Genomic DNA, 54,418 nt, shown 5'->3' on the forward strand with positions numbered 1-54,418 from the left:
CGCCGCCTGCCGATTTCGCGGCCAATGCCAACGCGACGGGCGAGTTGTACGCCGAGGCCGAAAACGACCGGCTGGCATTCTGGGCTGCCCAGGCCGATCGGCTGAGCTGGCAGACCCCGTTCAGCGAGGTGCTGGACTGGTCGCAGGCTCCGTTCGCGAAGTGGTTCGTCGGCGGTAAGGTCAACGTGGCCTACAACTGCGTGGACCGGCACGTCGAGGCGGGCAACGGGGACCGGGTCGCGATCCACTGGGAAGGTGAGCCCGTCGGGGACGCCCGCGACATCACCTACGCCCAGCTCAAAGACGAAGTCTCCCAAGCCGCCAATGCGCTGGCCGCCCTCGGCCTGACTGCCGGCGACCGGGTCGCCATCTACATGCCGATGGTCCCCGAGGCGATCGTGGCGATGCTGGCGTGCGCGCGCCTGGGAGCCATGCACAGCGTCGTGTTCGCCGGGTTCTCGGCGTCGGCGCTGCGGGCACGCGTCGAGGACGCCGAGGCCAAGCTCGTCATCACCACCGACGGCCAGTACCGGCGCGGCAAGGCCGCCTCACTGAAGGACGCCGTCGACGAAGCCGTCTCCGATCAGCCGTCAGTCGAGCATGTCCTGGTGGTCCGGCGCACCGGCATCGACGTGAACTGGACCGAGGGTCGCGATTTGTGGTGGCACGAGACCGTGGAACCGGCCTCGACCGAGCACACCCCGGAAGCCTTCGACTCCGAGCAGCCGCTGTTCCTGCTGTACACCTCCGGTACGACCGGCAAGCCCAAGGGCATCGTGCACACCTCGGGCGGCTACCTCACCCAGGCGGCCTACACGCATTACAACGTCTTCGACCTCAAGCCCGAGACCGACGTGTACTGGTGCACCGCCGACATCGGCTGGGTGACCGGGCACACCTACATCGTCTACGGCCCGCTGGCCAACGGCGCCACCCAGGTGGTCTACGAGGGCACCCCGACCTCGCCGACCGAGCACCGTCACTTCGAGATCATCGAAAAGTACGGCGTCACAATATATTACACCGCTCCCACACTGATCCGTACCTTCATGAAGCTGGGTCGCCAGATCCCGGCGGAGCACAATCTGTCGAGCCTGCGGCTGTTGGGTTCAGTGGGCGAGCCGATCAACCCCGAGGCTTGGCGCTGGTACCGGGAAGTCATCGGCGCCAACAAGACCCCGATCGTCGACACCTGGTGGCAGACCGAGACCGGGGCGATCATGATCTCGCCGCTGCCCGGTGTCACCGCGGCCAAACCCGGCTCGGCCATGACCCCGCTGCCCGGCATCTCGGCCAAGATCGTCGACGACTCCGGCAATGAGCTGGTGCCCGGCGCCGACGAAGCCGAGCACGTCACCGGCTACCTGGTGCTGGACCAACCGTGGCCGGCGATGCTGCGCGGCATCTGGGGCGACCCGCAGCGGTTCAAGGACACCTACTGGTCGCGCTTCGCCGAGCAGGGCTGGTATTTCGCCGGTGACGGCGCCCGCTACGACGCCGACGGCAATATCTGGGTGCTGGGCCGCATCGACGACGTCATGAACATCTCCGGGCACCGCATCTCGACCGCCGAGGTGGAGTCGGCCCTGGTCGGCCATTCCGGAGTGGCCGAGGCCGCCGTGGTCGGCGCATCCGACGACACCACGGGTCAGGCGATCTGCGCGTTCGTCATCCTCAAGGCGTCCGCGCACGGTGGTGCCGACAGCATGATCGAAGAGCTGCGCGCGCAGGTGGCCACCGAGATCTCCCCGATCGCCAAGCCCCGGGAGATCCACGTCGTGCCCGAGCTGCCCAAGACCCGCAGCGGCAAGATCATGCGCCGGTTGCTGCGCGACGTGGCCGAGGGCCGCGAACTCGGTGACACCTCAACCCTGGTCGACCCGAGCGTGTTCGAGGCGATCCGCGCCGGCAAGTAGTTCCGCTCGCGGTTAACCGATCGGGACGAAACCCGTTCCCGGTCGGTTTTTGGCGGTGATGTCCGCCAGCTGCGTGTTGAACGACATCGTCACCGCCGGCGTGTGTAGGGGCACGAACTTCACCACGCAGGTCGGCAAATCCTCGCTGTAGGCGCCGTGGATCATGCCGACCAGCCGGTTGTTGACCGTGACGGGCGCGCCCGAGTCTCCGGGCTGGCCGCACACCTGGTTGACGATGGTGCCCGGGTCCTTGCCCGGGCCCCAGGTGACGCCACACGAATAGCCGGTAGTCCGGCCGAGCTTGCAGGCCACTTCACCGAACGCCGGGTCCGGTCCGAGGCCGTCGATCTGGAAACCGTTGACGTTGGCGGTCGGCGTCACCTTGGCCGGGTCGAACTGGATGACGGCGTAGTCCAGCCCGTCATTGCCGGCAACCATCGTGCCCACTACTCCGGCGCTGTCGGCGCCTTCGGCCGACACAGTGGCACCCGGCCCGCCGCAGTGTGCCGAAGTGAAGCCGATGAGCCGGCCGGCGTTGTCGTGCCCGATCGTTGTGAGCGTGCAGAACGCGTCGCCGTTGACCACGATTCCCGAGCCGCCACCCAGCACCACCGGCGGATCAGCATGTGCCGGGGCCGCAGTCAGCATCGCAAAAATCGCGATGATCGAGGCACCAATGTGCAACTGCCAGCGGTGTCTGCTCGTCAAGTGTCCTCCGATCGACCCGCCCGACCCGCGCAACTCAAGAATGGGGTCAGTCTACTAAGACCCCGATGTCGGCCGGGATCGTTAACGGCTTCGCCGCATGGCAACATGAACGCCATGAGCACAGGCGACCGCAGGGACGGCGTTCCGACGACGGTGACCTCGATTCCGCTCGTCGACCCGCATGCCCCCAAACCGGACCCCTCGATCGGCGACCTGGTCAAGGACGCCACCGCGCAGGTCTCCACGCTGCTGCGCGCCGAGGTGGAGCTGGCCAAGGCCGAGATCACCCGGGATGTGAAGAAGGGCCTGACCGGCAGCGTGTTCTTCATCGCCGCGCTGGTGGTGCTGTTCTACTCGACCTTCTTTTTCTTCTTCTTCCTGGCCGAGTTGCTCGACACCTGGCTGTGGCGCTGGGTGGCTTTCCTGATCGTGTTCGGCCTGATGGTGCTGACCACCGGTGCGCTCGCGTTGTTCGGCTTCCTGAAGGTTCGACGGATCAAGGGTCCGCAGCAGACCATCGAATCGGTCAAGGAGACGCGAGAGGCACTGACGCCCGGCCACGACAAGGCCGAGCCGCCCGCTATCCAGGCCAAGTCGGGCACCGACCCGTCAGGCTGGTAATGCCTCCACCCGCCCCGTCGATCGCCAGGATCGAGGGGCCATGGCGGCATCTGCAGGTGCATGCCAACGGCATTCGGTTCCATGTCGTGGAGGGCGAGAGCTCGCAGCCGGAGCGGCCGCTGGTCATCCTCCTGCACGGGTTCGGCTCGTTCTGGTGGTCGTGGCGTCACCAACTCACCGGACTGACCGACGCACGTGTGGTGGCGGTCGACCTGCGCGGCTACGGCGACAGTGACAAACCGCCTCGCGGTTACGACGGCTGGACCCTGGCCGGGGACACCGCCGGGCTGGTGCGCGCGCTGGGGCACAAGACCGCGACGCTGGTCGGGCACGCCGACGGTGGGCTGGTGTGCTGGGCGACCGCGGTGCTGCATCCGCGTGCGGTCAACGCGATCGCACTCGTCAGCTCACCGCACCCGGTGGCGCTGCGGAGGTCCACACTGACGCGTCGGGACCAGGGCCGCGCACTGTTGCCCACGATGCTGCGCTACCAATTGCCGGCGTGGCCCGAACAGACGCTCACCCGCCACGACGGCGCCGAGCTGGAGCGCCTGGTCCGCAGCCGGGCCGGGGCCGAATGGCAGACCAGCCAAGACTTTTCCCGCACCATCGGCCACCTTCGTCAGGCCATCCAGATCCCGGGGGCGGCGCACTGCGCACTGGAGTACCAGAGGTGGGCGGTGCGCAGCCAACTGCGCGGGGAGGGCCGGCGGTTCATGCGCTCGATGAAACGTCCGATCAACGTGCCGGTGCTGCACATGCGCGGTGACGCCGACCCGTATGTGCTGGCCGACCCGGTGCACCGAACCCAGCACTATGCGCCGCATGGGCGGTACGTATCGATCACGGGCGCAGGGCATTTCGGCCACGAAGAACAGCCTGAGGCGGTCAACGTGCAGCTGAACCGGTTCCTGACCCAGCTGCACGCCAACTGATCAGGAGTTGATGCAGGTTCCGGTCGCGACGCGCTGGGTGTTGCCGATCTTGGCCAGCTGATGCTCGACTTCCTTGGCGGTCAGTACAAACCCGGTGTCGACGTCGTCGACTGCCGCACCGAACACCACACCCAGCACCTTGCCTGCCCGGTTGATCATCGGTCCGCCCGAATTACCTTGCCGCACCGTGCCCCTGACCGTGTAAACCTCACGGGTGACGGTGGTGGTGCGGTAGATGTCGGGCCCGTTGAGCTCGATGATCTCGCGCACGCGGGCCGGGGTGGCCAGGAAGTCGCCGCCGCCCGGGTAGCCCATCACCACGGCGTCGGTGCCTTTCGGGGCCGGTTGTTCGGCGAACTGCAGCGGGGTGATCGGCAGATCCGGGACGTCGAGGATGGAGATGTCGGCGTTGGGGTCATACGACACCACGCCCGCGTCGTAGGTCTTGCCGTCAGCCTCGATGGTGACGCTGTCGGCACCGGCGACCACGTGGGCGTTGGACATCACCCGGTTGGGGGCGACCACGAATCCGCTGCCCTCGAGCACTTTCTGGCAACTCGGCGCGACACCGCGGATCTTCACCACGCTGGCCCGGGAGGTCGTCACCACAGGATCGGTGGCCAGCGATGCGTCCGGGGCGTCGACGTTGACGATCGGGGTCCGGCCGAACGGTTCGAGCACATCGGGCAGCCCGGAGGTGTCCAACAGCGCCGACAATCGGTTCGGCACCGAGCGCAGCCAGTCCGGCGCCACCTTGTCGACCTCGCTGAGTACCCGCGAATTCTTCACGGCCGCAGCCAGATTCGGCTGGTCCGAGGAAGTCAGCAGGCTGCCCAGCAACCAGGACGCAACGAGGACCGCGACCAGCATCAGGCTCACGCCGACCGCTGAGTCCAACACCCGGAACACGGGGTTCCGGATGGTGCCGCGCACGGCACGGCCCAGCACCACACCGGCGATCTCACCGATCACGACGAGCGCGAGGATGAGGAACAGCGTGGCGAACAGCTTGGTGCGGTCACCGCTGACGTGCGGAATCACGTGCGGCGCCAACAGCACCCCCGCCACCGCACCGAGCACCACGCCGATGAACGACAGCAGGGAGCCGAGCGCGCCGGAACGCCACCCGGAGATGGCTGCGACGAACCCGATGCCGAGGATGGCGAAATCGAGCCAGACCGAAGGTGTCATCTATATCCACTTCAACATTGGGCTTCACCGTAACCGTTGTCATGCCCGACAAGGGCCATTGCGTCATCGAGTTCACGGACGTCGTCGGTGTTCCAGGGTTTGGCCCAGCCGGCGACATCGAGGATCGCCGAGATGACCTGGCCGGTGAAACCCCACACCAGCATCTCGTTGAGGAGGAATGCCGGCCCGGCGAACCGGCTGGTGTTGGCCTCCCGGTACACCATGAGCCGGTTCTCCGGGTTGATGAAGGCGCGCACCGGAACCCGCGCGACGACGGCGGTCTCGGATTCGTCGACCACGGCGACGGGTCCCGGGTCGGGCGAGTAGGCCAGCACCGGGACCACGTGGAACCCGGACGGCGGGATGAACATCTTCTCCAGCGTCGCCAACGGGGCCAGCCGGCTGGTATCGATGCCCGTCTCTTCGGCGGCCTCACGGAAGGCGGTGCCCACCGGTCCCTGGTCGCCGGGATCGGTGGCCCCGCCAGGGAACGCGGCCTGGCCGGCGTGGTGGCGCAGAGTCGAGGCACGGACCGTCACCAGCAGGTCGGCGTCTTCGGGAAGGAGCGGAGGTGTGCCCTCGGCCGGACCGGAGAACAGCACCAGTACTGCGGCGTCGCGCCGCGCACCGGCCTGGGCGGCTTGATTGTTGGCTTCGACGATGCCCGCCAGCACGTCCGGGGGAACCCGTCGACGGTAGGCGTCCGGCACCTGGTCGAGGTTTTCCACCAGCGGTTTGAGCCAGGCCGGGGCGGCACCCGGGAACAGCCCATCGCGCGTCGATCTCACCCCGGGTGCTCCTATCGGCTAGAGCGGATCTTCTCGTCGACCGCAGCCGCGATCTCGTCGGCGCTCACGAAGGATCGGGGTAGGGTCCCGGCCACGCTACCGTCCGCGCGCAGCACCACCGTCGCAGGCATGACGTTGGGCACCTTGAGCGCCGCCGCCACCAGTCTTCTGCCGTCCTGCAGGGTCGGCAGACGCACTCCAAGTTCGGCCAGACGCACCAGCGCCGCCGTCTCGTTCTCGTCCTGGTGCACGGTCACGACCAGTACGTCATCGCCGACTCGGCGCTGGTATTCGGCCATCGCCGGCAGCTCGTCGGCGCATGGCCCGCACCAGTACGCCCAGAGGTTGAGCACCACGGTCCGGCCGGCCAGCGCGCGGGCCACGTCCACGGGCTTCCCGTCGCCGGCGCACTCCAGGGTGATGCCGCGCAGCGCCTCGGAATCAACCCCGTTCCCGGGGCCGGGGCACGGCGGCAGGTCCGCACGGGCACGCGGGCCGGCCAGGGCCTCGGGCGTATCGGCATCGCGGTGGTCACGGGACGTGGATTGTTGCCCCGCCCCAGCCTGCGGTGCCGGCTCGTCGCGCAATTCCATCCAGAACGCGGCGCCCAGCGCCACCAGGATCACCAGCACCACCACGGTCCAGCGGGCCGATCGACTCATCGTGTGTTCACAGCCCGGCAAGCGCCAGCAGATGCTCGGTCTCGGGACCTTTGACCAGCGCAGCAGCGGTGGGCGGATCGGTGGGCCCCAGCCCGAACGACGGGCAGTCCTTGGCCAGGACGCACACTCCGCACGCCGGCTTGCGAGCGTGGCAGACCCGGCGGCCGTGGAAGATCACCCGGTGGCTGAGCAGGGTCCATTCCTTGCGTTCGATGAGCTCACCGATCGCGAACTCCACCTTGACCGGGTCTTCCTCAGTGGTCCAGTGCCAGCGTCGCACCAGCCGCCCGAAGTGGGTGTCGACCGTGATCCCGGGGATGTCGAAGGCGTTACCCAGGATGACGTTGGCGGTCTTGCGCCCCACCCCGGGGAGGGTCACAAGGTCCTCGATGTTGTCGGGCACCTCGCCGTCGAACCGGGCCACCAGCTCCTGGCCCAGCCGGATCAGCGAGTTGGTCTTGTTCCGGTAGAACCCGGTCGGCCGGATCAGCTCCTCCATCTCGGTGCGATCGGCCTGCGCGTAGTCCAGCGCCGTGCGGTATTTGAGGAACAACGCCGGCGTCGTCAGGTTCACCCGTTTGTCGGTGCTCTGCGCCGACAAGATCGTCGCGACCGCCAGCTCCAGCGGATTGGTGAAGTCCAACTCGCAGTACACATGTGGAAATGCCCGAGCGAGTTCACGATTCATCCGTCGAGCCCGACGAACCAGGCCCAGGTGGGTTTCGTTGTCCCACTTCTTGGACCGGCGCGTTTTCCCTGTTGGGGCGGCAGCCTCAGTCACGTCAATCAGCGTACTGACCTCGCCGGACATTCTCCTGCGCGGACCGGTGATGATTCGTGACCCCACTGAGACCTGCGCCGTGTTAACTACTGCCTTGTGTCGTGGTTGCTGGTAGCGCTCATCCCGGGGTTGCTCATGCTGGCGGCGTTCGGGCTCGAGCGGCTGGAATCGGGGTTGGACCGAAAGCCGGTCCCGGCGGCGGCCAGCCCGCGGGTCAAGCCGGTGATCCTCGACGTCGAGAGTGAACGTTTGCCGACGCGGTACTACGAACCGCAGACCATCAATACCGGGTTTCCTGCGTCTCGACCTGTCAATCGTGTGTAGCGTGGGCTAGTCGCGAAACCGCGTACCTCTAGACTGAGCAGGAAATATCAGTAAGAGGACAACACACCCAATAGCTTAAGGGGCAACGTGGACGAGATCCTGGCCAGGGCCGGAATCTTCCAGGGCGTCGAACCGACCGCCGTTTCGGCGCTGACGAAGCAGTTGCAGCCCGTCGACTTCCCGCGCGGGCACACCGTCTTCGCCGAGGGCGAACCCGGCGACCGCCTGTACATCATCATTTCCGGCAAGGTGAAGATCGGCCGCCGTTCGCCTGACGGCCGCGAGAACCTGCTGACCATCATGGGTCCGTCGGACATGTTCGGTGAGCTGTCGATCTTCGACCCGGGGCCCCGTACCTCGAGCGCCACCACCATCACGGAGGTGCGCGCGGTGTCGATGGATCGCGACGCACTGCGTGCGTGGATCGCCGACCGTCCTGAGATCGCCGAGCAGCTGCTGCGGGTGCTCGCGCGTCGTCTGCGCCGCACCAACAACAACCTGGCCGACCTGATCTTCACGGACGTTCCCGGCCGGGTGGCCAAGCAGCTGCTGCAGCTGGCCCAGCGGTTCGGAACCCAGGAGGGCGGGGCGCTGCGCGTCACGCACGACCTCACGCAGGAAGAGATCGCCCAGCTCGTCGGCGCTTCCCGCGAGACCGTCAACAAGGCACTGGCCGATTTCGCCCACCGCGGCTGGATCCGGCTGGAGGGCAAGAGCGTGCTGATCAGCGACAGCGAAAGGTTGGCGCGCCGCGCGCGCTAGCTTTCCTTCTTCGCGAAACGGCATTCCAGCAGCATTTGTTCGAGTAACCAGCTGCTGGAATGCCGTTTCGGCGTTTGAGTCAGGTCCGTAGGTAATCCAGTTGAGCCTGCACGCTCTTCTCGGCGGCGTCCCAGAGTTTTTGGTCGACATCGGTGTAGACGTGCTCGACGACCTGACGTGCCGAGGCGTCTTCACCGAGTTCCCGTAGTGCTACCCGGATCTGGTCCAACCGCTCCTCGCGGTGCGCCAGGTACATCGCGGTCACTTCGTGAAGGTTCGGCAGATCGGGCCCGTGCCCGGGAAGCACCCTGCGGGCGCCGAGGCCCTGCAGCCGTTGCAGCGAGTCCAGGTAGTCCCGCAGGCTGCCGTCCTCGGTGTCGATGACGGTGGTGCCGCGGCCCAGCACGGTGTCGGCGGTCAGCACGGCCCCTTGCCCGTTGTCGCCGTCGAGCACGAAGCTCAGTGAATCGACGGTGTGGCCGGGGGTGGCCATCACCTTGATCCGCAGCCCGGCCGCGTCGATCACCTCGCCGTCGGTCAGCGGGCCGCCGAGGCCTCGCAGGAAGCCACTGCCGACCGAGCGGACGGTGGCGCCCGTCAGGTCCACGAGCTTGTCGATGCCGCCGGTGTGGTCCTCGTGCTTGTGACTGATCAACACCAACGCCACGGTGCCCAGTTCGGCGATGCGGGCGATGTGCGCCTCATCGTCGGGACCGGGGTCGACGATGACGATCTCGTCGCTGCCCGGGCCGCGCAGGACCCAGGTGTTGGTGCCCTCCAGGGTCATCAGTCCCGGGTTGTCGCACAGCAGCACCGAGGCCGATGGAGTGACCGGCCGCAACAGCCCGTAGGCCGGGTGCGCGGCGGCCGTCACGCTGTTTCGACGATGATCTCGACTTCGACCGGCGCATTACGCGGTAGTTCCGACACGCCGACGGCCGAACGCGCATGAGCGCCCGCCTCGCCGAAGATCTCGCCGAACAGTTCGGAGGCGCCGTTGACGACGCCGGGCTGTCCGCTGAATCCGGGTGCCGAGGCGACGAACCCGGTCACCTTGACGATTCGGACGACGGAGTCGATGCCCACCAGCGCATGCACGGCGGCCAATGCGTTGAGGCCGCAGACCCGGGCCAGCTCGTTGCCCTGCTCCGGGCTGATCTCCGCGCCGACCTTGCCGGTGGCCAACAGCTCGCCGGCCTTGATCGGCAGTTGACCGGCGGTGTAGACCAGGTTGCCGGTCCGCACCGCCGGCACGTAGGCGGCCAGTGGCGCGACGACGTCGGGCAGTTCGACACCGAGTTCGGCCAACCGGGCGCTTACGGTCATTTCGGCCGCTTCAAGTAGGCGACGTGCTGCTCGCCGGTCGGGCCCGGCAGCACCGAGACCAGCTCCCAGCCATCCTGTCCCCACTGGTCGAGAATCTGTTTGGTGGCGTGGGTCAACAATGGCACCGTCGCGTATTCCCATTTGATCGCTTCGCTCACGCCGCCCACCTAGTTCCTTCGCTCATGGACCGAGCTTATCGGTCGGACACTCAGGCTTGGTTAGCATGCACTGGTGGCAACCACTGAGAGCGGCGCTAAACACGTCGGCTGGCCGTCCCGGCTGACCAAGGCCCGGCTTCATTTCGTAACGGGCAAGGGTGGCACCGGCAAATCCACCGTCGCGGCGGCATTGGCCCTGGCCCTGGCGGCCGGCGGCCGCAAGGTGCTGCTGGTCGAGGTCGAGGAGCGCCAGGGCATCGCGCAGCTGTTCGACGTGCCGCCGCTGCCATACGAGGAAGTCAAAGTCGCCACGGCCGATGGCGGCGGACAGGTCAACGCGCTCGCGATCGACATCGAGGCCGCGTTCCTGGAGTACCTCGACATGTTCTACAACCTTGGCCTGGCCGGCCGGGCGATGCGCCGCATCGGGGCCATCGAGTTCGCCACCACCATCGCGCCCGGTCTGCGTGACGTGCTGCTCACCGGCAAGATCAAAGAGATCGTGACGCGGACCGCCAAGGATGCCAAAGGCAAGCGCGGCGTCTATGACGCCGTGGTGGTGGATTCCCCTCCCACTGGCCGCATCTCGCGGTTCCTGGACGTCACCAAGGCGGTCTCCGACCTGGCCAAGGGCGGGCCTGTGCATTCCCAGGCCGACGGCGTGGTCAAGCTGCTGCACTCCGAGCAGACCGCCATTCACCTGGTGACGTTGCTGGAAGCGCTGCCGATCCAGGAGACCCTGGAGGCGATCGACGAGCTCACCGAGATGGGGCTGCCGATCGGAAGCGTCATCGTCAACCGCAACATCCCGGCATACCTATCCGCGCAGGACCTGGCCAAGGCCGCCGAGGGCGACATCGATGCCGACGCGGTCCGCGCCGGCCTGGAGAAGACAGGGATCACGTTGGCGGACAACGACTTCGCCGGCCTGCTCACCGAGTCGATCCAGCACGCCACCCGGATCTCGGCGCGCGCCGAGAGCGCCGAGTTGCTCGACGCCATCGACGTGCCCCGCCTGGAGCTGCCCGCGCTGGGCGACGGTGTCGACCTGGGCAGCCTGTATGAACTCGCCGAAGCACTTGAACAGCAGGGGGTCCGATAACCGTGAGCACCAAACCGCCCACCCTTGACATGCACACGATCCTGTCCGACACCGCAAACCGCGTCATAGTCTGTTGCGGCGCAGGCGGAGTCGGAAAGACCACCACCGCGGCCGCGATGGCACTGCGGGCGGCCGAGTACGGGCGCACCGTCGTGGTGCTCACCATCGACCCGGCCAAGCGGCTGGCCCAGGCGCTGGGCATCAAGGATCTCGGGAACACCCCACAGCGGGTTCCGCTGGCACCGGAGGTGACCGGTGAGCTGCACGCGATGATGCTGGACATGCGGCGCACGTTCGACGAGATGGTGACGCAGTACTCCGGACCGGATCGCGCCGACTCCATTCTGGAGAATCAGTTCTACCAAACCGTGGCGACGTCGCTGGCGGGCACGCAGGAGTACATGGCGATGGAGAAACTCGGCCAGCTGCTGGCCGAGGACAAGTGGGATCTGGTGGTGGTGGACACCCCGCCGTCGCGCAACGCCCTGGACTTCCTCGACGCACCAAAGCGGTTGGGCAGCTTCATGGACAGCCGGCTGTGGCGCATGCTGCTGGCGCCGGGGCGTGGCATCGGGCGCTTGGTCACCGGCGCCGTCGGGCTGGCCATGAAGGCCCTGTCCACCGTGCTCGGGTCGCAAATGCTCTCCGATGCAGCAGGTTTCGTGCAATCACTGGATGCCACCTTCGGCGGCTTCCGGGAGAAGGCCGACCGCACTTACGAATTGCTCAAGCGTCGCGGCACCCAGTTCGTGGTGGTGTCGGCGGCCGAGCCCGATGCGCTGCGCGAGGCCTCGTTCTTCGTCGACCGGCTGTCGAACGAGCACATGCCGCTGGCCGGTCTGATACTCAACCGCACCCATCCCACATTGTGCGAACTTCACGCCGAGAAGGCCGAGGAAGCCGCCGACGAGTTGGCGGCCGAAGATCCGAACTCGCTGACCGCGGCGGTACTGCGTGTCCACGCCGATCGGGCACACACCGCCAAGCGCGAGGTGCGACTGCTGTCCCGGTTCACCGGGGCCAATCCGCACGTGGCGATCGTCGGGGTGCCATCACTGCCGTTCGACGTGTCCGATCTCGACGCTCTGCGTGCGATCGCCGATCAGATCACCGGAGAGGCGGCTGACGCCGCCTGACCGGCAGGGCCGCGGGGAGACCGGGGTCCGCTCCACGCGGGTACCGCACCACCGAGGGAGGGTCTCGTCGTCACCGGGATCCGTCGTCGCGGGCAATGGCACCAGAAATCATCGCCGACAACGGAAGAGCGCGTGCAGGGTTACTCACTACAGCTGAATACCCTGTGCCACACCCGAATACACTACCGCCGGCTGCACGGCACGCACACGGACCGGATCAGCCCGCGATGGGACATGGACGCTAGACGGCGCTGCGATGATGCTTGCGTTGGGCGGCGAAGAACTCGGCCCAGGAATTGACTTCGGGATGCTGCTTGAGCAGGGCACGCCGCTGACGTTCGGTCATTCCGCCCCAGACTCCGAACTCCACGCGATTGTCCAGCGCGTCGGCGCCACACTCGAGGATCACGGGGCAGTGCCGGCAGATCACCGCGGCTTTGCGTTGCGCGGCACCGCGGACGAACAGCTCGTCCGGGTCAGCCTGACGGCAGCGCGCCTGCGAAACCCACGCGATCCGGGCTTCACCCTCACCTCGGTGGACCAGGTTGGTGGCGGGGGTGGAAGCGTTCATATTGTCTGCGACAGTTCGTATACCTGACACCAGCGATCCCTTCGTTCCAGCCATCTCCCCAGATGGCGGGCTTTGAACCTTCCGATGCAGAACGCCATTGCGATCTACGCCACATTGCGCCAGCCCGTGTTACCTGGATCGCACTGTGTGTCCAAGCTAGGTGGTCAGAGGGTATTTACGCAACAGTTTGTAACCCACTTTTTTGGGACGGCCGTGCCGTCTGACCGGGGCCGGTGCGCACCGAGGTGTTTCTGCAGGCAAGTGGGATGTGCCCGCGGGGCCTGCTCTCAGAAAGTGCCGCTGGGCGAGCTGGCTACTCTGTACCCATGCCGGAGCCGCCGACACGACCGCCCGCGCAGCCACCCCAAGCGGTCACCATCATCAAGCTCGCCTGGTGCTGCCTGCTGGCGAGCGTGCTGACGGCCACCTTCATGTTCCCTTTGGTGGGGGGATTCGGCCTGATGTCCAACCGGGCCTCCGACGTGGTCGCCAATGGCTCGGCCGCCCTGGTCGACGGTGAGGTTCCGCAGGTCTCGACCATGGTCGACGCCAAGGGCAACACCATCGCGTGGCTGTATTCGCAGCGCCGCTTCGAGGTGCCGAGCGACCAGATCGCCAACACGATGAAGCTCGCCCTGGTCTCCATCGAGGACAAGCGCTTCGCCGAACACAACGGCGTCGACTGGCAGGGCACGCTGACCGGCCTGACCGGATATATGCGCGGCGACTCGGACACCCGCGGCGGTTCGACGGTCGAGCAGCAGTACGTGAAGAACTACCAGCTGCTGGTGATCGCCCAGACCGATGCCGAGCGTCGCGCCGCGATCGAGACCACACCGGCCCGCAAACTGCGTGAGATCCGGATGGCCCTCACGCTGGACAAGACCTTCACCAAGCCCGAGATCCTGACCCGCTATCTCAACCTGGTCTCGTTCGGCAACGGCGCGTTCGGCGTCCAGGACGCGGCACAGACCTATTTCGGGGTCAACGCCTCGGAGCTGAACTGGCAGCAGTCCGCCCTTTTGGCCGGCATGGTGCAGTCCACCAGCGCACTCAACCCCTACACCAACCCCGACGGTGCCCTGGCCCGGCGGAACCTGGTGCTGGACACCATGATCGACAACATCCCGCAGGAGGCCGACGCGCTGCGGGCCGCCAAGCAGCAGCCGCTGGGCATCCTGCCGCAGCCCAACGAGTTGCCCCGTGGCTGCATCGCGGCCGGTGACCGCGCATTCTTCTGCGATTACGCGCTGGAATACCTGGCCCGCGCCGGCCTGTCCAAGGAACAGGTGGCCAAGGGCGGTTATCTCATCAAGACCACGCTGGATCCAGACGTGCAGGGCTCGGTGAAGTCGGCGATCGACAGCATCGCCCGCCCGGACGCGCCGGGCACCGCCAGCGTGATGAGCGTCATCAAGCCGGGCAAAGAATCTCATCCGGTCCTGGCGATGGGCAGCAATCGCACCTACGGTCTGAACACCGACGCCGGTGAGACCATGCAGCCGCAGCCCTTCTCTCTCGTCGGCGACGGCGCCGGGTCAATCTTCAAGATTTTCACCACGGCCGCGGCCATGGACATGGGGATGGGCATCAACACCCAACTGGCGGTGCCTGGGTTCTTCCAGGCCAAGGGCCTGGGCAGCAGCGATACCCCGGGTTGTCCGAAGGAAACCTGGTGTGTGAAGAACGCCGGCGGTTACCGGGGTTCGATGAGTGTCACCGACGCCCTGGCCACCTCACCGAATACCGCATTCGCCAAGCTGATCTCGCAGATCGGCGTCCAGCGGTCGGTCGACATGGCGGTCAAGCTGGGGCTGCGGTCCTACGCGTTGCCCGGCACCGCCCGCGACTACGACCCCGACAGCAACGAGAGCCTGGCCGACTTCGTCAAGCGCCAGAACATCGGCTCGTTCACGCTGGGCCCCATCGAGGTCAACGCACTCGAGTTGTCGAACGTGGCCGCCACCTTGGCCTCCGGCGGCACCTGGTGCCCGCCCAACCCGATCGCCCAGGTGCTCGACCGCCGCGGTCAGGAGGTGTCGGTGACCACCGAGACCTGCGATCAGGCGGTTCCCGAGGGTCTGGCCAACACGCTGGCCAATGCGATGAGCAAGGACGACCAGGCCGGCGGCACCGCCTCCGGCTCGGCCGGTTCAGTGGGCTGGGACCTCCCGATGTCGGGCAAGACCGGCACCACCGAGGCGCACCGCTCGTCGGGCTTCCTGGGCTTCACCAACCAGTACGCCGCGGCCAACTACATCTACGACGATTCCCCCAACCCTGGCGAGCTGTGCTCGTTTCCGCTGCGCCAGTGCGGGGACGGCAACCTGTTCGGCGGTAACGAGCCGGCCCGCACCTGGTTCACCGCGCTGAAGCCGATTGCCAACAACTTCGGTCCGGTCGCCCTGCCGCCGACGGATCCGCGCTACGTGGACGGTGGTCCTGGCTCCGTGGTGCCCACGGTGAACGGACTGGATGAGACGGCCGCCCGCCAGCGGCTCAAGGAGTCCGGATTCCAGGTGGCCGACGGCGCCGCCTCGGTCAACAGCAGCTCGCGCTACGGCACCGTGGTCGGCACCGCGCCCAGCGGGCAGACGATCCCGGGTTCCATCATCACGATCCAGATCAGCAACGGGATCCCGCCGGCTCCGCCGCCGCCCGAGTTCCCCTTCCCAATGCCGGGCGGCCCGCCGCCCGAGATCGGCCAGACGGTGGTCGAGATCCCGGGGCTGCCTCCGATCACCGTTCCGGTGCTCGGGCCTCCACCGCCCCCGTGAGGACCGGTTCGCAGTAGGCTTGCCGGCATGTCAGTAAAGAAGGCAGCTGCCGTCGCCGCCGGTTCGCTGGTCGCCGGGATCGGCTATGCGTCCGTGATCGAACGCAACGCGTTCGTGCTGCGGGAAGCCACCATGCCCGTACTGGCCCCGGGTTCTTCGCCCCTGCGGGTGCTGCACCTGTCCGATCTGCACATGCGTCCCAACCAGCGTCGCAAGCAGGCCTGGCTGCGTGACCTGGCCCGCCTTGAGCCCGACCTGGTGGTCAACACGGGTGACAACCTGGCCCACCCCAAAGCTGTGCCCGCGGTCGTGCAGTCACTGACCGATCTGCTGTCCGCCCCCGGGTTGTTCGTGTTCGGCAGCAACGACTACTTCGCGCCGCGGCTCAAGAACCCGCTGAACTACGTCACCAACCCGGAGCACCGCACGCACGGTGAGCCGCTGCCGTGGCAGGACCTGCGCGCGGCGTTCACCGAGCGGGGCTGGCTCGACATGACCCATCTCCGTCGCGACGTCGATGTGGCCGGGCTGCACATCTCGGTGGCCGGGGTCGACGATCCGCACCTCAAACGCGACCGCTACGACACCATCGCCGGCCGGGCCAACGGCGCGGCCAACCTCACGTTGGGGCTCACGCACTCCCCCGAACCGCGGGTGTTGGACCGCTTCGCAGCCGACGGGTATCAGCTGGTGCTGGCCGGGCACACCCACGGCGGGCAACTGTGCCTGCCGTTCTACGGGGCCATCGTGACCAACTGCGAGCTGGACCGGTCCCGGGCCAAGGGCGCCTCGAAGTGGGGGTCGCACATGCAGCTGCACGTGTCGGCGGGTATCGGCACATCGCCGTTCGCGCCGGTGCGGTTCTGCTGCCGTCCCGAAGCCACCCTGTTGACGCTCGTCGCGGCGCCGACCGGCGGCGGCCACGTCGGGACCAGGGCCGGGCAATCCAGCCCAGCCGTCTCGGCCCGGTGAGCCAACCGGGCTGCACCGCGGCACGCCCCCGGCCACGCCGGTGGGTCGACAATGCGGTGCGGCTGATCGAGGCCGATTCCAAACGCAGCGCCGACACCCATCTGCTGCGGTACCCGCTGCCTGCGGCCTGGAGCAGTGACGTCGACGTGCAGCTGTATCTCAAGGACGAGTCCACCCACATCACCGGCAGCCTCAAGCACCGGCTGGCCCGGTCCCTGTTCCTGTACGGGTTGTGCAACGGCTGGATCGGCGAGGACACCACGGTCATCGAGGCGTCCTCGGGGTCAACGGCGGTGTCCGAGGCCTACTTCGCGGCGCTGCTGGGGCTGCCCTTCATCGCGGTGGTACCCGCCTCGACCAGTGGCTCCAAGATCGCGTTGATCGAAGCCCAAGGCGGGCGTTGCCATTTCGTGGCCGAATCCTCGCAGGTGTATGCCGAGGCCCAACGGTTGGCCGAGGAGACCGGCGGGCACTATCTGGACCAGTTCACCAATGCCGAGCGGGCCACCGACTGGCGCGGCAACAACAACATCGCCGAGTCCATCTACGAGCAGATGCGTCTCGAACCACATCCGGTTCCGGAGTGGATCGTGGTGGGGGCCGGCACCGGCGGCACCAGTGCGACGATCGGCCGCTACATCCGCTACCGCAGGCACGCCACGCAGTTGTGTGTCGTCGACCCGGAGAATTCGGCGTTCTTCCCCGGCTACGCGCAGGGTAGCGATGACGTCGTCACGGGCGCGTCCTCACGCATCGAAGGCATCGGCCGGCCGCGGGTGGAGCCGTCGTTCCTGCCCGGCGTGGTCGACCGGATGATTGCCGTCCCCGACTGCGGGTCAGTGGCCGCGGCACATCACGCAGGCCTGGTCCTGGGCCGTCGGGTCGGGCCCTCGACCGGTACCAATCTGTGGGGCGCGTTCGGTCTGCTGGCCGAGATGATCGCGCACGGCCGCAGCGGGTCGGTGGTGACCCTGCTGGCCGACAGCGGTGACCGCTACGCGGATACCTACTTCGATGCGGACTGGCTCAGCGCCCAGGGGCTGGACACCTCGGAGTCCGCGGCGGTGCTCTCGGAGTTCGAGCGCTCGGGCAGCTGGTCCTGATCCGTCTCGGCCGTCAGGAACAGCCAAAACGCTGCCAGCGCGAAGAACCCCAGGTAGACGGTGGCGCCCAGGACGGTCATGATTTCTCCAGTCGATTCCGGTGATGTCATCGTGTAGAACACCACCGACACGCTCATTCCTTCCCGACGCCCGTTTGCTCACCTCTGCTCGCCGCTTTCTTCACCTGGGCTGCGATCCGCGACGATTGAGCACGAGCCACAGGTAGAAAACGACGCAGATCCATGCGCTGCAGGCGCCGAGATGGCCGTTTGGCTTTCGAGGTACCCGGTGCGATAGGCTGTCGGAGCTTCATACGGGGTGTGGCGCAGCTTGGTAGCGTGCTTCGTTCGGGACGAAGAGGTCGTGGGTTCGAATCCCGCCACCCCGACAATGCAAGCAAGGCCCAGACCAGAGAAATCCGGTCTGGGCCTTGCTTTTTGCATGGTCAGATGCCTTCACTCATGCGGATGGCCTTTCTTACCGTGGCCCTTCCCATTCCCATTCCCATTCCCATTGCCGTGACCGTTCCAGTTGCCCCAGTCCCCTTGGTCAGCGGGCAGCGTCGGCGTGAAGGTCGGGATGCTCGTCACGGCAGGCACCGTCGGCTCGACAGAGGTGGTCACCGGCGTCACGGCCGGCGCGCGCTGCGGTGGCGGGTCGGCGATCAGCAGGAGGCCCCCGAGGATGACGGCTGCCACCACGGCCAGGCCCGCGAGCATCACCCGCACCCGCGACCGCCGGGGCGGCACCGGGGCAGGCAGCATCAGGGTCGCGGGAGGAGCCGGCGGGGCTGTGCGCAATGCCGCCCGCATCGCGGCGGCGTCGGCGAAGCGGTAGGCCGGGTCCCGCGCCATCGCACGCTCCAGCGCCTGAACCAGAGTGGGTTCCACATCGGGGCGCAGCACGCCGATTGGCATCGGGGCTTCGTCGACGACCGCGCGCATGGTGGCGATCGGATGGTCCCGCGCGAAGGGCCGGCGTCCGGTCAATGCCTCGTAGCCGAGCACACCGACGGAGTACAGATCGTCCGAGGCGGACGCCGGTTGCCCGGTAATCCGTTGTGGGCTCAGGTAATCCGGTGTGCCAAACACTGTTCCGGCGTGGGTGTGGGCGGTTCCGGCGGTCTTGGCGATACCGAAGTCAGCGAGCTTGGCGGTGCCGGACGTGGTGATGAGAACGTTGCCGGGCTTGATGTCGCGGTGCAGGATGCCTGCACCGTGGGCGGCCGTCAGCGCGCCGAGGAGGTCGGCCAGCACCCAGCGCACGCGGTCGGCCGAAAGTGGTCCGGCCGCGATCTCCTCGCCCAGAGTGGGCCCGGGCAGCCGTTCCATCACGATGTACGGCGTCCCGTGGTCTTCACCGCTGTCGTGAACCGCGACGATGTTGGGGTGGTTGAGTGCGGCAGCCGCCCGCGCTTCGTCCTCGAATCGGCGACGCGTGAACTCGTCGGCGGCCAGGGCCGGATAGAGCAGTTTGATCGCGACCGGACGCGACAGCCTGGTATCCCAGCCGTCGCGCACCTCGGCCATGCCGCCGCGGCCGAGCACGCCGCGTAGCTCGTAGCGGCCGGCGAGCGCCGCGGTCATAGGTCCCCCTCCGGTATGCGCGTGTATCCGAGTATCCCGCAGCGCCGCTCTGCGGCATGCTGGCACCATGCCCCGGTTCACGCTGGAATCCGCCGACGCCGACTTCTTCACCACGGCGCCGCACATCTTCACCTATCAGAAGCGGTTCGCCGCGCCGCCGGAAAAGGTGTGGGAGTCGCTGGTCTCCGATGAGTCCCTGGCCGCCTGGGGGCCGTCGGTCAAGGAGGTGAACTGGTTGACGCCGCGGCCGTTCGGGGTCGGCTCGTCCCGTGAGGTGACGCTGGCACCCGGTGTGGTCCGGGTGCACGAGACGTTCTTCCGGTGGGAGGAGGGGCGGCGGTACTCCTTCACCGTCGATCACGCCAGCATTCCGTCGCTGCGCCGGTTCGCCGAGGACTACCTGGTCGAACCCGCGGGTAACGGGCAGACGCAGTTCACCTGGATCGTCGCGATCGAAGCGAAGCCGTTGTTCGCGATCCCCTTCAAGGGGCTGGCGCCGGTGGTCAAGGCCGCGTTCGGACGCCTGGCCTCCGATGGCCAGCGCTATTTCGCCAAGCAGGGGTGAGCGCGGTCCCAACCAAGCAGTTGATAGCCTCGGCCGATGGCCGCGCTGAGCTGGATCGCCCAACTGTTGCAGTTCGATCGCCACGGCGATGACTTCTGCATTCGTGAGCCCCGCCGAGGTGCGGTCGAGCGGTTGTTCGGCGGCCTGATCGCGGCTCAGTCGCTGGCGGCGGCCGGCGCCACGATCGACGACGGCAAACTCCCGCAATCGCTACACGCCTACTTCGTCCGCGGCGGCCGCTACGACGCCGACGTCGAGTTCCACGTCGACCGCAGCCGCGACGGACGCGCGTTCGCCACCCGCCATGTCACCGCCAGCCAGGGCGGCGCGGTGATCCTGGAGATGATCGCGTCGTTCCACCACGCCGAACCGGGTCTCGACTGGTTCCCCGAAGCGCCGCCGGTGCTGGAGCTCGACGCAGCGGTCCCCAAGGCCGAGGTGCTGGATTTCGGGGACAAGTTCGAACTGCGCACCACCCACGACGACGCCTCGGAGTTCGCGATCCCGCCGTTCTGGGTCAGGGCCAGCACGCCGATCGAGGACGATCCGCTGATCCGCGCCTGCACGCTGACATTCATGTCCGATCTCGGTCCGGTGCCCTCGGCGCTGCCGCCGGATGTCCGGCTGCGGTCTGATCTCGGCTTCGCGGCCAGCCTGGACCACTCCATCTGGTTCCACCGCCCGTTCCACCCGGAGCGGTGGCATCGCTACGAGATCCAGCCGGCCAACCACAACGACTCGCGGGGTCTGGCGGTCGGTTCCCTCTACGACGCCGACGCCACGCTGATCGCCAGCGTCACCCAGGAAGCGCTCTGGCGCATCTAGCCCGGCGCGTTTGCAATGCCCCCTCGGCGGGCAGTCGGTGGGCATGAAGATCTCCGATGTCGCATCCTGGCCGGTCGAGCTGGGTGCGGCGGTACGCCACCGGCGGCTGTTCCACCCGAGCGGCGTGCTCGCGCGCGGCAGCCTTGAGCGGACCGCACCCGCCGGCCGGGGCCTGCCCCTCTACTCGTGCGAGGTCGTCGGAAGATTGTCGAAGGGCATCGGCACACCGGATTCGGTGCCCGACATCGCCGGCCTGGCCTGGCGGATGCCACCGCAACTGTCCGGTACACCGTGGGACGTGCTGTTGGCCTCCACGCTGGCGGGCAATCGATTTGTGTTGTGGCCGGCCAATTCCTGGGCCGGGATCACGTTCTCCAGCGTGATGCCGCTGCGATTCGACGGCGCGCTGTGGTGGCTGCGCGTCCGGCTCAGCACTGAGTTCGACGGTGCGGGACTGTGCTTGGACAGTGTGAACCGGCAGTTGGAATGTGGTGGGGTTCAATTCGACGTCGAACAATCCCCTGCTGCCGGTGAGTTCGAACCGGTTGCCCGGCTGTCGCTACGCGAGAAGCTGCCGCACAGCCGCGACGTCTCGTTCGACCCCGCGCTGCACACCGCCGACGGGGTCCGCCTGACGCCCGATTGGTTGGCCGACGTCCGACGCGTCGCGTACCGGCGCAGCCGGATCGGACGCGATGCCGAGTAACGCTCAGTCCGGCGGTTCCTGGCTGGTGCTCTCGGTGGTGTCGACGTCCGGGGTGTCCTCCGGAACCTTCTTGGCCCGGTCGGGCTGGTCTGCCGCATCACGCCTGCCACCGTGCTCGTCGTCGCGATGCTGTTCGTCGTAGATCCCCTTACCGGTTGGCATGCACTTGAGGTACCCGACGCCGACCGCCTCAAACTCCCTGGAGGGCCCTACAGTCGCGCCTTGACCGCCGCTGACAACCGCGCACCGTCGGCCTTGCCCGCGGCAATGGCCGTGGCAGCCTTCATCACCTGGCCCATCTGACGCATACCGGGCCGTTCCCCGATCTGCTCGGCGACCTGTGCGATGGCGGTGTCGGCGACGTCGGCCAACTCGGCGTCGGTCAGCGGGGTGGGCAGGTACTCGTCGATGATCCGGGCCTCGGCGTGCTCGTTGGCTGCCAATTCACCCCGGCCGTTCTGGGTGTAGATCTCGGCCGCCTCGCCGCGTTTCTTGGATTCCCGGGCCAGCACCGCGATCACCTCGGCGTCGGACAGTTCCCGGGCTTGTTTACCCGAGACCTCTTCGCTCTGGATCGCGGCCAGCACCATGCGCAGGGTGGCGGTGCGCAGTTTGTCCTGCGACTTCATCGCGCCGGTCAGATCCGCGCGCAGCTTGTCCTTGAGGTCGGCCATAGCGTCAACCTAGCTGCGATCAGTTCTCGCCCGCCACGAATTTCGCATCGACCGACACCGAGACCTCGATATCGGCGGGGGCGAAATCCAGTTCAGGTGCCCCACCGCCTGGGGACATGGCCATCGCGCGCATCATCCGCGGGGACGACGAATCCTCGGGCGAGCGGCTCAACATCCCGGCGTCGCCGATCGCCACCGGCCGCACCCGACCGAGGGCCAGGGCATCGGAGTAGCGCTGGGCCCGGGTGACGGCATCCTGCACGGCGCGGGTGTGTACCTGGGCGACGAGCTCATCGCGATGCTCGGTGGTCAGGGCCCATTCGATCCGCGACAACGAAAATCCGCCGGTTTCGGTGACATGGCGGCCGACCCATCGCGACAGCGCGGTGAAATCGCTGAACTTGACCTGGATGTCGACGCTGGCATGGTGCACCAGCGGCAATTGCTTGCCCTCGTTGTTCCAGGGCCGGTTGGCCCAGGTGCGCACCTGGCCGGTGGACCACCACGTGACCGGGCCGGAATCGGGCTGGTGCAGCGGGGTGATCGTGGATTTCACGGTGTCCAGATCACGGACCACCCGCTCGTACTCCGGTTCGATCGCCGGGCCCTCGTAGCCGAGCGTCGCATGGACCGTCGCACGTTCGGGCGGCTGAAAAGCGGAAAAAGACCCACGCACGATGATCTCGATCGGCATGGGGTCCACCGTAGTTGCTGACGGGAACTACGGTGAATGGATGACGAGCGGTCGGCTGTATATGGGGAGTGTCATCCCGCTTCGCCCGTTGAGCCTGACCGACATCTTCAACGGCGCCGTCGCCTACGTGCGCACCAATCCGAAAGCGACGCTGGGTCTGGCCACCGTGGTCGTTCTGGCGTCGCAGATCATCACGCTCGCACTGCAAGTCGGGCCGCTGTCGGCCCTCGGCGAATTCGACTCGACGGTGCAGGGTGAGGCACCGTCGCCCGGGACTCTCGCGGTGTTCGCCACCGGCGCGTTCGTCGGCATCGTCGTCACGACGCTTGCCTCGCTACTGCTCAGCGGCATGCTCACGGTGGTGATCGGGCGCTCGGTGTTCGGGGGGACCATCACCGTCGGCGAGGCCTGGCGGCGGGTGCGCGGTCGGTTACCGGCTCTGATCGGGTTGACGGTGCTGCAGGCCCTGGCCCTGGTCGTCGCCGCCGGGGGCGTCGCGGTCATGATTGCCGGTGCGGGCGCGATCGGCGGCGGGCTGGCGGCGTTCGCTGTCGGGGCGCCTCTGGTGCTGCTCGCGCTGGTCGGTGTGCTCTATGCGTCGACGGTTCTGCTGTTCGCCCCCGCGGTGATCGTGCTGGAACAGCGCGGCATCGTCGATGCGGTCAAACGGTCATTTACGTTGGTGAACAAGGACTTCTGGCGCGTCTTCGGCATCTGGGTGCTGGCCACGATCGTGGCCTCGGTGATCGCCTGGGGTGTGGGCGCGCCGTTCAACGTGGCCGGGCAGATCATGTCGATGGTCGCCGAGGGTCCCACGGTGCCGGCGCTGATCCTCAGTGCCGTCGGCGCCGCGATCGGGCAGATCGTCACCGCACCGTTCAGCGCGGGTGTGGTGGTCCTGCTCTACGCCGACCGGCGGTTCCGCGCCGAGGCGTTCGACCTGATGTTGCAGACGGGTGCGGGTGCACCGGTGGAAGCTGCCGACCAACTATGGCTGCAGCGGTACCTCTGAGGTGACAAACATCGACATCGACCGTGACGCCGCGCACGACGCCGCGCAGAACGAGCTGACCAAGCCGATCTATCCGCGGGCGTCACCGACCGATCAGATCGGTGAGTGGCTCAAGGATCTGCTGTACCGGATCACCGCCGCAGGCTCCACGATCCCCGGTGGATGGTTCACCATCTCAGTGCTGGCCATCCTGCTCGTGGTGGCCGTCGTAGTGGCGGTGCGGATCGCACGGCGCACCATGCGTACTGCGCGCAGTGCGGACCACGCCCTGTTCGGCAGCGAGGAGCTCAGCGCCGCACAGCACCGCTCGATCGCCGAAAAATTTGCCGCACAAGGTGATTGGTCGTCCGCGATTCGCCACCGGGTCCGCGCACTGGCCCGCCACCTTGAAGAAGCCGGGGTTCTCGACGCGGTCCCGGGCCGTACTGCCACCGAACTCGCCCGCGACGCCGCGACAGCCCTACCGGGCCTGTCGGCCGGATTATTCAGTGCGGCAACCACCTTCAACGACGTCACCTACGGAGAGCAACCGGGTACCGAAACGGCCTACCGGCAGATCGCGGCCCTCGACGAGGCTCGGGCACGATGAGTGCCGAATCGGTCAAACAACGCTTCCGTACGGCGCGCTGGGTGCTGCTGACGTTCGCTGTCATCGTCGCGGTGGCCGTGGTGACGGTGTATCTGACCGCACCGCGACCGGGCGGCGCGATGGATCCCGAGTCGACGTCGCCGGAGGGGACGCACGCGTTGGTCAGTTTGTTGCGGGATCACGGTGTCGAGGTGATCACTGCGGCCGATGTCGACGAGGTGCGACGGGCCGCCCGGCCCGGCACCCTGCTGGTGGTGGCGCAGACGATGTTTCTGTCCAGCGACAAGACCGTTGACCGGCTGACCGACATCCCGGGCGACCTGCTGCTGATCGCGCCGTCCGGGCTCACCCGGCAGAAGCTGGCCCCGCAGATCCGGCTCGACAAGCCGACGGAGTTCGGCGGCGGCGAGCCGGATTGTGAACTGCCCGAGGCCAACCGGGCCGGAACGACGCAGCTGGGCACCACTGATACCTACACCGCGGCCGACGGTACAGCGCTGACGTCGTGCTACGACGGCGCGGTGGTCCGCTACCACGACGGGCAGCGCACCGTCACGGTGGTCGGCACCGGCTCCTTCATGACGAACTCGCGCCTGCTCAAAGAGGGCAACGCGGCATTGGCGATGAATCTGTCCGGGGCCGCGCCACGGATCATCTGGTATGCGCCACAGCATTTCGAGGCCGAGTCGACCGGAGGCGGCACCCTGTCGGATCTGATGCCGCCGCAGGTCCGGTGGATCGTCCTGCAGCTGTGTCTGGTGGTCGCACTGCTGGCGGTGGCGCAGGCGCGACGTCTCGGCCCGCTGGTCGCCGAATCCCTGCCGGTGGTGGTCCGCGCCTCGGAGACCGTCGAGGGACGTGGACGGTTGTACCGCTCCCGCCGCGCGCGTGACCGCGCAGCCGACGCGTTACGCACCGCGGCGTTGGGCCGCCTGTTGCCGAGGCTCGGCCTGACCTCCGCCGCGGCACCGCAGGCCGTCGCTGCCGCCGTCGCCGCGCGCTGCGGCGCCGCCTCCAACACGGCCGGCCACATCCTGTTCGGCCCACCGCCTGCGACTGACGCTGAACTCGTCCATCTCGCACAACAACTCGACGACATCGAAAGGCAGGTCGCGCAGTCGTGACTCAGCCCCACCCAGAGAATGCCGGCTCCGATTCGGCCCGTGAAGCCCTGATGGCCCTGCGCAATGAGATCGCCAAGGTGGTGGTCGGTCAGGATGCGGTGATCAGTGGACTGGTGGTCGCGCTGCTGTGCCGCGGGCACGTGCTGCTGGAGGGGGTGCCCGGGGTGGCCAAGACCCTGCTGGTGCGCACCCTGGCGGCGGCCCTTCAGTTGGAGTTCAAGCGCGTGCAGTTCACGCCGGACCTGATGCCCGGCGACGTCACCGGCTCCCTGGTGTACGACGCGCGCACGGCCGAGTTCGAGTTCCGCGCCGGCCCGGTGTTCACCAACCTGCTGCTGGCCGATGAGATCAACCGGACGCCACCGAAAACCCAGGCGGCACTTCTGGAGGCGATGGAGGAGCGCCAGGTCAGCGTCGACGGCACACCCCGGCCGCTGCCTGACCCGTTCATCGTGGCAGCCACCCAGAACCCGATCGAATACGAGGGCACGTATCAGCTGCCCGAGGCCCAGCTGGACCGCTTCCTGCTGAAGCTCACCGTGCCGTTGCCGCCGCGGGATCAGGAGATCGCGATCCTGAGCCGGCACGCGAAGGGCTTCGATCCGCGTGACCTGTCGGCCGTGCGGCCGGTGGCTGGGGCCGCCGAGCTGGCGGCCGGGCGCGAGGCGGTGCGCCAGGTGTTGGCCGGTGACGAGGTGCTGGGCTACATCGTCGACATCGTCGGGGCCACCCGGCGTTCCCCGTCGCTGCAACTCGGCGTGTCACCGCGCGGTGCGACTGCCCTGCTGGCCACGGCACGGTCCTGGGCCTGGCTGTCCGGCCGCAACTACGTCACCCCTGACGACGTCAAGGCGATGGCCAGGTCCACGCTGCGTCACCGGGTAGCGCTGCGTCCGGAGGCCGAACTCGAAGGCGCCACCCCCGACGGAGTGCTGGACGGCATCCTGGCCGCGGTCCCGGTGCCGCGCTGATGGTTCTCACCGGCCGCGCGGGTCTGGTGGCACTGGTGTGCGTGCTGCCGATCGCGTTGGCCCCATGGCCGGCAACGGCTTTCGCTGCGCTGGCGGTGCTGTTGGCCGTGGCCGTGGTAGTCGATGTCGCGCTCGCCGGCCGCATCGGCGGGTTGCAGATCGTCCGCGGCGGCGAGTCGACCACCCGCCTGGGCCAGACCGTCGACGCCGCGCTCACCGTGACCAATACCGGACGACGCCGAGTGCGTGGCGCGGTTCGCGATGCCTGGCCGCCGAGCGCATCGGCACAGCCGCGCAAACACCGGGTGAATATCGCTGTGGGACAAAAGATTTCCCTGACCACCCGGTTACACCCGGTGCGCCGCGGCGATCAGCACTGCGAGCTGGTCACGGTGCGTTCGATCGGGCCGCTTGGGCTGGCCGGACGCCAACGCTCGCAGCAACTGCCCGGCCAGGTGCGGGTCCTGCCGCCGTTCCTGTCCCGCAAGCACCTGCCGTCTCGGCTGGCCAGGCTGCGGCAGTTGGACGGTGCGATCCCGGTGCTGATCCGCGGTCAGGGCACCGAGTTCGACTCGCTGCGTGAATATGTCGTCGGCGACGACGTTCGCTCGATCGACTGGCGCGCCACGGCCCGGCGGGCCGATGTGGTGGTGCGTACCTGGCGCCCGGAGCGCGACCGGCGGGTGGTGATCGTGCTCGACACCGGACGCACATCCGCGGGGCGGGTCGGGGTGGATCCGACCGCGCTGGATCCAGGCGGGTGGCCGCGGCTGGACTGGTCGATGGACGCGGCACTGCTGCTGGCGGCGCTGGCGGCCCGCGCCGGCGATCACGTCGACTTCCTGGCCATCGACCGGGTGACGCGCGCCGGGGTGTGGGGTGCCTCGCGAACCGAACTGCTGGCCGCGCTGGTCGCGGCGATGGCACCGTTACAGCCTGCGCTGGTGGAATCCGATGCGACCGCGATGGTTTCGGCGGTCGCGCGCCGGGTGCGGGGCCGGGCGCTGGTGGTGCTGCTGACCGATCTGAACGCCTCGGCGCTCGACGAGGGGTTGATGACGGTGCTGCCGCTACTGTCCGCGCGCCATCAGGTCCTGCTGGCCGCCGTGTCCGATCCGCGGGTGGACCAGTTGGCGGCGGGCCGTTCCGATGCCGCGCAGATCTACGACGCCGCGGCTGCCGAACGGGCCCGCAACGACCGCCGAGCCATCGCGTCGCGGCTGCGCGGGCACGGCGTCGATGTGGTCGATGCCCGGCCCGAGGATCTGGCGCCGGCCCTGGCCGACCACTACCTGGCGATGAAGGCGGCCGGAAAGCTCTAGTTTCCTTGCGCGAGCAGACATAAAACTGCCCAATTTGCCCCGAAAACGGGCGGTTTTGCGTCTGCTCGCGCAAGGGAATCAGCCCGTCGGCACCACGTCGGGGGCATCCTCGAGGTCGCCACTCTCCCCGGCCCGTACGGCCTTGCGCCCGAAGTGGAACACATAACCCAGGAAGGCAAGTTCGGCGGCCACGCCGATGCCGATCCGCATCCAGGTGGGTAACGGCGACGGGGTCACCAGGGCCTCGATCAGACCGGATATCAGCAGGACGACGGCAAGCCCGATCGCGGCCGCCACCACCGCCCGGCCCTGTTCGGCGAGCGCCTGTGCCCGGGGTCGGTCACCGGGCGCGATAACCGTCCAGCCGAGCCGCATCCCCACTGCGGCGGCCAGGAACACGGCGGTCATCTCCAGCAGTCCGTGCGGGGTGATCAGCCCCAGGAACAGATCGCCTTTGCCCGCGCTGAACATCAGTCCGGCGATCACGCCGAGGTTGGCCGCGTTCTGGAACAGGATGTACGGGATGGGCAGACCGAGCAGGATCGCGAAGGCGATGCACTGCGCGGCCACCCACGAGTTGTTGACCCACACCTGCAGGGCAAATGAAGCGGCGGGGTGCTCGCTGTAGTACGACGCGAAGTCATGGTTGACCAATTCGTCGACCTCGCTGGGGGTTCCGATGGCCGCGTGCACATCCGGGTTGCCCGACACCCACAGCGCCAGGGCCACGGTCACGATGAAGAACGCCACTGCGGATCCCAGCCACCAGCGCCAGGACCGGTAGGCCACCACCGGGAAGGACACGGTCCAGAACCGGACGAACTCGCGCCAGAGCGGGGCGTGCGCACCAGTCACCGCGGCACGGGCCCGGGCCACCAGCCCGGACAGCCGCCCCACCAGAACCGAATCCTGCGAGGCCGATCGCACCATCGACAGGTGCGTGGAGACCCGCTGATAGAGGTCGACGAGCTCATCTACCTCGGCGCCGGTCAACCGTCGGCGTCGTTTTACCAACTGCTCCAACCGGTCCCAGGTGGGGCGATGGGCCACGACGAACGCATCGACATCCACGTGGCAAAGCGTAGTCGGTAGCGTGTGTCGTTATGGTTGGGCAGCCCGCACCGGTGGTGACCGGGGACGCCGTCGTCCTCGACGTGGCGATCGCCCAGTTGCCGGTGCGCACGCTGGCCGCATTGATCGACATTCTGGTGATCGCCGTCGGCTACGTGGCGGGGCTCGTGTTGTGGTCGATCACGCTGAGCCAGCTCGACGAGGCGCTGTCGGCGGCGATCCTGATCATCTTCACGGTGCTGACCCTGGTGGGTTATCCGGTGGTGATGGAGACCGCGACCCGTGGCCGGTCGCTGGGCAAGATGGCGTTGGGGCTACGGGTGGTGGCCGACGACGGCGGCCCGGAACGTTTCCGCCAGGCCCTGTTCCGCGGGCTGGCCGGGTTCATCGAGATCTGGATGCTCACCGGTGGGCCCGCGGTGATCTGCAGCCTGGTGTCGGCCAAGGGCAAACGCCTCGGCGACATCTTCGCCGGCACCGTGGTGATCAGCGAGCGTGGGCCCAGGCTGAACCCGCCGCCGGTCATGCCACCGGCGCTGGCCTGGTGGGCCGCCTCGCTGGAACTGTCCGGGCTCGGCCCCGAGCAGGCCGAACTGGCCAGGCAGTTCCTGTCCCGCTCGGCCCAACTCGATCCGCGGATACGCCATGAGATGCGGCACCGGATCTTCGCCGAGGTGGCCTCGCGTATCTCACCCCCGCCGCCGCCGGGCGCGCCGGTCGAGTACGTGCTGGCCGCGGTGCTCGCCGAGCGGCACCGTCGCGCACTGGCCCGGCTGATGCCGCAGACCCAACCGATGCCCTACCCCACGCAGTACCCGGCCTATCCGTCACCACCTCCGACCAGTGGGTTCACCCCGCCCAGCTAATGTGTGGGACATCACTGTCCCATTTTGGCTCGTTCGTGCTACATTTCGATTCATGACCAGTTCGGTATCGACGCACAGCGGGCCGCGTGAGCGCACCCGCAAGGCGATTCTCGATGCCGCGATGACGGTCCTGGCCGACAATGCGACGGCTTCGCTCAGCGATATCGCCACCGCCGCCGACGTCGGCCGCAGTACCGTCCACCGGTACTACGCGGAGCGCACCGATCTTCTGCGCGCCCTGGCCCGGCACGTCCACGAGCTCAGCAACGCCGAGATCGACCGCGCGGATCCGATGCACGGTCCCGCCGATGCGGCGCTGCGCCGAGTCGTGGAAAGCCAACTCGACCTGGGCCCGATCGTGCTGTTCGTCTACAGCGAGCCGACGATCCTGGCCGACCCTGAGTTGGCGGCCTATCTGGACACCGGCGACGAGGCGATCGTCGAGGTGCTCAACCGGGCCTCTGTCGACAGGCCCGAATATCCCCCAGGATGGGCCCGGCGGGTGTTCTGGGCGCTACTGCTGGCCGGCTATGAAGCCGCCAAGCAGGACGGCACCCCCCGCCATCAGATCGTCGACGCCATCATGACCAGCCTCACCGCGGGCACCATCCAATTCCCGCGCGGCTGAGCCCCTCTTCTTGAGTCCTTGGAGCCACGCCCCATGTCCACCCGCCTCGACGGCTCGCCGTCGGTGACACCGACGCCCAAACGCGCCTGGCTGGCACTCGCCGTGCTGGCCCTTCCGGTCATCCTGATCGCAGTCGACAACACTGTGCTGGCGTTCGCCCTGCCGGCGATCGCCGAGGATTTCCGGCCCGCGGCATCCACCCAGCTGTGGATCGTCGACGTCTACTCACTCGTGCTGGCCGCACTACTGGTCGCCATGGGCAGCCTCGGCGACCGGTTGGGCCGGCGCCGGATGCTGCTGATCGGCGCCACGGGTTTCGCGGTGGTGTCGGTGGCGGCCGCCTTCGCACCCAGCGCTCAGTACCTGGTGCTGGCCCGCGCAGTGCTGGGCGTTTTCGGCGCCATGTTGATGCCCTCGACGCTGTCGCTGATCCGCAACATTTTCACCGAGGCCTCCGCGCGCCGGCTGGCCATCGCGATCTGGGCGTCCTGCTTCACCGCTGGATCGACCCTCGGCCCGATTGTCGGCGGCGCGCTGCTACAGCATTTCCATTGGGGCTCGGTGTTTCTCGTGGCGGTGCCAATCCTGCTGCCGCTGCTGATCCTGGGCCCCAAGCTGGTACCGGAATCCCGTGACCCCAATCCGGGTCCGCTGGATCTGGCCAGCGTGGCGCTGTCCTTCACCGCCTTGCTGCCGATCGTGTGGGCGATCAAGACCGCCGCCCACGACGGGCTGTCAGTGCTGGTCGGACTGGCCTTTGTGGTGGGCGTCGCGTCGGGTGCGCTGTTCGTCCGTCGGCAGAAGCGAAGTGCCACCCCGATGCTCGACCTCGGGCTGTTCTCCTACGCACCCTTCAGCTCGTCGATCCTGGCGAACTTCCTGTCCATCGTGGGGTTGATCGGCTTCATCTTCTTCATCTCGCAGCACCTGCAGCTGGTGCTCGGGCTGTCCCCGTTGGCGGCCGGCCTGGTGACCCTGCCCGGCGCCCTGGTGTCGATGATCGCCGGCATCGCGGTGGTGCAGGCTGCCAAGCGGTTCTCGCCGCAGGCGTTGATGACCACCGGGTTGATCTTCGTCGCGCTCGGCTTCCTGATGATCCTGGCGTTCCGGCACGACCTGACGGTGGTGGCGATCATCGTGTCGTTCGTGGTGCTGGAGTTCGGCGTCGGGGTGTCGCAGACAGTGTCCAACGACACCATCGTCGCCTCGGTACCGGCCGCCAAAGCCGGTGCGGCGTCGGCAGTCTCGGAGACCGCCTACGAGTTGGGCGCCGTCGTGGGCACCGCGACGCTCGGCACCATCTTCACTGCGTTCTACCGCAACAACATTGCGCTACCGGTCGGGTTGAGCCCGACGCAGGCGGCCGATGCCGGTGAGAGCATCGGCGGCGCCACCTCGGTGGCCGCTGATCTTCCCGCCGAAATCGCGCAGCGCCTGCTGGATTCGGCGCGCCTGGCGTTCGACTCCGGCATCGCGCCGACGGCGATCATCGCGGCGACGCTGGCGCTGGCGGCGGCCGGGATCGTGGCGGCCGCGTTCCGCAGGCAGGCTCAGCGGTAACGCAGACCTATCAACAGCAGCACGGCGCCGATGAACCCCGATGCGGTGCGCACGTGGTTCCACGCGGTCCAGGTGGTGAAGTAGGCCTGCCATTCGGCGGCCGCATCGGCCAGGTCGATCTGGTCGAGGTGGTTGTTGAGCGGCACGTTGAACGCCATGGTGACCACCACGCCGAGGACGCCGAAGATCGCGCCGGCCAGCAGATACCAACTGCCCGGCCGGCCGATCTGCGCCACCGCGATCACGCCGACGATCACCGACAGCATCGCCGAGCCCAACAGGAACAGCAGGAACGGTGCGTTGGTGTTGGCTTCGGCGTTCATGCCGCGCATGGCGGTGACGGCGTCGACCGGGCCGGTGCGGTCGAGGCCGCGCATCACGAAAGTGGAGAACGCGTAGAAGATTCCACCGGCGGCGGCACTGCCGAGTGCTGCGGCTGCGGTGAGGACGACGACGGGGCTGATGCTCATGGCTTCAGTCAACGACGCCGAGGTGAGACGTTCCATCGCCAAGAATCCCGATTCCATACGCAATCGTCTCGCTCGCCCCGCACTGTCAAGATGGATCCGTGACGTTCGACGAGTTGGTGGCCGAGGCTGATGCGGCGCCGGTGGAGGGCTGGGACTTCTCGTGGTTGGAGGGCCGGGCCACCGAGGCCCGGCCCTCGTGGGGCTATCAGCGCTTGATGAGCCAGAGATTGACGACGGTGTCCTCGGCGCTGGACATCCAGACCGGCGGCGGTGAGGTTCTCGCCGGCACGGCGACGTTCCCACCGGCCATGGCGGCCACCGAATCCTGGCCACCCAACCTCGACCGCGCGACCCGGCTGCTGGGACCCCGCGGCGTCGTCGTGGTCGCCGATCCCGACGAGCCGCCGCTGCCGTTCGCCGACGCGGCATTCGATCTGGTGCTCAGCCGGCACCCGGCCACCGTGTGGTGGGACGAAATCGCCCGCGTGTTGACCCCGGGCGGTACCTACCTGGCCCAACACGTCGGCCCGGCAAGCGTTTTCGAGCTGACCGAGTTCTTTCTCGGGCCACAGCCAGAGGCTCGGAGGGCCCGTGACCCGGAAATCGAGTCCGCCGCCGCGCGGACCGCCGGCCTCGACATCGTCGACCTGCGTGCCGAGCGGCTGCGGGTGGAGTTCTTCGATGTCGGCGCGGTGGTGTACTTCCTGCGCAAGGTCATCTGGATCGTGCCCGGCTTCACGGTGGACACCTACCTCGACCGGCTCGCGGAGCTGCACCGGCAGATCCAGGCCGACGGTTCGTTCGTCGCGCACTCGTCGCGCCACCTGATCGAGGCGCGCAAGCCCGGTTGAGCGCTACTCTACGGTCGTGGACGCCCTGGTCGGACTGCTCGACGGCGTACGTGCCCGCGGCGCGTTCGTGTTGCGGCTGCGAATGGATCCGCCGTGGTCACTCGCCATCCGTGACGAGGCCCCGCTTGCCCTGATCTGCCAGACCCGTGGCGACGCGGTGATCGTCGGCGACGACAGTGGCACGTTTCGGCTCGGCCCGGGCGATGTGGCGCTCACCCGCGGCACCGAGAACTACGTATTCGCTGACAATCCGGCCACGCCGCCGAGCATCGTCATCAATCCCGGACAGCAATGCACCACGCTGTCCGGCGAGGATCTGCATTTCGAGATGTCGCTCGGGCTACGCAGCTGGGGCAACAGCACCACGGGTGCCGCGGAGTCGATCGTGTGCGCCTATGAAGGCCGCAGCGAGGTCAGTGCGCGCCTGCTCGACGCGCTGCCGGCGGTGTTGGTGCTGCGAGCGGACGAGTGGGACACCCCGCTGATCGATCTGCTGTCCGTCGAGGCCGGCCGCGACGGACCTGGGCAGGAGGCCTACCTCGACCGTCTCCTCGACCTCCTGCTGATCGGCGTGCTGCGCACCTGGTTCGACCGAGACGGCAATGCTCCGTCGTGGTGGCAGGCCGAACAGGGTCCCGTCGTCGGACCCGCCCTCAAGTTGATCTACAACAATCCGGCATATCCCTGGACCGTGGGCAATCTTGCTGCAGCGGTTGGATGTTCGCGTGCGGTGTTCGCCCGCAGGTTCACCGATCAGGTCGGCGAACCGCCGATCGCGTTCCTCACCGGCTGGCGCCTGGCGCTGGCGGCCGACCTGCTGCGCGGCAGCGAGGCCACGATCGCCGCCGTGGCCCGGCAGGTCGGCTACTCGACACCGTTCGCGTTGAGCAGCGCGTTCAAGCGGTCCTACGGGGTCAGCCCGAATGAACATCGGGCGCAGGCTGGTTGACCCGCGCCGCGAGCACCCCGGCGATCGAGGTGGTCGCGATGGTCACCAGCGCCCCGAGCATCAGCGCCGACGGATCCCCGGGGGCCAGCAGGTGCTGCTCGGTACCCAGGGTGGCGGCCGCGACCGGGACACCAAGCTGCGCCGCGGAGAACACCGCCAGCACCACGGGCTGGCCCAACAGCCGGCCGGCCAGATGGGCCAGCACCGATCCCAGACCCAGAACCATACCGAGCGCGATGAATTCGGGTTTGTCGGCGAGTTCGCGAACCTGCAGCGAGGCACCGAGCCACACGAAAAACAGTGGACCGAAGAAGCCCTCGGTGACCCCGAACAGTTGTCTGGCCAGCCGGCGCGGCTCGCCGATCGCCGACACCACCAGCCCAAGTGCGAACCCGGCCAGCATGATCGACACGTGCGTGGTGATGGCCAGCGCCGACAGACCGAACAACACGACCAGACTCAGCCGCAATTCCAGAGCGAACTTGTGGTCCTCGGAATAGCGGTGCAGTCGCTTGCGGAGCCCGCGGGCGTTCGCGGCGCGCAGCACGACGAACAGCACCACCGCGCAGCCGGCGATGGCCAGCGCTCCGAGTGCTGCCCGCGGCGCCCGCTGGATGTCGATCACCAAGGGCAGCAGCACAATCGATGCCGCATCGGCAATGGCGATCTGCGCGGTCACCGACAGCACGTTCGGCCCCTGCAGGCGCAGACTGTCGACGACCGGTAGCGCCAGCGCGGCCGACGACGACGCCATCACCACGGCGTACAGGGCCGCGTGTCCGGTGCCGAACACCCCGGCGGTCACCACGCCGAGCACCGCGGCTACCGCACCCACCAGCAGTGCGCGCAGCATCGCCTTCGGGATGTCCTTGCGCAGCGCGGTGTCGCGGACCGGCACGTGGGTGCCGACGACGAACATCACCAGGGCGAAGCCGATGTTGGCCAGCAGCGTGAAGGTGGGGTCGGAATGGTCGAGGACGCCGAATCCGGTTCTGCCGAATACGATCCCGACGATCAACTCGCCGATAACCACCGGGAGCCGCAGCCGTGGGACGGCGGCCAGTGCCGGTCCGGTCAGGCCGACGACGGCGACCAGGGCCAGCGTGTCGAACCCGAACCCGGCCACGTCAGCGCGTCATGCCTGCCACGACACCAGCTGACACGGTATCGGGGTGTTCTCATCGGTGACGTAGCTCGCGCACACCCGGTGATAGCCGTCGGCAATTTGTAGCGGCACGTTGCCGGCCACCTCGCCGCGCACCAACAGGATCGGTGACAGCGCCTTGCCCGAACTGATCTTGGACAGGTCCGCGCGGACATGTGCATTGGTTTCCGGCAGCAACGGCAGCCCGGCGGCCCGCAGGATGTCTTTTGCCTTGCGGTACACCACCTCCGCCTTCTTCAGCGCCGCCACCGTGTCCGTCACGGCGGAAGCCTGGGCGATCAGGCTGAGATAGTCGGCGGCGGCGTCATAGTCGTGCTCCTCGGGAGAATCGAGCCACTTCACGGCCATCCGCACACATTAGGCGCTGATCCAGTTCCCGTGGAACCCAATCCAGGCAGTTTGGCAACGTTGGTTGCGGTTGACCACGTTGGCAATGGCTGGTCAATCACGTTGGTCGCGTTGGTGGCAAACGGCGGTTTGTGAAGCTCCTGCGGACGCACTGCGGACTAGGCTTGCCAAAACGGCAATTTGAGTTGCGAGGATCAGACGACAAGCAGGGTGCACAGGACAAGCGCACCGGTTGCAGCAAGCTGAAAGGCACTCGAAGCGATCAGAAATTTGAACTTTATGTCCGTCCCCGATCGCAATCTGCGGATCACGCCGACATTGGAGTTCGACGTGATGTTCCTGGCGGCAACCTCGCTGACTTGCCAATGATCATCGATGAGCGACTGAAGATACTCAGGGCTGGGCACCGTGGATTTCCAGGGGAGCGCAGCGATTACGGCACATGCAGCAGCAAGGAGAAGTGAGCCGAGGGCGACGGCTAGAGCCCCGCGGGCGTGACCGGTGAGCACAAAATCTTTACCCACGAGCACAGCGAAAACTCCGAGAACGAGGGTCACTAAGCCTGTCGACGCGGTGAGGGCCCCGGCCGCTCGGCTGTTCACCGAGGCCCGTCTGTCGTACTCAGCCTTCAGTTCGGCTTCAACGAACGCGGCGTACTGCTTGCCCTGATCTGCCCAATTGGCCACCACGACCCGTCAACGGGTCTCGGTGTCTTTTGGTAGCCGGTGGTTGAACACCGTGTCGTACTCAGGCGGTGGACGATGCGGGGGCGGCTCGGGACCGGTGTCTGGAGCCGCCTCTTGCTGGCTAACGTCAGCCGATGGCTGGTTCGGATCGGTCATTACGCCCCCTGATTGTCCATCTCGGATGCTATCGCTCACTCGCGTGCAGAGTCTCAATTTGGTGCAGCCGCTTGAGCGCGTCCTACCATCAAGACCCATGGTTCGGAAACTCACGCCAGCGCATCAACGCAACGCAGTCTCGCAAGGAATCGCACTAGGACTGCGCGTGCTCAGACGATCCGAATTCGATCACCAAAAAACTCGAGTCGACCTCGCGTTCGAGCACGCATGGCGCGACTGGCCGGCCGAATACCGCGCCCACTTTTCCCAGGTCAACAGCGACTTAAGCAAAGGCAAGGACGCTTTCTGGGTGCTATCCGAAGCCACCAAGAAGAAGAAAGTAACCCCGCTCTATTGGGAGTGGACAGGTCCGAAGCTCGTCATCCACCAACGCAGCGATGATTGGGATAGCGACAACCCTGACGACCTCGAACACGCGATGCAGATGATCGGAACCGATGTACCACTGCACGGCTGGGTATCGCTGGCAACCGAGTTCCTGAGCCAGCTCGATCGATAGCCGCGTCCGGGGCGGGCGTCGGCACCCCTGCGCTACAAGCGGGGCCCAGACGGTTGTGAATGTGACCGACGATCCAGATCAAGGGGATTCAGTCAGATCCTTCGGGTGCGTCAATTACTCTCTTGCTCCGGGCGTCAAACGGCGGCGCCGCATTCGAGGGGGCCATGAACACGCAGACTCCAACACCACCGCCATGGTTTGAAGGCTTGCCGAAAGACGAACGCGGCTTCTACGTGCTCGCTGAAGCGGGCTGGGTCGACGGCCAGCCAATGTTCAGCAAGTTCGACATGGACCGGACGATCGCCCTCGCAATGCATCGAGCATGCGCGCTATGTGGGTATCCGATGCCGAAGGGCCACAACGTCTATCGAGGCTTCTCGCAAGGGGATGCCGCCGAGATTCGCATGAATCAGAGAGAGCATTCACACGATCTGGCTGGCCCACTCCACCTGTCCTGCGCCTTGTACTCGGCGATCGTCTGTCCTTTCCTCCGGGAGAAGACCGCCCGCATGGGGAAGGACAGCAAGATCAACCCAGGCGGGAAGCGGGGCAGCCTCGCCGCGGTCATGGGGTTCAGCGACTTCGGGCTGATGGTCTTACAGGTGCCCAACCCCGACCCCGAGGCGTTACCGCCCAATTTCATGACTGCGTATCTCGGCCTACAGGACGATATTCGCTACAGGGACGGGCAGGAGCTGCTGGAGCGGTACTACGCGGCCGTCGAGTCGGATCGGGAAATCATTGATATGTCGCAGCCACGGATGTTTTGGGGGCCGACAGATGCTGACTACAGAAAAAGGAAGCTCGCGATCAAGCGCATCGGCGAAGTCACGCGACGGACACCTGTCGGTATCCCGATGATCGTTGACAGTCCGGTTCCGTACATCACGTTCCCGCTCTGACCGGCAACACATGAAGGCCGGGATATCGGCGATTACAGGAAGAACGCTTCGCCGGTGGAGTTGTCGCCCGCGTAGGTGGCGCCGAGCAGCGCCAGGGTTCCTGCTACGACCTGGTGGATGGACACCGAGGAGTCGCGTCGGTCCCACCCCCACCCGCCTGGATGCGACGTCGTCACCGTGCAGCGGGCGCTCGGCCATGCCTCCGCTGTGGAGACTCTGGGCACGTACGGGCACCTGTGGCCCGACGCTTCCGACCGAACCAGGAAGGCCGCGGGTGAGCTGCTGACGGCGGCGCTCAGTCCTCCTGCGGACACACTGCGGACTAGGGCCTCAAAACTGCCTCTGACTAGGCGCCTATCCAGTTCCCGTGGAACCCGTAGGGCACGCGTTGCGGCAGTTTGATGGTGGCGACCGGCTTCCCGCCGAAGTCCGACGCATCCAGGATCACGAGATCGCTGCCGTCGCGCTCGGGGTTGTAAACGTAGCCCAGATACCAACCGTTGCTCTCGTCGGCCGGACCCGCGCCAGGAACGAACACGGCTTCCCCCGGTCCTCCGGATCCGAGTTCGTGCCGCACTCCGGCGCCGGTGGTCAGGTCGTAACGGATCCAGGCGTTGTCCGCGACGGACACCGAGTACCGGGCGGGCAGACCCGCCAGGCGGTCGTCGATGCGCGGGAACTCCACCCCGAGGTCATCGAGCCGACGTTCGCGTACCGTCCCGGCGCTCAGGTCGATCCGCCATTCCCACAGCACACCCTCGACGTCGAACCCGCCGTTGTCGCGCCACAGCTCGGGATAGCGAACCGCCTGCAGCACAATCGATTTACCCTCATCGTGGGCATTGACGACGTGGAACACGTAGCACGGGTCGATGTCGAACCACCGGATGGGCGCGTCGGGATCATCCCGGCGCAGCACGCCGAACCGGGCGCCGTAGTCATCGCTCCAGCGGTAGGGCATGTCGCTTTCGCCCTTGACCGCGATATCAAGGTCGAACACCACCGGTAGGTCCATGAACACAACGTGGTCCGCAGTCATCGCGAAGTCATGCATCATGGTGTGCGCCTTGACATCTACCGGCTGATTGATGGTCAGCTCACCACCGGCGTCGGCACGGTGATAGGTGACGTACGGCTCGAAGATGCTGCCGTAGGAGAAGAAGTGCAGCTCACCCGTCGTCGGACAGATCTTGGGGTGCGCGGTCATCGAGTCGACGAGCTTGCCGCCGAAGTCGTAGGCGCCCAAGGTTTCCAGGTCATTGGTGATCTCGTAGGGCAGTGAGGATTCCACCAGCGCCAGGGTCTTACCCGCATGGTTGACCACGTGGGTGTTGGCGACGGCTGAGCGCAGGTTGCGGGTGCCGTCCTTGTTGTACAGCGGGAAGTCCTTGATGAAGCTGTCGGTGCGCACCCAGCGGTTGCGGTACCACTTGGCCGCGCCGTTTTCGATGCGGATGCCGTGGATCATGCCGTCGCCGGTGAACCAGTGATCTCCGGCCTGGCGCGGGTTGGGTCCGTTGCGCAGATACCAGCCGTGGAGTTCGGCCGGGATGGCGCCTTCGACGGGGAGGTCGTATTCGGTGAGTTCGTCGGCGACGGGGGCGTAGTTGCCGCGCCGGAAGAAGTCGGTTTCGCCGATGGGCAGGGCTGAAGTCATGCACCCCACGGTGACATTCCATAACTGACATGTCAATAGTGAAATGTAGACTCGCCGCATGAGTCTGCGCATCGCGGCACTTGGCCTGTTGGCACAGCACCCCGGCAGCGGGTACGACCTGCTCAAGCGGTTCGAGAAATCGATGGCGAACGTCTGGCCCGCCACCCAGAGCCAGCTTTATGGTGAGCTCAACAAGCTGGCAGACAGCGGCTTCATCGAGGTCTCGGCCATCGGCCCCCGCGGCCGCAAGGAGTACCGCGTGACCCCCGCCGGCCGCACCGAACTGGAGCGCTGGATCGCCAATCCGGCCGACGATCCGCCCGAGCGCAGCGCCGGACTACTGCGGGTGTTCCTGCTCGGCGAATTGCCCCGCGACCAGGCGCTCGACCATCTCACGACACTGGCCACCCAGGCCGAATCCGAGGTGGCGCGGCTCAAAGAACTGGAAGCATCCATTTCCTGGGCCGACACCGACGAGGACCGGTACGGGCACGCGGCCCTGGAGTACGGGCTGCGCTTCAACACCATGCAAGCCGAGTGGGCGCATTGGCTCAAAAAGACTATCGACAACCGATAGATCCCGATATATCGTTGACGCATCGGAAGCGCGTTCGGCGCTCCTCCACGACAACGAAGGACTCACTCCAATGACCAACCCATTCAATTCACCAAACGGCGGCTTCGGCTTCGTTCCTTTCGGCCGAGAAGAGGCACGCCTCATGTTCCACCAGGCGCGTGCCGCGCGCCGCGACCTGCGCGAGCAGATGCGCGCCCAGGCCCACGCGGTACGCGAGCAAGGCGCCGATGCCACCTGTCAGACCGGTTTCGGTGGCCCAGGCTTCGGACCCGGTTTCGACCCGCGCGGCGGCGTCGGCTTCGGATTCGGCAATCTGGGCGGACCTTTCGGCGGGCATCGTGGCCGCGGCGGACGACGCGGCCGGCGCGGTGACGTCCGCGCGGCCATCCTCACCCTGCTGGCCGAACGGCCCATGCACGGTTACGAGATGACGCAGGAGATCGCCGCCCGCAGCAACAACCTGTGGAAGCCCAGCCCCGGCTCGGTGTACCCGACGCTGCAACTGCTGGTCGATGAGGGACTGATCGTCCCGGCCGAATCCGACGGCAGCAAGAAGACCTTTGAACTGACCGAAGAGGGCCGGCAGGCCGCGGCCCGGATCGAAACCCCGCCGTGGGCTCAGATCGCTGACGATGTCGATCCCGGCGCAGCCAACCTGCACGCGGCCGCCAGCCAACTGATGGCCGCCGTCGGTCAGTCGAGCTTCACCGCCAGCGAGGACCAGCGGCAACGCATCCTCGACGCCGTCAACACCGCCCGCCGTGAGATCTACCAGATCCTCGGCGAGGAGTAGGAGCCCGTAGGCTGCCCTCGTGAGCAGCCTCTTCACGATCATCGCGCCGGCCGTCGTCGCAGTCCTGACCGCGGCCGGCGCGGTCATCGGACTCCAATTCCGTGACGTCGACGCCTACGAGCGCCGGCGCGGTATCTGGCAGTGGCTTCTGGTCCTGCTCGCCGCCGCCGCGACGATGGGAGCGGTCGGCTCGGCATCCGGTGTCGGCGCCGGGGACCTGCGCGAAGCCATCATCATGGCGGTGGTTGGCGTGGCTGCCGTCATCGTCGCCCATGTGATGTGGCGGCGACGCGTCCCCGATGCCGAGCCCCGCAACATTGCGATCGCGACGGCCGCCGCCGCGTGCGCGGTCCTGGTGATCGTGGGGGTCACCGCACTGACGTACACGGGGAACAAGGGCTGCCGGCAGGCCCAGCTACTGGTGGACTACACCCGCGCGAGCTCGGGCGCGATCATGCCTGCGTTCGACACCAATCAGGGACCGACGGTGGGCGACTACGAGAACTGGTCGAAACTGATCCGCGAGGCGGCCGACCAGGTGACCGACGGCGAGATGGCGCCGCGCGCCCAGCGAATGGGCGAGCTCGCCGGGCAGATCACCGACGCTGTCCGCAATAAGGACAAGGCCACGCACGCAATTCTCGGCGCGCAGTATTCCGACGAGTTCAACGCGATCGTCGCCAAGTGTCAGCGGTAGTAGGTCAGTCGATCTCGACCCAGTCCAGGGTGCGCGAAACGGCTTTGCGCCAACCGGCATAACCCCCGGAGCGCTGTTCGTCATCCCACTGTGGGCCCCAGCGCTGACCTTCCTGCCAGTTGGCCCGTAGATCGTCGAGGCTCTCCCAGAATCCCACTGCGAGCCCGGCCGCATACGCCGCGCCCAGCGCCGTGGTCTCGGCCACCACGGGTTTGACCACGTCGACACCCAACACATCGGCCTGGATCTGCATGCACAGCGCGTTGGCGGTGATACCGCCGTCGACCTTCAGAACCTCAAGATGCACACCGGAATCGGCTTCCATGGCCTCCACCACGTCGCGGCTCTGGTAGCAGATCGCCTCCAGCGTGGCCCGCGCCAGGTGGGCGTTGGTGTTGAAGCGGGACAGCCCGACGATGACGCCCCGGGCATCGGAGCGCCAGTACGGAGCGAACAACCCGGAGAACGCCGGCACGAAGTACACACCGCCGTTGTCGGCCACCTGCCGGGCCAGCGACTCGCTCTGCGCCGCGCCGCTGATGATGCCCAGCTGATCGCGCAGCCACTGCACCGCTGAGCCGGTCACGGCAATCGAACCCTCAAGTGCATAAACGGGTTTCGAGTCACCGAACTGGTAGCACACCGTGGTCAGCAGCCCGTTGTCCGATCGCACGATCTTCTCGCCGGTGTTGAGGAGCAGGAAATTGCCTGTGCCGTAGGTGTTCTTGGCCTCGCCGGGCTCCAGACACACCTGCCCCACCATGGCGGCCTGCTGGTCGCCCAGGATGCCGGTCACCGGCACCTCCCCGGCCAGCGGCCCGTTGTCGCGGGTGGTCCCGAATGCGGCCGGATACGACGATGGCTTGATCTCGGGCAGCATCTGCCGCGGAATCGAGAAGAACGACAAGAGTTCGTCGTCCCAGTCCAGCGTTTCCAGGTTCATCAGCATGGTGCGGCTGGCGTTGGTGACGTCGGTGACGTGCACTCCGCCGCGATAGCCACCGGTGAGGTTCCAGCTCACCCAGCTGTCGGCAGTGCCGAAGATCGCGTCGCCGTTCTCCGCGTCACGCCGGACTCCTTCGACGTTGTCCAGGATCCACTGGATCTTGCCGCCCGAGAAGTAGGTCGCGGGCGGCAGTCCGGCCTTACGGCGGATCACGTCGCCGCGGCCGTCCCGGTCCAGCGCCGCGGCGATGCGGTCGGTGCGGGTGTCCTGCCAGACGATGGCGTTGTGGTACGGCCGGCCGGTGTGGCGGTTCCAGACCAGCGTGGTCTCCCGCTGGTTGGTGATGCCTAGTGCGGCAAGGTCCCCGGCCACCAGGTTGGTCTTGTTCAGCGCGGTCATGATCGCCGCGGAGGTGCGTTCCCAGATCTCGACCGGATTGTGTTCGACCCACCCGGCCTTGGGCAGGATCTGCTGGTGCTCGAGCTGATGGCGACCCACCTCGGCGCCGGCGTGATCGAAGATCATGCATCGGGTGCTGGTGGTGCCCTGGTCGATGGCAGCGACAAAATCGGCCACTGTGTTCCTTTCCCGAGTCGCTTCGCTCCTGCCCGCCGAAACGTCCATCATGGCTTACATGGCTATCGACACCTCTGATATCGACCGGATGCCCCGGGGCGGGTTCCGCGCGTCGTGCCTGGACCGGTTGCTGGAAACGGATCGGGAGGAGTATCTGGACCGCGACGATGTGGACAGTTCGATCAAGGACCAGGTGATCGGCGCGCTGGACTGGACCGGCCGGCTCTTCAAGAACCATCAGCGGTTCGCCGCGATCGCGCTCGATCTGGTTGCCGACGTGCCCGATCCGCGAATCCTGGAATTGGGCGCCGGGCACGGCGGCGTGTCGCGTCAGCTACTGGCCGACCATCCGTCCGCGCATGTCACCGTCACGGACCTCGATCCGGAATCAGTGACCCGCATCGCCGCGACCGACCTCGGCAGCCATCCCCGCGCCCAAGTCCGCCAGATGGACGCCACCGAGATCGATGCCGCCGACGGCAGTTACGACCTCGTCCTGTTCGCCTTGTCGTTCCACCATCTGCGCCCGGCGCAGGCTGCGCAGGTGTTCGCCGAGGGCACCCGGGTTGCCGAAACGCTGCTGATCATCGACCTCCCGCGGCCGCCCGCCCCGCTGCACCTGTTGCGCCTGGCAACGATGCTGCCCATGGCCGGAGTGCTGCCGTTCGTGCACGACGGGGTCATCAGCTCGCTACGCAGCTACAGCCCGTCGGCTTTGCGCAGCCTGGCCCGCCACGCCGACCCGTCGATCGAGCTCACGCTGCGCAGCGGGCTGAACCTGCCGCAGATCGTCATCGCCAGACACAACCGGTGAATGCCGTCAGGCGTGCCGCTTGACCTGCGGCGCCACCGAGAAGAGGTCGGCGACGGTGGAGGCCAGCTCCAGGAAGGCCTGCCGGGTCGGCCGGCTGAGGAAACCGAGGTCCACCTCGGCACCTTCGGCGAGGTGATCGTCGAACGGAACCACGTGCAGGGCCCGCACCCTGGGCAGGAAATGGTTGGACAGCTGCCCCATGTCGAGCCCCAGTGCGCCCGGGCGCGAGGCGCTGACCACCACTATCGCCTTCGGTACCAGATGTGAATAGCCGTTGCGCTCAAGCCAATCCAACGTCGCAAGAGCGCTACGTGCCGAGTCGATGGCAGGCGATGCGACGATCACGATCGCATCCGCGACATCCAGCACTCCCGCCATCGCCGAGTGCACCAGCCCGGTGCCGCAGTCGGTCAGGATGATGTTGTAGAAGCGCTGCAGCACACTCAGCACACCGCGATAGTCGTGCTCCGAGAACGCCTCCGAGGTGGCCGGGTCGCGCTCGGAGGCCAAGATCTCCAGGCGGCTGGTGCTTTGGGAGGTATGGCGGCGGATGTCGGAGTACCGCGAGATGCCGTCGTCGAGGAGCACGTCGCGCACGGTGGAACTGCATTCGTTGGGTCCGCGCTGGGCGAGCGTGCCGAAGTCGGGGTTGGCATCCACCGCGATCACGCGATCGCCGCGGGTCGCGGCCAGGGTGGCCCCCAAGCCAACCGTGGTGGTGGTTTTACCCACCCCGCCCTTCTGGGACAGCAAGGCGATGTTGAACGGCCCGCCGACCACCGGCTGGTTGACCCGATCCATGAGCGTCTTGTGGGTTGACTCCTGTTCGGAGACACCAGGATTCATGCCGGTGGCCCGGTACACGGCCTTGCGCCAGCCTGACTTCGGCGTGGGCGCGGCACGGACCAGGCCGAGTTCCCCGTTGCTGGGCACCACCGACGGGCGCTGACCATCTGCGGTCCGCGGCTTGATGGAGGTGAACGGAGTCGGTTCAGGCGGGCAGGCGCTCAACCGCTTGTCGTCGCTGTCGGTCATGGCTACTTCCCTCCGGTCAACTCGATGCCGTCATGCCGAGCACCTGTTTGAGTGCGGCCCGCATGTCCACCGGTTCGATCCGCATCAGCTGCGCCTCGTCGAGATCCGACAGATTCATGCCGTGGATCTCACTGAGCCGGTATTCGCGTTCCTCTTCGGCGGCCTCGATCACGTTGCGCACGAACCGGCCGTTGCCGGCCAGGTCGATGCCGGGGCGCAATTGTCCCGATTGGTCGAGCGCCTCACTCTGGCACAGCGTGACGCACGCGGTGACGAGTTCTTCGTAGGCGGCCTCCGACAATTCGGAGTCCCTGGTGCGGGCGACGAGCTTGCCGATGTCCCCCAGTTCGTGCGGACCGTAGGAGCCGAACCGGATTCGTTTGGTGAACCGCGACGCCAGACCGTCGTTGGAGGCCAGGAAGCGATCGATCTCGGCGTCGTAGCCGGCGATGATCACGACGAGACGGTCGCGGTCGTTCTCCATGCGGGCCAGCAGGGTGTCGACGGCCTCACGGCCGAAGGCGTCGCCGCCGGACAAGCCGGTCTGGATCAACGTGTAGGCCTCGTCGATGAACAGCACCCCGTCCATCGCCGAGTCAATCAGAGCGGTGGTCTTGATCGCGGTGCTGCCGAGATGCTGGCCGACGAAGTCGTGGCGTTTGGCCTCCACGATGTTTGGTGTGCGCAGCAGCCCCAGACCGCAATAGGTCTGTGCGACCACCCGGGCGATCGTGGTCTTGCCGGTGCCGGGCGGGCCGGTGAACGCCAGGTGCAGACTGCGCGCCGCCGAACTGAGCCCCTTGTCCCCGCGGACCTTTGCCAGCATCGCCGCTGACTTCAGTTTGGCGACTTGGAGTTTGACGTCTGACAAGCCGATCTGGCGATCCAGCTCCTGCTGTGCCGCTTGCAGGTATTCGTTGCCCCGCTCCGACAGATCGTCGGCCAGGAGGTCCTCCGCCGACGGCACACTGGCCGGGTCCCAACGGTCGGCGCGCGAGTCGACGATCTCCTTCGAGGTGACCACCAGCCGGTACTTGGGATCGGCCAACGCAGCAGCGTTCGCCTCGAATCCGGGGTCCTCGCTGTAGATCCGTTCGAAGATCACCCGGGCGTCCTGCTCTTCGCCCATCTCCCGAAGGGTCAGCCCCTTGCAGAACTCCGCGGCCCGCCGCGCTCCCGGAACCGGGCCCTCGATGGCCCGGTCGAGTCGGCGGATGCCCTCCCCGAACAGTCCCATCTGCGCGCACGCCGATCCGACCATCAGATCGGCACCGGCGCCGATATAGTTGTCGGTGAACGATCCCGATCTGCTCAGCGCACTCAGTACGTCGGGCCAGCGCTGCGTCGTGAAGTGCAGTACGCCACGGATATACGCACAGATCTCGCCGGTGTCACCGTCCGGCGCGGTCGCCGTCTGCTCCAGCTTGTCGAGCACCTGCTCAGCCTCGTCGAAATCCTTGGTGCTGATCATGCTGGCCGCGTAGGCAAGCCACATCTCGGTCTTGGTGCTCAACGGGTAGTCGAGGTACAGCCCGGTCTGGAAGCGCCCACTCAAGGACCGTTGCGGCAGACCGAGTCGGCGCTGCTCGCGGAACAACGACAGTGTGCTGGTTCGGTACAGGTGGTAGATGACCTCGGGGCTGGTGTCACCGGTGGCTGCGCGGCCCAACCACGCATCGCACATGTCCGGGTCGTATTCAGTGGCCCGGCGGAACGCGAGCGCCGCGTACGGCAGGTCGCGTTCGGTCTCCAACCCGTCGATGGGAATGCCGAGCGACAGCACTCCGGCATCGAAAACCCGCTGCGCATCGGTGGATCCATTCATCGGAGGTGACACATCTCCTCACTGCACGGTCAGCCGCGATTCGTCCGCTGTCTCACCAGCACGTCCCGGTTGAGCTCCGGACGGACGCCCGCGAGTGTACTAAGTTGAGCAGAATGGCACAGCCGGTGCAGTCAGCTGGCGGAACGATTTCGGTGCACACCACCGAACGCGGTCTGCCGGTGGCGCTTCGCCTCGACCCGGTCGAGTTGAAGAAGCCGCCCACACAACTGGCCGATGAGATCCTGGCGCTGTGCCGCCTGTCGGCGGCCCGTGCCCAGGTGGAGCGCAGGCGTGAGCTGGCCGAAAAGGGTTACGGCGCATCGGTCATCGGTCCGCTGCAACTGGCGACCGAGGATGAGCTGGGCCGCGCCGAGGACGAGGTCCTCGGTGAGGAGAACGAACTCCCGTCCACCTGGGGAAGGTCGGTATGACCGGCCTCGCCGACTCGCTGGTCGGCCGCATCCGCAAACAGCGTGACCTGATGCAGGCGATGGATGAGCACTGCCAATCGATTTCGGCTCGTGTCACGAGCCGTGACGGAAACGTCAGTGCCGAGGTCGACGGCATGGGTGCGATGACCGGGCTGTGGCTCGGGCCCGCCGCGCACAAGCTGGGTGCGGACGCACTGGCGAAGCTGATTGTCGAAACCGCCGGTGCTGCCGCGCAGGTGGCGGCGGCCCGCCAGCAGTTTCTGTCCCAGGAATTCGCGCAGCGTCTGCAGGAACTGAACCAGACGCCGCTGACGCGCTGGGACGGCAGCGCCTTCGAACCACGGGGTCAGCGACCCTCGCCGGCAAACCGCGACCAGTCCGAGGAGCCCGACCAACCGGTTGGCACCTGAACTGCGACGCAGCACCTCTCACGCCGGCACAATGCGCACGAGAATCGTTTATCCAGCAATTTTTTCCATTGCGCTAATTACCAAAACGAACGATCTACACGCATTATTTGCGGAAAATTCAGTTAGCTGCGCCCGGTGGGCGCGGCTATAGTTTATTGGTCTCGTGCCCGCACAGCCCCTGCTTCCAGCTGGAAAGGTTTCAGCACGATGAGCGACATTTTCGCCGCCCAACCCTCGGGGATGGCTACCTTTTCCGCTGCGAATGAGGCCGCCGCATCCGCGATAACCGCGGCTGGATCGGCCGACTCATCGGCGATGCTGATGTCCGCAGCAGCCGCACTCGGCCCGATCGGTGCGGTGTATCTGGCAGCTTTCGGCCCAGCTCAAGCCAACAATTTGGCCGGCACGCTGCTCGTCGGCGGAGTGCACGCCGCCACCGGAGCCGCCACCGAAGGGTCCCGGTCCGCCGTCCTGTCCAACGACGACGCCTAGGCCTGACGCCATATGCCTACGGTTTTGCCTCCCCAGCCGGTAACCCCGGTTGGACAGTTGGCTCAACACGTTCCTGGCTACGACGCCACACCGGTCATCGCTGCTCAAGAACAGAACTTGCAAGACTTTCTGAATTTGCCAGTCCAACAAATTCTTGATCGTCTGGGTTTGCCGTCAATCGCGGATCAAAAGTCGGCAGAAGAGCCGCCCCCCGAAGGTCAACCCGAACAGCAGCCACCCGCCAATCCCATGGATCCGAGCGCGTTGATCAGCCCGGTCACCGATGCGCTCAGCTCGCTGGGCAGCGGTATGTTCGACGGGGTCGATCCGACGACGATGCTGCCGGCCATCGCCAAGATGTTCCAGTCCACCGGCGGCCCCATGGCGAAGTCGGTCAGTGCAGCGGGCGACGCCTGGCAGGGCGCGTCCGGCACTGCCGCGGCGGCCAAGACCACGAACGCCGTCGCCAACGGGGCCGAGGTCGGTGCCCAATCCGACGCCCTGAGTAGCAGTTTGACCGCGGCCGCCGCCAACGTCGGCCAGGCCAGGGTCCGACTCGTCGCCACCATCACCGAGTTCGCCGCGACCATCGCTGCCATCGGGCCCATGATCATCTTCCCGTGGGGCTGGGCCGCGGCAATCGCCGCTGCCAACAAGGCAATTGCCACCACTGCCGAAGTGATGACCGAACTGCAGACTTCACTGGCCACCCAGGCCGCCCAGGTCACCACGGCCGGCGCACCGGTGGGCATCACCGCTGCACCCGAGGGTGCCTCGTCACTGGCCGGCCTGGCCCAGCTGATGCCGATGGCGATGAAGGGTGCCGAGGCCGGAGTTCAGGCCGGCACCGGCGCGGCGTCGGCGGCCAGTTCGGCCGCCGCGAATCCCGCCATCGATCCGATGGACCCAGCCGCTGCCGATGCGGCCGAGGCCGAAGGCGGACCCGCGTTCGCGGGCGCGGGAATGGGTGCCGGCGGCGTCGGAGGTGGAATCGGGGGGAGCGGAACGCCCGCACCCCGGTCACTACCGATGTCGGCAATGATTCAGGCCGAAAGTGCAAGCGCCCCAGCACAATCAGCTGCACCGCGGGTCGGTGGTGTCGGCTCACCGGGCATGATGGGGGGCGCGCCCATGGGGGCGATGGGCGCCGGCCAGGGCGCGAACGCCTCGTCCAGCAACAACCACACGTCGGCGTCCTTCCTGCACACCACCGACCAAGGCAGTGAGATCGTCGGCGATCTCGGCACTGCGGCACCCCCGGTCCTCGGGGAGGCCGACCCGTATCAGACTCCGGACGTCGAACTCCGGATCTAGTCATCCCCAACCAAGGAGAACGGTTATGGCCGACAGCGACGGAATGTCCATCCAACCCGCAGAGGTGCAGGAGGTCAGCCGCCAACTCGACGAACTCGCCAACCGGGTACAGCGGGTGATGACCGAAGAGGCACCCAATCTCACGGTGATCCCGTCGGCCCGCGACGAGGTGTCGCAGCGGGTTGCCCAGACTCTCAACGAGGTTCACACCTCGTTCGGCACCACCACCGATCAGGGCATGGCCGAGGTCCACGAGGTGGCCGCGACACTGCGCGGTCATTCGTCCAACATTGCCGCCTCGGAGGACTTCGCCGGCTGACCATCACACGTACATCTGGTTCTGTTCTTCGAGGGGAGGTTTCCGGGCGTGGGGTTCACCGACGTTGCGTGGGAGTCACGCAGCACCGAGCAGCTGGCGCGTGACCTCACCGAGGGGCCCGGTCCGGCATCGGTCGGCGGTGCCGGCGCGGCCTGGATCCGGGTCGCCAACGAATTGGCCAATGTCTCCGTTGATTTCGACAAGCTCGTGGCACGGCTGCGGACTGCCTGGGACAGCCAGGCCTCCAGCGCGGCGGCTCAGCGCCTGGAAGAATTCGGCAAGTGGCTGCAGGCGATCAGCCTGAGCGCGGCAGGCAACGGTCAACGCGCCGAGGAGGCCGCGGTCGCCAACACGGTGGCGGTGCTCGCGATGCCCAGTGTGTCGGAGGCCATCGAGGCGAAGACAGCCCAGGACATGATGGCCTCACTGGCCGCTTACAACGGGGCGGTGCTGACCGGGACGTTCGCCGAGTTCGACGCGGCCGCAACCGCCGACGCGGCCAGCGCTGCGGCCGTCATGCAGCAGTACGAAGAGGCCGCTGCCCCCTTGGCCCAGCCGTGGGAGCAACCCCCACCTCCGCAGGTGTCGAAAGGCAATGCCCTGGCGGCCGAACAGGGCGGCGAAGGCGCACCCGGCGGTGGCGGTGCGGCAGCCGGCGGCGCCCCTGCGCTGCCGCCACCACCGCTGGCGCCGATGCTCGCACCGGGCATCAAGTCGAGTACCGACCCGAAGGCGTTGCAGAAGACCGGATTTGCCGGGGCCGGCGGCTCCTCGGGCACCGGCGGTATGGGTGGCGCGCCCTACGCCCCGATGGGTGCCATGGGCCGTAACGACCAGAGCCGCGACTACGAGTCGGTGCAACCCGCGGCGACCCTGGACGGGGCCGGCGAACCGGGTGCCGGAGTGTCCGACGCCGGCCAGTCCTGGCTTCCCACCGCACAGCAGAACGACGCACCGTTCATGGTGTCGAACGTGAGTTGGGGTCCCGACACCGCGGTGTTCGACGAACTTGCAGCCCCTGAGGTGCCCGTCGGCGAGGGCTTCGCCGACGAACCGGAGCGCACGCTCGAACAGGTGGACAACCGCTGGGTCACTCCCCCGGTGATCGGCGTCGACCGGGGGCTCAACCTATGACGGCTTCGCTCGCTCCACAGTTCGTCGTGACCGATGACGAAATGCACGTTCTGGCTGCCTGTCTCGGGGTCCAAGCGCTGCCATTGGTGCTGGACCTGCGACCGCGACACCCCACCGAATCCGCTCGGGCCGAGGCCGCGGGTGCAGCCGCCCGGAGCCTGACCGAGCGCGGCCTGCTGTCGGCCGGTGAGGTCAGCACCGAACTTGCCGTGGTCGTGCAATCGCTGCAACGGCCCGAGCGCGAGCTCGCGATGCGTTTGGTCACTCCCGATGGCCTGGCCCGCGTCGCGGTCGTGCGCCATGGCACACAATGCATCTCGGCCTGCCGGGTCGGCGCTGAGATCACCTTGGCTGTGATCCACGACGGAGCGCATCTGCCCAGCGCCACCGGTGCCCTGCTGAGTCGGCTCCCGGCGTCCGTCCCGGCCGAGATCAGTCCCGTCGGCGCGCCACTGACCGAAGTCGCCCAGGCATTGTCGGACACCCATGACGCCACCGAGTTGTCCGACCGGATCCGTGCCCTCGGCGCCGACACCCGCACCGCGATGATGCTGGGCTCGGCACTGGCCGCCCGGTTGGCCTTCGCCGAGATCGTCTACTACGCACTCGATGACGACGTGGACCGCGTCTCACGTTCTGTCGGGGCGGTCGGCGTGTTCTACACCAAACGCGGACGGATCGTCGGCGCCCCGAGCTCCTCACCCAGCGGACAGTTGTGGACCACCCTCAAGCCAGGGTCGGATCACACGGTCAAGCAGGCCATCGGCCAGCTTGTCGAGCTGTCCGGCTACAGATGGGGGGACTGCTAGATCCGCTCCGTGTTCAACAGCGAATTCTCAACCACCGTCCGGCGACTCATGCCGGTTCTGACAAAGAGAGGTAAGGCATGACGCTCCATCTGACGCCCGCGGAAGCCCAGAGCAAGATCGAGAATATCGACAAACAGATGATGGATGTCAGGCGGCTGGCTTCCCAGATCCTCGATTCCACCGAGTCGATGACCGCCAGCTCGTGGACGGGCGGCAAGGCGGCGAAGTTTCGCGGCATCATGACGCAGCATCACGAGGACTTCAACTACGTCATCAACAACCTGCAGCACATCGTCGACAAGGGAAAGTCCGACATCAACGCACTCGTCAGCCACGACGCGGACTAGACATCGAAAGGTTTTGATCAATGGATACGGATAGCATTCGGTACCAGTACGGAGCCAACTACGCGTCCCTGGACGACATTCAGGGGGTCACCAACAACGCGATGCAGATGCGCGAGGAAGTCAGCCAGGTGTTCGCCGCACTGCAGGGCGTGTACGAGGGCGACGCCGCGGCGACGTTGCACCAGAAGCAGACTCAGATCCTGCAGCAGATGGACGCGATCCTCAACGAGATCACCCAGACGCGGTCCGGGGGAAATCAGTCGCAGGAGGACGCGGCGGCGCTCGACAAGCATCTTGCCGGCGGTTTCTAGCGCGGCAGCTCGTCAGCGGGCTCGGTTGGCAGCACCATCGCAACCGGGCCCGCTTGCGCGTCCGTTTTCCAGCTGCCGGAGAGAAAGGGGCACAACGTGATCACTGACAAGGTGGCCCCGCTACGCCACGATGTCGAACCGTGGTTCATGAGCGGCTTCGACTTCCGCTGCATCTGGGAGGCACTCGGTCTCGACCGCCTGCCGTCCCCGCTGTCCTACCGCCATCGCGGACCTGAGTTCATGTCCGAGGTGGAGGCCGATCGCACGGCCGCGCTGGCTCGGTTGCGTGCCGGGCTGAACCCGAATCGTGTTCGTATTCTTGAGGCTTTGCGGTACCCGGCATACCTCCTGCAGGGATTCGGCCGGATCGAGGCCGGCGCCGGGCAGCAGGTCTATCGTCTGCTCGGAGTGATCGGCACGACGGGTTACTGCGCTGTGATCACCCAGGACCCCGGTGAACAATTCATCTTCGGCGAGGACGTCCAAATCATCGGGTGTGTCAACATCGATTTTCCTCAGATCGTCCTCGAAGCACTCCCGGCGTACAAGGCCGGTACCCGGCCCCGTAAGGAAGAGCTACTCGAGGATGAGACACCGACATCGGCGCTGCGGGACACCGAGATCACCGGATCGATTCTGCTCAGCGGATCCGCTGAGTTCAGCAAGGACTACCAACTACGCGACGCCACCCACCTGACGCTGATCAACATCGCCGACGACGGCGCCTATGTGGTCAACGAGGGCACGAATGCGTTCCAGGTCATTCCGGCGACCGTGCCCAATCTGATGCAGGTCTTCAAGAAGATCGAGAAGCGCCAGTCAGAAGCGTTGACGGAGAAGCTCTCCGCAGAACAAGCGGACCGGGAATTCGATGGCCTACCTTGACACCGTCTCCGTCTACGTGCCCGAGGGTACGGACAGCCAAGGTCGTCCGAAGCATCTCGCGACCGCGGCCGCCGAGATGCAGTCGGTCCACGAAATGGTGGAAGCCGCCGGACGCCAGATCGCCGGACCCACGCTATCCGCGGCAGCAGCCAGTATGGCTGCCTCCTTCCATTGCGGCACCTTGTACCAGGGCGAACACTTCTGGCCGATACAGAACTCGATCCAACAGTCCGTGCTGGGCAGAGCATCCGCCGGTTCGGCGACAGAGATCCGGCAGTTCTGTTCGGGCGGTCTGTACGGCGTGATGCTCGCCGATGCGGTGCTGCAGGCAGGTTGGGCCGGCAATTACGCGATGGTGACGGGCGGCGACAGCATCTTCTACTTCGACCGGCATGACTATGCGGCCAGCCCGGCCACCGAAGGTTCGCTGCTCGGCGACAGCGGGTTCTGCGCGCTACTGAACCGCGACGACGGGTTCGCGCGAATCGTGTCGGCCGCCGCACGCTCCCACAATCCGTCTGCCGGCATGATGCACGGCAGGGCCGACGGTGCGATCGACGATCCGAAGTTTCCCACCCTGGAAGATTGGATCGCCCGGTGGGAAGACTACGACAGACGCGGTCCCGGCACGGTGAGAGACAATGCGGTAGCCAGTTTTCGGGTAGCAGCCAAGACCGTGACCGAATGCTGTGAACGCGCAGGAGCGAAGCCCGATGACATCGATTGGTTCGCCCCTTCCTTCATCGAGCCGAGCTACGTCACGGACATGCTGGCGAAACAGACCTTCCTGCAACCCACACCCGGCCTGTATTCCTTCGCTGCACAATTCGGGCATCTGACCGTCTCGGACTTCGGGGTGAACCTCGCTTATCTGATGAACAACAGGATCGCCAAGGTGGGCGACCTGGTACTGCTGTTCGCCGCCGGAAATTTCGTCAACTGCGCCGCGGTCCTCCTGCAGATCGAGAAAGAG

General features: G+C 66.8%; 62 protein-coding genes, 1 tRNA gene and 1 pseudogene (1 of these 64 running past the window's edge). 41 read left to right on the forward strand and 23 right to left on the reverse strand.

Features of this window, described 5'->3' with window-relative positions; translation table 11 throughout:
• On the forward strand, positions 1–1,916 hold a 1,916-nt coding region (acs, locus tag HBE63_RS22975), incomplete at its 5' end, for an acetate--CoA ligase (protein WP_166906801.1).
• 12 nt (positions 1,917–1,928) lie between these two features.
• On the opposite strand, the gene HBE63_RS22980 is transcribed toward acs, so the two are convergent.
• Complete coding sequence (locus HBE63_RS22980) at positions 1,929–2,564, reverse strand: S1 family peptidase (RefSeq protein ID WP_243858769.1); 636 nt, start codon at positions 2,562–2,564, stop codon at positions 1,929–1,931.
• Positions 2,565–2,738: 174 nt separating this feature from the next.
• Here HBE63_RS22980 and HBE63_RS22985 point away from each other — a divergent pair, with 174 nt between their 5' ends.
• Both HBE63_RS22985 and HBE63_RS22990 read left to right on the forward strand, forming a co-directional pair.
• On the forward strand, positions 2,739–3,245 hold the full coding sequence (locus HBE63_RS22985) for a phage holin family protein (RefSeq protein WP_166906803.1): 507 nt from the start codon (positions 2,739–2,741) through the stop codon (positions 3,243–3,245).
• Complete coding sequence (locus tag HBE63_RS22990; protein ID WP_166906804.1) at positions 3,245–4,180, forward strand: alpha/beta fold hydrolase; 936 nt, start codon at positions 3,245–3,247, stop codon at positions 4,178–4,180. Before HBE63_RS22985 ends, HBE63_RS22990 begins: the two co-directional genes overlap by 1 nt.
• Here HBE63_RS22990 and marP read toward each other — a convergent pair whose 3' ends face one another.
• From marP to nth, 4 genes are read right to left on the reverse strand one after another with little or no spacing between them, the layout of a single operon-like run.
• Positions 4,181–5,371, reverse strand: a complete 1,191-nt coding sequence (marP, locus tag HBE63_RS22995; protein ID WP_166906805.1) for an acid resistance serine protease MarP — start codon at positions 5,369–5,371, stop codon at positions 4,181–4,183.
• An 11-nt stretch (positions 5,372–5,382) separates the two neighbouring features.
• Positions 5,383–6,159, reverse strand: a complete 777-nt coding sequence (locus tag HBE63_RS23000) for a CoA pyrophosphatase (protein WP_166906806.1) — start codon at positions 6,157–6,159, stop codon at positions 5,383–5,385.
• Between the two features lie 11 nt (positions 6,160–6,170).
• Positions 6,171–6,821, reverse strand: a complete 651-nt coding sequence (locus tag HBE63_RS23005; RefSeq protein WP_166906807.1) for a TlpA disulfide reductase family protein — start codon at positions 6,819–6,821, stop codon at positions 6,171–6,173.
• A 7-nt stretch (positions 6,822–6,828) separates the two neighbouring features.
• Entirely contained in the window at positions 6,829–7,509 is a 681-nt protein-coding gene (gene nth, locus HBE63_RS23010; protein ID WP_166910101.1) for an endonuclease III, read from the reverse strand.
• A 189-nt stretch (positions 7,510–7,698) separates the two neighbouring features.
• Between nth and HBE63_RS23015 the strand changes: the two genes are divergently transcribed.
• Entirely contained in the window at positions 7,699–7,926 is a 228-nt protein-coding gene (locus HBE63_RS23015) for a hypothetical protein (RefSeq protein ID WP_166906808.1), read from the forward strand.
• An 87-nt stretch (positions 7,927–8,013) separates the two neighbouring features.
• On the forward strand, positions 8,014–8,688 hold the full coding sequence (gene crp, locus HBE63_RS23020) for a cAMP-activated global transcriptional regulator CRP (protein WP_003883807.1): 675 nt from the start codon (positions 8,014–8,016) through the stop codon (positions 8,686–8,688).
• Between the two features lie 79 nt (positions 8,689–8,767).
• On the opposite strand, the gene HBE63_RS23025 is transcribed toward crp, so the two are convergent.
• Genes HBE63_RS23025 through HBE63_RS23035 form a run of 3 tightly spaced genes read right to left on the reverse strand, consistent with a single transcriptional unit; the run spans position 8,768 to position 10,172 of the window.
• Positions 8,768–9,562, reverse strand: a complete 795-nt coding sequence (locus HBE63_RS23025; protein ID WP_166906809.1) for an MBL fold metallo-hydrolase — start codon at positions 9,560–9,562, stop codon at positions 8,768–8,770.
• On the reverse strand, positions 9,559–10,014 hold the full coding sequence (locus HBE63_RS23030) for a RidA family protein (RefSeq protein WP_166906810.1): 456 nt from the start codon (positions 10,012–10,014) through the stop codon (positions 9,559–9,561). The genes HBE63_RS23025 and HBE63_RS23030 overlap by 4 nt, the downstream gene beginning before the upstream one ends.
• Positions 10,011–10,172 (reverse strand): DUF4177 domain-containing protein, encoded by a 162-nt coding sequence (locus HBE63_RS23035; RefSeq protein ID WP_155946634.1) that lies wholly within the window; start codon positions 10,170–10,172, stop codon positions 10,011–10,013. The genes HBE63_RS23030 and HBE63_RS23035 overlap by 4 nt, the downstream gene beginning before the upstream one ends.
• Positions 10,173–10,242: 70 nt before the next feature.
• Between HBE63_RS23035 and HBE63_RS23040 the strand changes: the two genes are divergently transcribed.
• The gene (locus HBE63_RS23040; protein WP_166910103.1) at positions 10,243–11,274 is read left to right on the forward strand and encodes an ArsA family ATPase; all 1,032 of its coding nucleotides are present in this window, start codon (positions 10,243–10,245) and stop codon (positions 11,272–11,274) included.
• A gap of 2 nt (positions 11,275–11,276) precedes the next feature.
• Positions 11,277–12,410 (forward strand): ArsA family ATPase, encoded by a 1,134-nt coding sequence (locus HBE63_RS23045; protein WP_166906811.1) that lies wholly within the window; start codon positions 11,277–11,279, stop codon positions 12,408–12,410.
• A gap of 241 nt (positions 12,411–12,651) precedes the next feature.
• Here HBE63_RS23045 and HBE63_RS23050 read toward each other — a convergent pair whose 3' ends face one another.
• The gene (locus HBE63_RS23050) at positions 12,652–12,981 is read right to left on the reverse strand and encodes a WhiB family transcriptional regulator (RefSeq protein WP_166906812.1); all 330 of its coding nucleotides are present in this window, start codon (positions 12,979–12,981) and stop codon (positions 12,652–12,654) included.
• Positions 12,982–13,307: 326 nt separating this feature from the next.
• Here HBE63_RS23050 and ponA2 point away from each other — a divergent pair, with 326 nt between their 5' ends.
• From ponA2 to HBE63_RS23070, 4 genes are all read left to right on the forward strand, one after another.
• Positions 13,308–15,758 (forward strand): transglycosylase/D,D-transpeptidase PonA2, encoded by a 2,451-nt coding sequence (gene ponA2 / locus HBE63_RS23055; protein WP_166906813.1) that lies wholly within the window; start codon positions 13,308–13,310, stop codon positions 15,756–15,758.
• Positions 15,759–15,785: 27 nt separating this feature from the next.
• Positions 15,786–16,730 carry a metallophosphoesterase gene (locus HBE63_RS23060; RefSeq protein WP_166906814.1) on the forward strand — a complete coding sequence of 315 codons (945 nt, stop codon included), beginning with the start codon at positions 15,786–15,788 and terminating at the stop codon, positions 16,728–16,730.
• Entirely contained in the window at positions 16,727–17,833 is a 1,107-nt protein-coding gene (locus tag HBE63_RS23065; protein WP_208301191.1) for a PLP-dependent cysteine synthase family protein, read from the forward strand. Before HBE63_RS23060 ends, HBE63_RS23065 begins: the two co-directional genes overlap by 4 nt.
• 314 nt (positions 17,834–18,147) lie before the next feature.
• Positions 18,148–18,221, forward strand: a tRNA-Pro gene (locus HBE63_RS23070).
• Positions 18,222–18,288: 67 nt separating this feature from the next.
• Here HBE63_RS23070 and HBE63_RS23075 read toward each other — a convergent pair.
• Positions 18,289–19,419 (reverse strand): serine/threonine-protein kinase, encoded by a 1,131-nt coding sequence (locus HBE63_RS23075; protein ID WP_166906815.1) that lies wholly within the window; start codon positions 19,417–19,419, stop codon positions 18,289–18,291.
• 67 nt (positions 19,420–19,486) lie between these two features.
• Here HBE63_RS23075 and HBE63_RS23080 point away from each other — a divergent pair, with 67 nt between their 5' ends.
• The 3 genes from HBE63_RS23080 to HBE63_RS23090 are packed head-to-tail and all read left to right on the forward strand — an operon-like array spanning position 19,487 to position 21,515.
• Positions 19,487–19,984 carry an SRPBCC family protein gene (locus HBE63_RS23080; RefSeq protein WP_166906816.1) on the forward strand — a complete coding sequence of 166 codons (498 nt, stop codon included), beginning with the start codon at positions 19,487–19,489 and terminating at the stop codon, positions 19,982–19,984.
• 36 nt (positions 19,985–20,020) lie between these two features.
• Positions 20,021–20,809, forward strand: coding sequence for an acyl-CoA thioesterase II (locus HBE63_RS23085; protein WP_166906817.1), 789 nt, complete (start codon positions 20,021–20,023; stop codon positions 20,807–20,809).
• A 43-nt stretch (positions 20,810–20,852) separates the two neighbouring features.
• Complete coding sequence (locus tag HBE63_RS23090) at positions 20,853–21,515, forward strand: phosphodiesterase (RefSeq protein ID WP_166906818.1); 663 nt, start codon at positions 20,853–20,855, stop codon at positions 21,513–21,515.
• Positions 21,516–21,518: 3 nt separating this feature from the next.
• On the opposite strand, the gene HBE63_RS23095 is transcribed toward HBE63_RS23090, so the two are convergent.
• From HBE63_RS23095 to HBE63_RS23105, 3 genes are read right to left on the reverse strand one after another with little or no spacing between them, the layout of a single operon-like run.
• Complete coding sequence (locus tag HBE63_RS23095; protein WP_166906819.1) at positions 21,519–21,677, reverse strand: hypothetical protein; 159 nt, start codon at positions 21,675–21,677, stop codon at positions 21,519–21,521.
• Between the two features lie 47 nt (positions 21,678–21,724).
• Complete coding sequence (locus tag HBE63_RS23100) at positions 21,725–22,189, reverse strand: GatB/YqeY domain-containing protein (protein WP_166906820.1); 465 nt, start codon at positions 22,187–22,189, stop codon at positions 21,725–21,727.
• Between the two features lie 19 nt (positions 22,190–22,208).
• Complete coding sequence (locus tag HBE63_RS23105; protein WP_166906821.1) at positions 22,209–22,883, reverse strand: SIMPL domain-containing protein; 675 nt, start codon at positions 22,881–22,883, stop codon at positions 22,209–22,211.
• A 40-nt stretch (positions 22,884–22,923) separates the two neighbouring features.
• On the opposite strand from HBE63_RS23105, the gene HBE63_RS23110 reads away from it, so the two are divergent.
• Genes HBE63_RS23110 through HBE63_RS23130 form a run of 5 tightly spaced genes read left to right on the forward strand, consistent with a single transcriptional unit; the run spans position 22,924 to position 27,901 of the window.
• Positions 22,924–23,895 (forward strand): hypothetical protein, encoded by a 972-nt coding sequence (locus HBE63_RS23110; RefSeq protein ID WP_243858235.1) that lies wholly within the window; start codon positions 22,924–22,926, stop codon positions 23,893–23,895.
• Between the two features lies 1 nt (position 23,896).
• Positions 23,897–24,484 carry a DUF4129 domain-containing protein gene (locus HBE63_RS23115; RefSeq protein ID WP_166906822.1) on the forward strand — a complete coding sequence of 196 codons (588 nt, stop codon included), beginning with the start codon at positions 23,897–23,899 and terminating at the stop codon, positions 24,482–24,484.
• Positions 24,481–25,608, forward strand: coding sequence for a DUF4350 domain-containing protein (locus HBE63_RS23120; RefSeq protein WP_166906823.1), 1,128 nt, complete (start codon positions 24,481–24,483; stop codon positions 25,606–25,608). Before HBE63_RS23115 ends, HBE63_RS23120 begins: the two co-directional genes overlap by 4 nt.
• A gap of 50 nt (positions 25,609–25,658) precedes the next feature.
• Positions 25,659–26,579 (forward strand): MoxR family ATPase, encoded by a 921-nt coding sequence (locus tag HBE63_RS23125; protein WP_166910108.1) that lies wholly within the window; start codon positions 25,659–25,661, stop codon positions 26,577–26,579.
• Positions 26,579–27,901, forward strand: a complete 1,323-nt coding sequence (locus HBE63_RS23130; protein WP_166906824.1) for a DUF58 domain-containing protein — start codon at positions 26,579–26,581, stop codon at positions 27,899–27,901. The genes HBE63_RS23125 and HBE63_RS23130 overlap by 1 nt, the downstream gene beginning before the upstream one ends.
• Before the next feature lie 78 nt (positions 27,902–27,979).
• Here HBE63_RS23130 and HBE63_RS23135 read toward each other — a convergent pair whose 3' ends face one another.
• Positions 27,980–28,972, reverse strand: a complete 993-nt coding sequence (locus tag HBE63_RS23135) for a stage II sporulation protein M (RefSeq protein ID WP_166906825.1) — start codon at positions 28,970–28,972, stop codon at positions 27,980–27,982.
• Between the two features lie 32 nt (positions 28,973–29,004).
• Between HBE63_RS23135 and HBE63_RS23140 the strand changes: the two genes are divergently transcribed.
• The 3 genes from HBE63_RS23140 to lfrA are packed head-to-tail and all read left to right on the forward strand — an operon-like array spanning position 29,005 to position 32,026.
• Positions 29,005–29,838 (forward strand): RDD family protein, encoded by an 834-nt coding sequence (locus HBE63_RS23140; protein ID WP_166906826.1) that lies wholly within the window; start codon positions 29,005–29,007, stop codon positions 29,836–29,838.
• Between the two features lie 52 nt (positions 29,839–29,890).
• A complete protein-coding gene (locus tag HBE63_RS23145) occupies positions 29,891–30,466 on the forward strand; it encodes a TetR/AcrR family transcriptional regulator (RefSeq protein WP_166906827.1) in 576 nt (191 codons plus the stop codon).
• Positions 30,467–30,499: 33 nt separating this feature from the next.
• Positions 30,500–32,026: an efflux MFS transporter LfrA gene (gene lfrA, locus HBE63_RS23150; RefSeq protein WP_166906828.1), complete on the forward strand. Its 1,527-nt coding sequence runs from the start codon at positions 30,500–30,502 to the stop codon at positions 32,024–32,026.
• Here lfrA and HBE63_RS23155 read toward each other — a convergent pair.
• On the reverse strand, positions 32,017–32,553 hold the full coding sequence (locus HBE63_RS23155) for a DUF1772 domain-containing protein (protein ID WP_243858237.1): 537 nt from the start codon (positions 32,551–32,553) through the stop codon (positions 32,017–32,019). The genes lfrA and HBE63_RS23155 overlap by 10 nt on opposite strands.
• A 41-nt stretch (positions 32,554–32,594) precedes the next feature.
• On the opposite strand from HBE63_RS23155, the gene HBE63_RS23160 reads away from it, so the two are divergent.
• Positions 32,595–33,347, forward strand: coding sequence for a class I SAM-dependent methyltransferase (locus tag HBE63_RS23160; RefSeq protein WP_166906829.1), 753 nt, complete (start codon positions 32,595–32,597; stop codon positions 33,345–33,347).
• 16 nt (positions 33,348–33,363) lie between these two features.
• Positions 33,364–34,296, forward strand: coding sequence for an AraC family transcriptional regulator (locus HBE63_RS23165; RefSeq protein ID WP_166906830.1), 933 nt, complete (start codon positions 33,364–33,366; stop codon positions 34,294–34,296).
• Here the strand turns inward: HBE63_RS23165 and HBE63_RS23170 are convergent.
• The 3 genes from HBE63_RS23170 to HBE63_RS23180 form a co-directional block, all read right to left on the reverse strand.
• Positions 34,262–35,422, reverse strand: coding sequence for a cation:proton antiporter (locus tag HBE63_RS23170; RefSeq protein WP_166906831.1), 1,161 nt, complete (start codon positions 35,420–35,422; stop codon positions 34,262–34,264). The genes HBE63_RS23165 and HBE63_RS23170 overlap by 35 nt on opposite strands.
• Before the next feature lie 9 nt (positions 35,423–35,431).
• Positions 35,432–35,809, reverse strand: a complete 378-nt coding sequence (locus HBE63_RS23175) for a hypothetical protein (RefSeq protein WP_166906832.1) — start codon at positions 35,807–35,809, stop codon at positions 35,432–35,434.
• A gap of 194 nt (positions 35,810–36,003) precedes the next feature.
• Positions 36,004–36,495: a hypothetical protein gene (locus tag HBE63_RS23180; RefSeq protein ID WP_166906833.1), complete on the reverse strand. Its 492-nt coding sequence runs from the start codon at positions 36,493–36,495 to the stop codon at positions 36,004–36,006.
• A gap of 253 nt (positions 36,496–36,748) precedes the next feature.
• Between HBE63_RS23180 and HBE63_RS23185 the strand changes: the two genes are divergently transcribed.
• Both HBE63_RS23185 and HBE63_RS23190 read left to right on the forward strand, forming a co-directional pair.
• The gene (locus HBE63_RS23185) at positions 36,749–37,171 is read left to right on the forward strand and encodes a hypothetical protein (RefSeq protein WP_166906834.1); all 423 of its coding nucleotides are present in this window, start codon (positions 36,749–36,751) and stop codon (positions 37,169–37,171) included.
• Between the two features lie 164 nt (positions 37,172–37,335).
• Positions 37,336–38,073, forward strand: a complete 738-nt coding sequence (locus tag HBE63_RS23190; protein WP_166906835.1) for a hypothetical protein — start codon at positions 37,336–37,338, stop codon at positions 38,071–38,073.
• A 32-nt stretch (positions 38,074–38,105) separates the two neighbouring features.
• On the opposite strand, the gene HBE63_RS23195 is transcribed toward HBE63_RS23190, so the two are convergent.
• Together HBE63_RS23195 and HBE63_RS23200 are read right to left on the reverse strand one after the other, a co-directional pair.
• The gene (locus HBE63_RS23195; protein ID WP_166902204.1) at positions 38,106–38,297 is read right to left on the reverse strand and encodes a hypothetical protein; all 192 of its coding nucleotides are present in this window, start codon (positions 38,295–38,297) and stop codon (positions 38,106–38,108) included.
• Between the two features lie 122 nt (positions 38,298–38,419).
• Positions 38,420–39,730 carry a carotenoid oxygenase family protein gene (locus tag HBE63_RS23200; protein ID WP_166906836.1) on the reverse strand — a complete coding sequence of 437 codons (1,311 nt, stop codon included), beginning with the start codon at positions 39,728–39,730 and terminating at the stop codon, positions 38,420–38,422.
• A gap of 58 nt (positions 39,731–39,788) precedes the next feature.
• Between HBE63_RS23200 and HBE63_RS23205 the strand changes: the two genes are divergently transcribed.
• From HBE63_RS23205 to HBE63_RS23215, 3 genes are all read left to right on the forward strand, one after another.
• Positions 39,789–40,307 carry a PadR family transcriptional regulator gene (locus HBE63_RS23205; protein ID WP_166906837.1) on the forward strand — a complete coding sequence of 173 codons (519 nt, stop codon included), beginning with the start codon at positions 39,789–39,791 and terminating at the stop codon, positions 40,305–40,307.
• Positions 40,308–40,377: 70 nt separating this feature from the next.
• Complete coding sequence (locus HBE63_RS23210; RefSeq protein ID WP_166906838.1) at positions 40,378–41,100, forward strand: PadR family transcriptional regulator; 723 nt, start codon at positions 40,378–40,380, stop codon at positions 41,098–41,100.
• 19 nt (positions 41,101–41,119) lie between these two features.
• Positions 41,120–41,797 carry a hypothetical protein gene (locus HBE63_RS23215; protein ID WP_166906839.1) on the forward strand — a complete coding sequence of 226 codons (678 nt, stop codon included), beginning with the start codon at positions 41,120–41,122 and terminating at the stop codon, positions 41,795–41,797.
• Between the two features lie 4 nt (positions 41,798–41,801).
• On the opposite strand, the gene glpK is transcribed toward HBE63_RS23215, so the two are convergent.
• Complete coding sequence (gene glpK, locus HBE63_RS23220) at positions 41,802–43,367, reverse strand: glycerol kinase GlpK (RefSeq protein ID WP_166910112.1); 1,566 nt, start codon at positions 43,365–43,367, stop codon at positions 41,802–41,804.
• A 1-nt stretch (position 43,368) separates the two neighbouring features.
• Between glpK and HBE63_RS23225 the strand changes: the two genes are divergently transcribed.
• Positions 43,369–44,133: a class I SAM-dependent methyltransferase gene (locus tag HBE63_RS23225; protein WP_166906840.1), complete on the forward strand. Its 765-nt coding sequence runs from the start codon at positions 43,369–43,371 to the stop codon at positions 44,131–44,133.
• Between the two features lie 6 nt (positions 44,134–44,139).
• Here the strand turns inward: HBE63_RS23225 and HBE63_RS23230 are convergent.
• Both HBE63_RS23230 and eccA read right to left on the reverse strand, forming a co-directional pair.
• Positions 44,140–45,129: pseudogene (locus HBE63_RS23230) on the reverse strand (MinD/ParA family protein); the annotation flags it as partial.
• 55 nt (positions 45,130–45,184) lie between these two features.
• Positions 45,185–46,993, reverse strand: coding sequence for a type VII secretion AAA-ATPase EccA (eccA, locus tag HBE63_RS23235; protein ID WP_166906841.1), 1,809 nt, complete (start codon positions 46,991–46,993; stop codon positions 45,185–45,187).
• A gap of 113 nt (positions 46,994–47,106) precedes the next feature.
• Here eccA and HBE63_RS23240 point away from each other — a divergent pair, with 113 nt between their 5' ends.
• From HBE63_RS23240 to HBE63_RS23290, 11 genes are all read left to right on the forward strand, one after another.
• Complete coding sequence (locus HBE63_RS23240; protein ID WP_166906842.1) at positions 47,107–47,424, forward strand: hypothetical protein; 318 nt, start codon at positions 47,107–47,109, stop codon at positions 47,422–47,424.
• The gene (locus HBE63_RS23245) at positions 47,421–47,834 is read left to right on the forward strand and encodes a YbaB/EbfC family nucleoid-associated protein (RefSeq protein ID WP_166906843.1); all 414 of its coding nucleotides are present in this window, start codon (positions 47,421–47,423) and stop codon (positions 47,832–47,834) included. The genes HBE63_RS23240 and HBE63_RS23245 overlap by 4 nt, the downstream gene beginning before the upstream one ends.
• 207 nt (positions 47,835–48,041) lie before the next feature.
• A complete protein-coding gene (locus HBE63_RS23250) occupies positions 48,042–48,326 on the forward strand; it encodes a hypothetical protein (protein WP_166906844.1) in 285 nt (94 codons plus the stop codon).
• 249 nt (positions 48,327–48,575) lie between these two features.
• The gene (locus HBE63_RS31780) at positions 48,576–49,640 is read left to right on the forward strand and encodes a hypothetical protein (protein ID WP_166906845.1); all 1,065 of its coding nucleotides are present in this window, start codon (positions 48,576–48,578) and stop codon (positions 49,638–49,640) included.
• A gap of 25 nt (positions 49,641–49,665) precedes the next feature.
• The gene (locus HBE63_RS23260) at positions 49,666–49,959 is read left to right on the forward strand and encodes a PE domain-containing protein (RefSeq protein ID WP_166906846.1); all 294 of its coding nucleotides are present in this window, start codon (positions 49,666–49,668) and stop codon (positions 49,957–49,959) included.
• 48 nt (positions 49,960–50,007) lie between these two features.
• Positions 50,008–51,093: a PPE domain-containing protein gene (locus tag HBE63_RS23265; protein WP_166906847.1), complete on the forward strand. Its 1,086-nt coding sequence runs from the start codon at positions 50,008–50,010 to the stop codon at positions 51,091–51,093.
• Positions 51,090–51,902: an ESX secretion-associated protein EspG gene (locus HBE63_RS23270; RefSeq protein WP_166906848.1), complete on the forward strand. Its 813-nt coding sequence runs from the start codon at positions 51,090–51,092 to the stop codon at positions 51,900–51,902. The genes HBE63_RS23265 and HBE63_RS23270 overlap by 4 nt, the downstream gene beginning before the upstream one ends.
• A 77-nt stretch (positions 51,903–51,979) precedes the next feature.
• On the forward strand, positions 51,980–52,249 hold the full coding sequence (locus HBE63_RS23275) for a WXG100 family type VII secretion target (RefSeq protein ID WP_166906849.1): 270 nt from the start codon (positions 51,980–51,982) through the stop codon (positions 52,247–52,249).
• A 20-nt stretch (positions 52,250–52,269) separates the two neighbouring features.
• Positions 52,270–52,560, forward strand: coding sequence for a hypothetical protein (locus HBE63_RS23280; protein ID WP_166906850.1), 291 nt, complete (start codon positions 52,270–52,272; stop codon positions 52,558–52,560).
• Between the two features lie 96 nt (positions 52,561–52,656).
• Positions 52,657–53,445: an ESX secretion-associated protein EspG gene (locus HBE63_RS23285; RefSeq protein WP_166906851.1), complete on the forward strand. Its 789-nt coding sequence runs from the start codon at positions 52,657–52,659 to the stop codon at positions 53,443–53,445.
• Positions 53,432–54,418 carry the 5' portion of a 3-oxoacyl-[acyl-carrier-protein] synthase III C-terminal domain-containing protein gene (locus tag HBE63_RS23290; RefSeq protein ID WP_166906852.1) on the forward strand. 30 nt of this gene lie beyond the right edge of the window, so 987 of the gene's 1,017 nt are visible here — the first part of the coding sequence; it begins with the start codon at positions 53,432–53,434; its stop codon lies beyond the right edge, outside the window. Before HBE63_RS23285 ends, HBE63_RS23290 begins: the two co-directional genes overlap by 14 nt.

The organism is Mycobacterium sp. DL440, from assembly GCF_011745145.1.
In the GTDB taxonomy this organism is placed as follows: Bacteria; Actinomycetota; Actinomycetes; order Mycobacteriales; family Mycobacteriaceae; genus Mycobacterium.

Excerpts from the sequence above, each read along its gene's own strand:
- HBE63_RS22980 (WP_243858769.1), bottom strand. The coding sequence starts at position 2,564 with ATGCTGACTGCGGCCCCGGCACATGCTGATCCGCCGGTGGTGCTGGGT.
- HBE63_RS22985 (WP_166906803.1), top strand. The coding sequence starts at position 2,739 with ATGAGCACAGGCGACCGCAGGGACGGCGTTCCGACGACGGTGACCTCG.
- HBE63_RS22990 (WP_166906804.1), top strand. The coding sequence starts at position 3,245 with ATGCCTCCACCCGCCCCGTCGATCGCCAGGATCGAGGGGCCATGGCGG.
- marP (WP_166906805.1), bottom strand. The coding sequence starts at position 5,371 with ATGACACCTTCGGTCTGGCTCGATTTCGCCATCCTCGGCATCGGGTTC.
- HBE63_RS23005 (WP_166906807.1), bottom strand. The coding sequence starts at position 6,821 with ATGAGTCGATCGGCCCGCTGGACCGTGGTGGTGCTGGTGATCCTGGTG.
- nth (WP_166910101.1), bottom strand. The coding sequence starts at position 7,509 with ATGAATCGTGAACTCGCTCGGGCATTTCCACATGTGTACTGCGAGTTG.
- HBE63_RS23030 (WP_166906810.1), bottom strand. The coding sequence starts at position 10,014 with ATGACCGTAAGCGCCCGGTTGGCCGAACTCGGTGTCGAACTGCCCGAC.
- HBE63_RS23050 (WP_166906812.1), bottom strand. The coding sequence starts at position 12,981 with ATGAACGCTTCCACCCCCGCCACCAACCTGGTCCACCGAGGTGAGGGT.
- ponA2 (WP_166906813.1), top strand. The coding sequence starts at position 13,308 with ATGCCGGAGCCGCCGACACGACCGCCCGCGCAGCCACCCCAAGCGGTC.
- HBE63_RS23060 (WP_166906814.1), top strand. The coding sequence starts at position 15,786 with ATGTCAGTAAAGAAGGCAGCTGCCGTCGCCGCCGGTTCGCTGGTCGCC.
- HBE63_RS23075 (WP_166906815.1), bottom strand. The coding sequence starts at position 19,419 with ATGACCGCGGCGCTCGCCGGCCGCTACGAGCTACGCGGCGTGCTCGGC.
- HBE63_RS23080 (WP_166906816.1), top strand. The coding sequence starts at position 19,487 with ATGCCCCGGTTCACGCTGGAATCCGCCGACGCCGACTTCTTCACCACG.
- HBE63_RS23085 (WP_166906817.1), top strand. The coding sequence starts at position 20,021 with ATGGCCGCGCTGAGCTGGATCGCCCAACTGTTGCAGTTCGATCGCCAC.
- HBE63_RS23090 (WP_166906818.1), top strand. The coding sequence starts at position 20,853 with ATGAAGATCTCCGATGTCGCATCCTGGCCGGTCGAGCTGGGTGCGGCG.
- HBE63_RS23095 (WP_166906819.1), bottom strand. The coding sequence starts at position 21,677 with ATGCCAACCGGTAAGGGGATCTACGACGAACAGCATCGCGACGACGAG.
- HBE63_RS23100 (WP_166906820.1), bottom strand. The coding sequence starts at position 22,189 with ATGGCCGACCTCAAGGACAAGCTGCGCGCGGATCTGACCGGCGCGATG.
- HBE63_RS23105 (WP_166906821.1), bottom strand. The coding sequence starts at position 22,883 with ATGCCGATCGAGATCATCGTGCGTGGGTCTTTTTCCGCTTTTCAGCCG.
- HBE63_RS23110 (WP_243858235.1), top strand. The coding sequence starts at position 22,924 with ATGACGAGCGGTCGGCTGTATATGGGGAGTGTCATCCCGCTTCGCCCG.
- HBE63_RS23120 (WP_166906823.1), top strand. The coding sequence starts at position 24,481 with ATGAGTGCCGAATCGGTCAAACAACGCTTCCGTACGGCGCGCTGGGTG.
- HBE63_RS23125 (WP_166910108.1), top strand. The coding sequence starts at position 25,659 with ATGGCCCTGCGCAATGAGATCGCCAAGGTGGTGGTCGGTCAGGATGCG.
- HBE63_RS23130 (WP_166906824.1), top strand. The coding sequence starts at position 26,579 with ATGGTTCTCACCGGCCGCGCGGGTCTGGTGGCACTGGTGTGCGTGCTG.
- HBE63_RS23140 (WP_166906826.1), top strand. The coding sequence starts at position 29,005 with ATGGTTGGGCAGCCCGCACCGGTGGTGACCGGGGACGCCGTCGTCCTC.
- HBE63_RS23145 (WP_166906827.1), top strand. The coding sequence starts at position 29,891 with ATGACCAGTTCGGTATCGACGCACAGCGGGCCGCGTGAGCGCACCCGC.
- lfrA (WP_166906828.1), top strand. The coding sequence starts at position 30,500 with ATGTCCACCCGCCTCGACGGCTCGCCGTCGGTGACACCGACGCCCAAA.
- HBE63_RS23155 (WP_243858237.1), bottom strand. The coding sequence starts at position 32,553 with ATGGAATCGGGATTCTTGGCGATGGAACGTCTCACCTCGGCGTCGTTG.
- HBE63_RS23175 (WP_166906832.1), bottom strand. The coding sequence starts at position 35,809 with ATGGCCGTGAAGTGGCTCGATTCTCCCGAGGAGCACGACTATGACGCC.
- HBE63_RS23185 (WP_166906834.1), top strand. The coding sequence starts at position 36,749 with ATGGTTCGGAAACTCACGCCAGCGCATCAACGCAACGCAGTCTCGCAA.
- HBE63_RS23190 (WP_166906835.1), top strand. The coding sequence starts at position 37,336 with ATGAACACGCAGACTCCAACACCACCGCCATGGTTTGAAGGCTTGCCG.
- HBE63_RS23200 (WP_166906836.1), bottom strand. The coding sequence starts at position 39,730 with ATGACTTCAGCCCTGCCCATCGGCGAAACCGACTTCTTCCGGCGCGGC.
- HBE63_RS23205 (WP_166906837.1), top strand. The coding sequence starts at position 39,789 with ATGAGTCTGCGCATCGCGGCACTTGGCCTGTTGGCACAGCACCCCGGC.
- HBE63_RS23210 (WP_166906838.1), top strand. The coding sequence starts at position 40,378 with ATGACCAACCCATTCAATTCACCAAACGGCGGCTTCGGCTTCGTTCCT.
- glpK (WP_166910112.1), bottom strand. The coding sequence starts at position 43,367 with ATGGACGTTTCGGCGGGCAGGAGCGAAGCGACTCGGGAAAGGAACACA.
- HBE63_RS23225 (WP_166906840.1), top strand. The coding sequence starts at position 43,369 with ATGGCTTACATGGCTATCGACACCTCTGATATCGACCGGATGCCCCGG.
- eccA (WP_166906841.1), bottom strand. The coding sequence starts at position 46,993 with ATGAATGGATCCACCGATGCGCAGCGGGTTTTCGATGCCGGAGTGCTG.
- HBE63_RS23240 (WP_166906842.1), top strand. The coding sequence starts at position 47,107 with ATGGCACAGCCGGTGCAGTCAGCTGGCGGAACGATTTCGGTGCACACC.
- HBE63_RS23245 (WP_166906843.1), top strand. The coding sequence starts at position 47,421 with ATGACCGGCCTCGCCGACTCGCTGGTCGGCCGCATCCGCAAACAGCGT.
- HBE63_RS23250 (WP_166906844.1), top strand. The coding sequence starts at position 48,042 with ATGAGCGACATTTTCGCCGCCCAACCCTCGGGGATGGCTACCTTTTCC.
- HBE63_RS31780 (WP_166906845.1), top strand. The coding sequence starts at position 48,576 with ATGGATCCGAGCGCGTTGATCAGCCCGGTCACCGATGCGCTCAGCTCG.
- HBE63_RS23260 (WP_166906846.1), top strand. The coding sequence starts at position 49,666 with ATGGCCGACAGCGACGGAATGTCCATCCAACCCGCAGAGGTGCAGGAG.
- HBE63_RS23270 (WP_166906848.1), top strand. The coding sequence starts at position 51,090 with ATGACGGCTTCGCTCGCTCCACAGTTCGTCGTGACCGATGACGAAATG.
- HBE63_RS23275 (WP_166906849.1), top strand. The coding sequence starts at position 51,980 with ATGACGCTCCATCTGACGCCCGCGGAAGCCCAGAGCAAGATCGAGAAT.
- HBE63_RS23280 (WP_166906850.1), top strand. The coding sequence starts at position 52,270 with ATGGATACGGATAGCATTCGGTACCAGTACGGAGCCAACTACGCGTCC.